At 73.2% G+C, this 47,872-nt stretch carries 42 protein-coding genes and 1 riboswitch (1 of these 43 only partly in view); of the genes, 23 read left to right on the top strand and 19 right to left on the bottom strand.

Annotated elements, in window-relative coordinates; genetic code table 11:
• Window positions 1–260: the 5' end (the start) of an acyl-CoA thioester hydrolase/BAAT C-terminal domain-containing protein gene (locus tag AB0J46_RS45440; protein WP_364341733.1), read on the bottom strand. It extends 586 nt beyond the left edge of the window; only the first 260 of its 846 coding nucleotides appear in the window; it begins with the start codon at window positions 258–260; its stop codon lies beyond the left edge, outside the window.
• A 106-nt stretch (window positions 261–366) separates the two neighbouring features.
• Here AB0J46_RS45440 and AB0J46_RS45445 point away from each other — a divergent pair, with 106 nt between their 5' ends.
• Window positions 367–663, top strand: coding sequence for a DUF4287 domain-containing protein (locus AB0J46_RS45445; protein ID WP_364341735.1), 297 nt, complete (start codon window positions 367–369; stop codon window positions 661–663).
• Between the two features lie 55 nt (window positions 664–718).
• On the opposite strand, the gene AB0J46_RS45450 is transcribed toward AB0J46_RS45445, so the two are convergent.
• Both AB0J46_RS45450 and AB0J46_RS45455 read right to left on the bottom strand, forming a co-directional pair.
• Window positions 719–1,714 (bottom strand): ribonucleotide-diphosphate reductase subunit beta, encoded by a 996-nt coding sequence (locus tag AB0J46_RS45450; RefSeq protein ID WP_364341736.1) that lies wholly within the window; start codon window positions 1,712–1,714, stop codon window positions 719–721.
• A gap of 17 nt (window positions 1,715–1,731) precedes the next feature.
• Complete coding sequence (locus tag AB0J46_RS45455) at window positions 1,732–4,167, bottom strand: ribonucleoside-diphosphate reductase subunit alpha (protein WP_364341738.1); 2,436 nt, start codon at window positions 4,165–4,167, stop codon at window positions 1,732–1,734.
• A gap of 128 nt (window positions 4,168–4,295) precedes the next feature.
• Window positions 4,296–4,501, bottom strand: a riboswitch (cobalamin riboswitch).
• A gap of 200 nt (window positions 4,502–4,701) precedes the next feature.
• Between AB0J46_RS45455 and AB0J46_RS45460 the strand changes: the two genes are divergently transcribed.
• On the top strand, window positions 4,702–5,649 hold the full coding sequence (locus tag AB0J46_RS45460; protein ID WP_364341740.1) for an alpha/beta hydrolase: 948 nt from the start codon (window positions 4,702–4,704) through the stop codon (window positions 5,647–5,649).
• A 108-nt stretch (window positions 5,650–5,757) separates the two neighbouring features.
• Window positions 5,758–6,732, top strand: coding sequence for a hypothetical protein (locus AB0J46_RS45465; RefSeq protein ID WP_364341742.1), 975 nt, complete (start codon window positions 5,758–5,760; stop codon window positions 6,730–6,732).
• Window positions 6,733–6,748: 16 nt separating this feature from the next.
• Here AB0J46_RS45465 and AB0J46_RS45470 read toward each other — a convergent pair whose 3' ends face one another.
• A complete protein-coding gene (locus tag AB0J46_RS45470) occupies window positions 6,749–7,369 on the bottom strand; it encodes a helix-turn-helix domain-containing protein (protein ID WP_364341744.1) in 621 nt (206 codons plus the stop codon).
• A gap of 113 nt (window positions 7,370–7,482) precedes the next feature.
• On the opposite strand from AB0J46_RS45470, the gene AB0J46_RS45475 reads away from it, so the two are divergent.
• Together AB0J46_RS45475 and AB0J46_RS45480 are read left to right on the top strand one after the other, a co-directional pair.
• Window positions 7,483–8,130, top strand: coding sequence for an NAD(P)H-dependent oxidoreductase (locus tag AB0J46_RS45475; protein WP_364341746.1), 648 nt, complete (start codon window positions 7,483–7,485; stop codon window positions 8,128–8,130).
• A 2-nt stretch (window positions 8,131–8,132) separates the two neighbouring features.
• A complete protein-coding gene (locus tag AB0J46_RS45480) occupies window positions 8,133–8,453 on the top strand; it encodes a multidrug efflux SMR transporter (RefSeq protein ID WP_352360314.1) in 321 nt (106 codons plus the stop codon).
• Between the two features lie 29 nt (window positions 8,454–8,482).
• Here the strand turns inward: AB0J46_RS45480 and AB0J46_RS45485 are convergent, their stop codons facing one another.
• Window positions 8,483–10,015 carry an FAD-dependent monooxygenase gene (locus tag AB0J46_RS45485; RefSeq protein ID WP_364341748.1) on the bottom strand — a complete coding sequence of 511 codons (1,533 nt, stop codon included), beginning with the start codon at window positions 10,013–10,015 and terminating at the stop codon, window positions 8,483–8,485.
• Between the two features lie 69 nt (window positions 10,016–10,084).
• On the opposite strand from AB0J46_RS45485, the gene AB0J46_RS45490 reads away from it, so the two are divergent.
• Window positions 10,085–10,699 carry a TetR/AcrR family transcriptional regulator gene (locus AB0J46_RS45490; RefSeq protein ID WP_364341750.1) on the top strand — a complete coding sequence of 205 codons (615 nt, stop codon included), beginning with the start codon at window positions 10,085–10,087 and terminating at the stop codon, window positions 10,697–10,699.
• On the opposite strand, the gene AB0J46_RS45495 is transcribed toward AB0J46_RS45490, so the two are convergent.
• The gene (locus AB0J46_RS45495) at window positions 10,687–11,229 is read right to left on the bottom strand and encodes an RICIN domain-containing protein (RefSeq protein ID WP_358300420.1); all 543 of its coding nucleotides are present in this window, start codon (window positions 11,227–11,229) and stop codon (window positions 10,687–10,689) included. The genes AB0J46_RS45490 and AB0J46_RS45495 overlap by 13 nt on opposite strands.
• A gap of 105 nt (window positions 11,230–11,334) precedes the next feature.
• Between AB0J46_RS45495 and AB0J46_RS45500 the strand changes: the two genes are divergently transcribed.
• Entirely contained in the window at window positions 11,335–12,111 is a 777-nt protein-coding gene (locus tag AB0J46_RS45500) for a methyltransferase domain-containing protein (protein WP_364341752.1), read from the top strand.
• A 31-nt stretch (window positions 12,112–12,142) separates the two neighbouring features.
• Here the strand turns inward: AB0J46_RS45500 and AB0J46_RS45505 are convergent, their stop codons facing one another.
• The gene (locus AB0J46_RS45505; protein WP_364341754.1) at window positions 12,143–12,772 is read right to left on the bottom strand and encodes a response regulator transcription factor; all 630 of its coding nucleotides are present in this window, start codon (window positions 12,770–12,772) and stop codon (window positions 12,143–12,145) included.
• Window positions 12,769–13,848, bottom strand: a complete 1,080-nt coding sequence (locus tag AB0J46_RS45510; RefSeq protein WP_364341755.1) for a hypothetical protein — start codon at window positions 13,846–13,848, stop codon at window positions 12,769–12,771. The genes AB0J46_RS45505 and AB0J46_RS45510 overlap by 4 nt, the downstream gene beginning before the upstream one ends.
• 120 nt (window positions 13,849–13,968) lie before the next feature.
• Between AB0J46_RS45510 and AB0J46_RS45515 the strand changes: the two genes are divergently transcribed.
• Window positions 13,969–15,072 (top strand): hypothetical protein, encoded by a 1,104-nt coding sequence (locus AB0J46_RS45515; RefSeq protein WP_364341757.1) that lies wholly within the window; start codon window positions 13,969–13,971, stop codon window positions 15,070–15,072.
• Here the strand turns inward: AB0J46_RS45515 and AB0J46_RS45520 are convergent.
• On the bottom strand, window positions 15,041–15,421 hold the full coding sequence (locus AB0J46_RS45520) for a TIGR03618 family F420-dependent PPOX class oxidoreductase (protein WP_358300405.1): 381 nt from the start codon (window positions 15,419–15,421) through the stop codon (window positions 15,041–15,043). The two genes, AB0J46_RS45515 and AB0J46_RS45520, sit on opposite strands and share 32 nt — an antisense overlap.
• A 94-nt stretch (window positions 15,422–15,515) precedes the next feature.
• Here AB0J46_RS45520 and AB0J46_RS45525 point away from each other — a divergent pair, with 94 nt between their 5' ends.
• The 7 genes from AB0J46_RS45525 (at window position 15,516) to AB0J46_RS45555 (ending at window position 22,387) form a co-directional block, all read left to right on the top strand.
• Window positions 15,516–16,010 carry a helix-turn-helix domain-containing protein gene (locus AB0J46_RS45525; RefSeq protein ID WP_364341759.1) on the top strand — a complete coding sequence of 165 codons (495 nt, stop codon included), beginning with the start codon at window positions 15,516–15,518 and terminating at the stop codon, window positions 16,008–16,010.
• Between the two features lie 40 nt (window positions 16,011–16,050).
• Window positions 16,051–16,587: a 2'-5' RNA ligase family protein gene (locus AB0J46_RS45530; RefSeq protein ID WP_364341761.1), complete on the top strand. Its 537-nt coding sequence runs from the start codon at window positions 16,051–16,053 to the stop codon at window positions 16,585–16,587.
• A gap of 95 nt (window positions 16,588–16,682) precedes the next feature.
• Window positions 16,683–18,920, top strand: coding sequence for an Orn/Lys/Arg decarboxylase N-terminal domain-containing protein (locus AB0J46_RS45535; RefSeq protein WP_364341762.1), 2,238 nt, complete (start codon window positions 16,683–16,685; stop codon window positions 18,918–18,920).
• Between the two features lie 325 nt (window positions 18,921–19,245).
• Complete coding sequence (locus AB0J46_RS45540) at window positions 19,246–19,758, top strand: SigE family RNA polymerase sigma factor (protein WP_358010973.1); 513 nt, start codon at window positions 19,246–19,248, stop codon at window positions 19,756–19,758.
• A complete protein-coding gene (locus tag AB0J46_RS45545) occupies window positions 19,745–20,473 on the top strand; it encodes a hypothetical protein (RefSeq protein ID WP_364341764.1) in 729 nt (242 codons plus the stop codon). Before AB0J46_RS45540 ends, AB0J46_RS45545 begins: the two co-directional genes overlap by 14 nt.
• Window positions 20,474–20,554: 81 nt before the next feature.
• A complete protein-coding gene (locus AB0J46_RS45550; protein ID WP_352328991.1) occupies window positions 20,555–20,824 on the top strand; it encodes a metal-sensitive transcriptional regulator in 270 nt (89 codons plus the stop codon).
• 171 nt (window positions 20,825–20,995) lie between these two features.
• The gene (locus AB0J46_RS45555) at window positions 20,996–22,387 is read left to right on the top strand and encodes an MBL fold metallo-hydrolase (RefSeq protein ID WP_364341766.1); all 1,392 of its coding nucleotides are present in this window, start codon (window positions 20,996–20,998) and stop codon (window positions 22,385–22,387) included.
• 100 nt (window positions 22,388–22,487) lie between these two features.
• On the opposite strand, the gene AB0J46_RS45560 is transcribed toward AB0J46_RS45555, so the two are convergent.
• Together AB0J46_RS45560 and AB0J46_RS45565 are read right to left on the bottom strand one after the other, a co-directional pair.
• Window positions 22,488–23,123 (bottom strand): transcriptional regulator, encoded by a 636-nt coding sequence (locus tag AB0J46_RS45560; protein WP_364341768.1) that lies wholly within the window; start codon window positions 23,121–23,123, stop codon window positions 22,488–22,490.
• The gene (locus tag AB0J46_RS45565) at window positions 23,120–23,509 is read right to left on the bottom strand and encodes a DNA-binding protein (protein ID WP_364341769.1); all 390 of its coding nucleotides are present in this window, start codon (window positions 23,507–23,509) and stop codon (window positions 23,120–23,122) included. Before AB0J46_RS45565 ends, AB0J46_RS45560 begins: the two co-directional genes overlap by 4 nt.
• Before the next feature lie 58 nt (window positions 23,510–23,567).
• Between AB0J46_RS45565 and AB0J46_RS45570 the strand changes: the two genes are divergently transcribed.
• Together AB0J46_RS45570 and AB0J46_RS45575 are read left to right on the top strand one after the other, a co-directional pair.
• Complete coding sequence (locus AB0J46_RS45570) at window positions 23,568–24,788, top strand: PEP/pyruvate-binding domain-containing protein (RefSeq protein ID WP_364341771.1); 1,221 nt, start codon at window positions 23,568–23,570, stop codon at window positions 24,786–24,788.
• Window positions 24,789–24,840: 52 nt separating this feature from the next.
• Window positions 24,841–25,443 (top strand): histidine phosphatase family protein, encoded by a 603-nt coding sequence (locus AB0J46_RS45575; RefSeq protein ID WP_364341773.1) that lies wholly within the window; start codon window positions 24,841–24,843, stop codon window positions 25,441–25,443.
• Window positions 25,444–25,489: 46 nt separating this feature from the next.
• On the opposite strand, the gene AB0J46_RS45580 is transcribed toward AB0J46_RS45575, so the two are convergent.
• From AB0J46_RS45580 to AB0J46_RS45600, 5 genes are read right to left on the bottom strand one after another with little or no spacing between them, the layout of a single operon-like run.
• On the bottom strand, window positions 25,490–28,585 hold the full coding sequence (locus tag AB0J46_RS45580; RefSeq protein ID WP_364341775.1) for a DUF5722 domain-containing protein: 3,096 nt from the start codon (window positions 28,583–28,585) through the stop codon (window positions 25,490–25,492).
• A gap of 11 nt (window positions 28,586–28,596) precedes the next feature.
• Window positions 28,597–30,039, bottom strand: a complete 1,443-nt coding sequence (locus tag AB0J46_RS45585; RefSeq protein WP_364341777.1) for an extracellular solute-binding protein — start codon at window positions 30,037–30,039, stop codon at window positions 28,597–28,599.
• Between the two features lie 49 nt (window positions 30,040–30,088).
• Window positions 30,089–30,913 (bottom strand): carbohydrate ABC transporter permease, encoded by an 825-nt coding sequence (locus tag AB0J46_RS45590; RefSeq protein ID WP_352360359.1) that lies wholly within the window; start codon window positions 30,911–30,913, stop codon window positions 30,089–30,091.
• Entirely contained in the window at window positions 30,910–31,800 is an 891-nt protein-coding gene (locus AB0J46_RS45595) for a sugar ABC transporter permease (RefSeq protein ID WP_364341779.1), read from the bottom strand. The genes AB0J46_RS45590 and AB0J46_RS45595 overlap by 4 nt, the downstream gene beginning before the upstream one ends.
• 5 nt (window positions 31,801–31,805) lie before the next feature.
• On the bottom strand, window positions 31,806–34,994 hold the full coding sequence (locus AB0J46_RS45600; protein WP_364341781.1) for a family 78 glycoside hydrolase catalytic domain: 3,189 nt from the start codon (window positions 34,992–34,994) through the stop codon (window positions 31,806–31,808).
• A 168-nt stretch (window positions 34,995–35,162) separates the two neighbouring features.
• Between AB0J46_RS45600 and AB0J46_RS45605 the strand changes: the two genes are divergently transcribed.
• Together AB0J46_RS45605 and AB0J46_RS45610 are read left to right on the top strand one after the other, a co-directional pair.
• The gene (locus tag AB0J46_RS45605; RefSeq protein ID WP_364341783.1) at window positions 35,163–36,200 is read left to right on the top strand and encodes a LacI family DNA-binding transcriptional regulator; all 1,038 of its coding nucleotides are present in this window, start codon (window positions 35,163–35,165) and stop codon (window positions 36,198–36,200) included.
• Window positions 36,201–36,289: 89 nt separating this feature from the next.
• A complete protein-coding gene (locus AB0J46_RS45610) occupies window positions 36,290–37,840 on the top strand; it encodes a DUF5722 domain-containing protein (protein ID WP_364341785.1) in 1,551 nt (516 codons plus the stop codon).
• An 88-nt stretch (window positions 37,841–37,928) separates the two neighbouring features.
• Here AB0J46_RS45610 and AB0J46_RS45615 read toward each other — a convergent pair whose 3' ends face one another.
• The 3 genes from AB0J46_RS45615 to AB0J46_RS45625 form a co-directional block, all read right to left on the bottom strand.
• On the bottom strand, window positions 37,929–42,383 hold the full coding sequence (locus tag AB0J46_RS45615) for a ThuA domain-containing protein (RefSeq protein WP_364341787.1): 4,455 nt from the start codon (window positions 42,381–42,383) through the stop codon (window positions 37,929–37,931).
• Between the two features lie 211 nt (window positions 42,384–42,594).
• A complete protein-coding gene (locus AB0J46_RS45620) occupies window positions 42,595–43,782 on the bottom strand; it encodes an ROK family protein (protein ID WP_364341789.1) in 1,188 nt (395 codons plus the stop codon).
• A gap of 113 nt (window positions 43,783–43,895) precedes the next feature.
• Complete coding sequence (locus AB0J46_RS45625) at window positions 43,896–45,041, bottom strand: ATP-binding protein (protein WP_364341791.1); 1,146 nt, start codon at window positions 45,039–45,041, stop codon at window positions 43,896–43,898.
• A gap of 103 nt (window positions 45,042–45,144) precedes the next feature.
• Here AB0J46_RS45625 and AB0J46_RS45630 point away from each other — a divergent pair, with 103 nt between their 5' ends.
• From AB0J46_RS45630 to AB0J46_RS45645, 4 genes are read left to right on the top strand one after another with little or no spacing between them, the layout of a single operon-like run.
• The gene (locus AB0J46_RS45630; RefSeq protein ID WP_364341793.1) at window positions 45,145–45,687 is read left to right on the top strand and encodes a helix-turn-helix domain-containing protein; all 543 of its coding nucleotides are present in this window, start codon (window positions 45,145–45,147) and stop codon (window positions 45,685–45,687) included.
• Between the two features lie 3 nt (window positions 45,688–45,690).
• Window positions 45,691–46,065 carry a hypothetical protein gene (locus tag AB0J46_RS45635; RefSeq protein ID WP_364341795.1) on the top strand — a complete coding sequence of 125 codons (375 nt, stop codon included), beginning with the start codon at window positions 45,691–45,693 and terminating at the stop codon, window positions 46,063–46,065.
• Entirely contained in the window at window positions 46,062–46,991 is a 930-nt protein-coding gene (locus AB0J46_RS45640; protein WP_364341797.1) for an ATP-binding cassette domain-containing protein, read from the top strand. The genes AB0J46_RS45635 and AB0J46_RS45640 overlap by 4 nt, the downstream gene beginning before the upstream one ends.
• Window positions 46,988–47,785, top strand: a complete 798-nt coding sequence (locus AB0J46_RS45645; protein ID WP_364341799.1) for an ABC transporter permease — start codon at window positions 46,988–46,990, stop codon at window positions 47,783–47,785. Before AB0J46_RS45640 ends, AB0J46_RS45645 begins: the two co-directional genes overlap by 4 nt.
• The last annotated feature ends 87 nt before the right edge of the window (window positions 47,786–47,872 follow it).

Here is a 47,872-nt window from a genome sequence, read left to right on the forward strand (position 1 = left end):
CGCCGGACGCCGGTGGACTCCAGCAGATCGACGGCCGACACGAACGTCTCCAGCGGGATCTCGCAGATGCCCGGCGGCTGCCCGGGACCGCCGAACCAGCGGATCGACAGCGCGGTCACCCCCTCCGCGGCCAGCAGGCGGGCCCTGTCCCGTTCGATCCGCCCGCTCGACCCCGCCAGCACGAGCACGCCCGTGCGGACGGCCGGACCCGGTGTGACCAGGACGCCTTCCCACGGGCAGCTCAGTTCGCGCTCGTCCATCACCGTCACCCCTCGGCACTCGGCGGAACGGCATTCTACTGAGACGGCGCGCCCACCGAAATGGTGCATCATGGCCACAACACCCCATGACGGAGCGGAGAACATCATGTCCTTCCAGGCTTACCTGGACAACATCGAAGGCAAGACCGGGCTGACCCCCCGCGAGTTCATCGCCCTGGCCCAGGAACGCGGCTTCGACGCCCCGTCCACCAAGGCCGGGACGATCATCGACTGGCTCAAACAGGACTACGACCTCGGACGCGGCCACGCCATGGCCCTCGTCCACGTGATCAAGAAGGGTCCGCAGATCGACGCCAAGCACGTCGGCACCACCGGTTCCCACCGCGACGAGTCCGACGTCCTCTGGCTGGACGGCAAGGACAACCGCCCGGAGCCCGCCTGACCCGCCCGGCGGGGCTCACCCCGCCGGGCCGCTTTACGTTGTAGATCTGTAAGGGTCAGAAGTCGGCGTCGAAGCTGACCGAGCCGGTCACCCCCACCTGGTACGCCGACACCCGCCGCTCGAAGAAGTTCGACAGCTCCTGCACGTCCTGCAGCTCCATGAACGCGAACGGGTTCTTCGATCCGTACAGCGGCTCGATGCCGAGCTGGGCCAGCCGCCGGTCGGCCACGTGCTCCAGGTACGAGCGCATGTCCGCGGTCGACATGCCCGGCACGCCCTGCCCGAGCAGGTCCTCGGCGAACTGCGCCTCGCAGTCGACCGCCTCGGCCAGCATCTCCCTGACCTGACCGGCCATCTCCTCGTCGAAGAGGTCCGGCTCCTCCTGCCGGACGACGTCCACCACGTCGAAGGCGAAGGCCATGTGCATGGACTCGTCGCGGAAGACCCAGTTGGTGCCCGAGGCCAGCCCGTTCAGCAGGCCGCGCGAGCGCAGGAAGTAGACGTAGGCGAACGCGCCGTAGAAGAACAGGCCCTCGATGCAGGCGGCGAAGCAGATCAGGTTCAGCAGGAACGCCCGCCGGTCCTCGCGGGTCTCCAGCCGCTGGAGGCTGCCGATGGAGTCGATCCAGCGGAAGCAGAACTCGGCCTTGCGCCGGATGGAGGGGATGTTCTCCACCGCCGCGAACGCCGCGAACCGCTCCTCCTCGTCCGGCACGTACGTGTCCAGCAGGTTCAGGTAGAACTGGACGTGCACCGCCTCCTCGAACAGCTGCCTGCTCAGGTACAGGCGCGCCTCGGGGGCGTTGACGTGCTGGTAGAGGTTGAGCACCAGGTTGTTGGCCACGATCGTGTCGCCCGTGGCGAAGAAGGCGACCAGCCGGCTGACCAGGTGGCGCTCGGCCGCCGACAGCTTGGGCAGGTCGTTCAGGTCGGAGTGCAGGTCCACCTCCTCGACCGTCCAGGTGTTCTTGATCGCGTCGCGGTAGCGGTCGAAGAACAGGGGGTAGCGCATGGGCCGCAGGGTCAGGCTCATGCCCGGGTCGAGCAACATCGGATTCTCCTCGGGGGTCACTGGCAGGCCTCGCACGACTCGGGGTTCTCCAGGGAGCACACCAGGGCCTCCTCGGACTTGTTCGCGAGGGGCGCGAGGGGCGCGACGGGCACGGTGGCCTGCTGGATGCGGGTGGCCGGGCGCGAGCGCAGGTAGTAGGTGGTCTTCAGGCCGGACTTCCAGGCGTACAGGTACATCGAGGAGAGCTTGTCGATCGTCGGCGCGCTCATGAACAGGTTGAGCGACTGGCTCTGGTCGATGAACGGCGAGCGCGCGGCGGCCATGTCGATCAGCGCCCGCTGCGGCAGCTCCCAGGCGGTGCGGAACAGCCGGCGCACGTCCTCCGGCAGCTCGGCGATGCCCTGCACCGAGCCCTCGGCCTGCTTGATGGCCGCCCGGACGCGGTCGTCCCACAGGCCGCGCGACTTCAGCTCGGCCACCAGCGCGTTGTTGATCTGCAGGAACTCCCCGCTCAGCGTCTCGCGCTTGAACAGGTTGGACACCTGCGGCTCGATGCACTCGTAGCAGCCGACGATCGAGGCGATGGTGGCGGTCGGCGCGATCGCGATCAGCAGCGAGTTGCGCAGGCCGTGGGCGGCGATGCGCTCGCGCACCGCGTCCCAGCGCCCGGCCTGGGTGCCGCTCTGACCCCACAGGTCGTGCTGGAGCCGGCCGCGGGCCGCCCAGGTCTGGTCGTAGGCGGGGTGGGCGCCGAAGCGCTCGGCCAGGCCGGCGGAGGTCTCCAGCGCCGACAGGTAGATCTCCTCGGCGATCCGGGTGGACAGCTCCTTGGCCTCGGCCGAGTCGAACGGCAGGCGCAGGGCGAAGAAGACGTCCTGCAGGCCCATCACGCCGAGGCCGACCGGGCGCCAGCGCGGGTTGCTGGCCGCGGCCTGCTCGCTCGGGTAGTAGTTGATGTCGATCACCCGGTCGAGGAAGGTGACCGCGGTGCGGACGGTGGCGCGCAGCCGCTCCCAGTCGATGCCGCAGTCGATGTCGCCGCCGGGGCCCGTGCCCGCCAGGTGGGCGGCGAGGTTGACCGAGCCCAGGTTGCAGACGGCGGTCTCGGCGTCGCTGGACACCTCGACGATCTCGGTGCACAGGTTGGACAGGTGCACGACGTTGCCGGGCTCGGCCGCCTGGTTGCACAGGCGGTTGGCGGCGTCCTTGAAGGTCATCCAGCCGTTGCCGGTCTGGGCCAGGGTGCGCATCATCTTGGCGTACAGGTCGCGGGCCTTGACCTGCCGGACGTACCGGCCGTCGCGCTCGGCGGCGCGGTAGGCCTCCTCGAACGCCTCGCCCCACAGGTCGGGCAGCTCGGGGACCTCGTCGGGGTCGAACAGCGACCAGGTGCCGTCGGCCTCGACCCGGCGCATGAACTCGTCGGGGATCCAGTTGGCCAGGTTGAGGTTGTGGGTGCGGCGGGCGTCCTCGCCGGTGTTGTCGCGCAGTTCCAGGAACTCCTCGACGTCCGGGTGCCAGGGCTCCAGGTAGACGCAGGCCGCGCCCTTGCGCCGGCCGCCCTGGTTGACGGCGGCCACGGACGCGTCGAGCGTGCGCAGCCACGGGACGATGCCGTTGGAGTGCCCGTTCGTGCCGCGGATCAGCGCGCCCCGGGAGCGCACCCGCGACCAGGAGATGCCGATCCCGCCGGCGAACTTCGACAGCTGCGCCACCTGGGCGTAGCGGTCGTAGATGGAGCCGATCTCGTCACGGGGCGAGTCGACCAGGTAGCAGGAGGACATCTGGGTGTGCCGGGTGCCGGAGTTGAACAGCGTCGGCGAGCTGGGCAGATAGGCCAGCGACGACATGAGCCGGTAGAAGCCGACCGCCTCGGCGGGCGTCTCGGCCAGCCCGCAGGCCACGCGCAGCAGCCAGTACTGCGGCGTCTCCACCACCAGCCGGGTGGACGGGTGGCGCAGCAGGTAACGGTCATAGACCGTGCGCAGCCCGAAGTACTCGAACCGCAGGTCGGCGGTGACGTCGATGGCGTCGTCGAGCTTGCGGGCGTTGGCGTTGACGAACTCGGCGGTCTCGTCGCCGATGAGCCCCTCGGCGTGGCCCAGCCGGATCGCCTGGCTGAAGGAGGCCACGCCCTGCCCGCGGACCTCCTTGTCGATGTAGCCCGACAGCAGCCGCGCGGCCAGCCGCGAGTACTGCGGCTCCTCGCCGATCATCTCGGCGGCCGTCTGGATGGACAGCCGGTCCAGCTCGGCGGTGGTGGCCCCGTCGTAGAGGCCGCTGATCGTCTTGGTGGCCACCCGCATCGGGTCGATGTCCGTCAGATCGGTCGCCCAGTGCTCCACCGCACGTACGATCTTGTTGACGTCGACCGGCTCCGCGGTGCCGTTGCGCTTGCGCACCTGCATCTGGACGCGCCGCGGCGCGGACCTGTCGGCGTCCGCCCGCGCCGTCCCGGCCAGGTCCGTCATCGGGTCCCCTGTGACCGTCACTGCGCTCTCCCCTCGTGAACTCGGTCAATGGCCGAGAACGCGCGCAGGAGGCGGACGGCGAGGCGCCACAGCCCTCTCGCCGGTGCCGTCCACCGTCCCGCGCGGTCTCGGACCAGCCGCGCGCGCATGATCGCGCGCGGCGCGCCGGCAGGTCTTCGGACTCGTGGGCATGCTGTCGCTGCCTACTGGCCGTCGCTTCCCGGGCCCTTGGCCCAGTGCGTCTGACGGCGTTCGTTCCCACTTACCGCTGCGGGGCAGTCCCGGATTCCCACCGGGTTCCCTCTTGCCTCGGCCGCCCTGGCGGGGCGACCGAACCGGCTGCGGGAGACACCATATATAGGGCGGATCAAAAAGTCACACCCAACATCTCGTGTTGCGAAGAACCCCCGCTCCGATCCGGCCACCCGCCGCGGGGCCGCTCCTCGCGCGCCTCACGGGCGGGCCGACATGTGATCGAGGTCATAGACCGGCCATGCCAGTTTTCGCTACCTTAGGTATCGATACTTCAAGTAGCGAAAACCTGAGGAGACGACCATGAGCGAGACCTCCACCGGCCGCCGTCCGGTCACGCCGGACTGGGACACCGTCACCCCCGCCGAACTGGCCGCCTACGTCGAGGCGGAGAACCGGCTGCGCGCCTCCGTCGAGGCACAGGCGATCACCGGCCGGCCGGATCCCGGCGCCGCCATCGACTGGCGGACGGTGGCGCTGCCCGGCCGCGACATCCGCGTCCGGGTCCACCGGCCCCGAGCGGCCGGGCCGGGGGACGTCCTGCCGCTCGTGCTGCACGTGCACGGAGGCGGCTTCGTCGGCACGGCGCCGCAGAGCGACTGGGTCAACAGCCACCTCGCCGCCCACCTGCCCGCCGTCGTCGTCTCGGTGGACCACCGCCTCCTCGACCGGCACACGCCGCTGGCCGCCGCCGCCGACGACGGCTGGGACGTGCTCCGGCACGTGCTGGAGCACGCCGCGCAGTGGGGCGTCGACCCGGCGCGGGCCGTCCTGTTCGGCGAGAGCTGCGGCGGCCTGATCTGCGCCCTGGCGGCGATCAGGGCCCGCGACGCAGGTCTGCCCCTGAAGGCCCAGGTGCTGGTCAACCCCGCCGTGGAGGTGGCCGGGACGATGTTCGACCACCCCTCGATGGCCCAGTACGCCGACACCCCGACGCTCAGCGTGCCGGTGCTGCGGCTGTTCCACCGGCTCGCCGTGCCCGAGGGGACGGACGCCCGCGCGCTCTCCCCGCTGCACGCCGGCGACCTGGGCGGGCTGGCCCCGGCGCTCGTGGCGGTGCCGACCCACGACCCGATCGCCGACCACGGCCGCCGCTACGCCGAGGCGCTGCGGGCCGCCGGCACCCCCGCCCGCCTGGCCGAGTACCCCGAGGCCGGGCACGCCTTCCTCAGCATGCCGGTGCTGGCCCCCCAGGCCGCGGACGCGCGGGCGGACATCCTGACCTTCCTCCGCGACGCCCTCCCCGCGTAACCCGCGACCGGAGCGGGCAGGCGAGGACCGGCCGGCCCCTCGCGCGGCGCCGGGTTCTGCTTCATGATTCGGGGTGTCACCCCGTGACCCCTCGCGATGGGACGGTCAGTGAAGCGCATCCTCGCCTGGATCGGCGTCAACGTCGACATCCTCGTCGCCCTGGCGGTGGCGGTCGTCGTGAGCGTCCTCGACGTCGCGGGCATCGCCACCGCGGAGGCCGTCAGCAACGCCACCGTGGCCACGCTGGCGGTGCTCGCGTTCGTCATGCTGCGCAGCCGGACGCGGGCGCAGTCGGCGGAGAACGCCGTGGAGCGGGCCGTGCTCGCCGCCGATCGCAAGCTCGACCTGCTGCCGTCCCTGCTCCAGGAGCAGTCGGCGGTCCGGCTGGTGCGGGGCGAGGAGTTCAACCGGGTGCTGGCGCAGGCGCGCGGGGACACCGACCGGTGGATCTTCAAGGGCTCGACCGGCGCCTACGTGCGGGCGGTGACGCTGCCGGAATGCCTGGCCAAGGCCCGGCAGGGACGGCGGGCGCTGCTGGTCCGGCTGGAGATCCTGGACCCGGACGACCTCGCGCTGTGCGAGCGGTTCGTCCGCCTGCACCGCAGCCTGGCGCTGGACGACGACAGCCCGGAGCTGACCTGGACCGCCGACGGCACCCGCAGGGAGCTCTACGCGACCGTGCTGTCCGCCTGCTGGCATCACCAGCGTTACGAGCTCCTGGACATCGAGATCGGGTTCTCCTCGATCGCCTCGACGTTCCGCTACGAGCTGTCCTCCCGCCACATGTTCATCACGCAGCGGGGCCCCGGCTTCCCCGCCACCGTCATCACCGGGAACGCGCTCGCCCTCGACTGCTGGGCCACCGAGCTGCACGCCAGTCTCCGCCAGGCGCGCCCGCTGAACCTCAGGGGCGCCGACGACGTGACGTTGTCGTTCTCGCCCACGGTCGAGGAGGTGCGGGCGCTGTTCGAACGCCTCGGCCTCGTCCTGCCCGGGACCTACGGCGACGACGACGTCGAGGAGATCGTCGGGATGGCCTTCAGGAACGTCGACCCGTACGACAAGGCGGCGGCCTGGGGGTGAGCCGCCGCCGGCGCGGTCAGCGCCCGGCGTCCCGGGCGACGATGCCGTGCGCCAGCCGGGCCAGGGCGGCGGTGATCTGCTCGGGGGTGAGCCCGCGCCTGCGCTGCTCGGCGTAGACGTCGGGGCCCAGCGGGGCGAGGAGGATGTCGGCCAGCGCCTCGGTCTCCGGGACGCCCGCCTCGGCCAGCAGCACCCGCACGTGCGCCCGCCAGAACCCGTAGGCGCCGGTGGCGTAGCGCAGCGCGCCCTGCTCGGCGCCCAGGACGAGCGAGATGTGCTCCTCCAGCAGGCCGACCATCGCGGCGTAGAAGGCGGCGAGCCGGTCGGCGGGGGGCGCGCCGGGGCCGAGCGGCGGGTCGCCGCGCAGCAGGCGTTCCTGCAGCCCGCGCTCGTGCTCGTCCAGCAGGGCCTGCGCGATCGAGACGGTGTCGGGATAGCGGCGGTAGAGCGTGCCCCGCCCGACGCCGGCGGCCTTGGCGATGTCGTCCATGGTCACGCCGCGCGGGTCGCGGGTGGCGAACAGCTCGGCCGCCGCGGCGAGCACCTTGGCGCGGTTGCGGGCGGCGTCGGCGCGCTCGCGCGGGCGGCCCGCCTCCCCCACGGGACGTCCGGTCAGCAACTCGGTACGGGACTCCATGGCGGCGACTCTAACCCACCTCGACATAAGTGGACAACGTGCCCACTTAGTTGCTACGGTCACCTCGACCGCAAACCGGACGTCATGTCCACTTATTTCGAGGAGCCCCTCTCATGGCCGTTCTGCTGCACCTGGACGCCAGCGCCCGACGCCGTTCGATCAGCCGCGAGCTCGGCGACGCCTTCGCCGAGGCGTGGCGGTCCGCCCACCCCGAGGGCACCTACGTCCACCGCGACCTGGCCGCCGAGCCGGTGCCGCACATCGGGGAGGCGTGGACCGAGCTGTGCGACTACGTCATGGCCAACCAGATCACCGACATCTCCCGCTACCACGAGGCCGCACGCACCCCGGAGCAGGCGGCCGCCTGGGCGATCGTCGAGCCGCTGCTGTCCCAGCTGGTGGCCGCGGACGTGGTGCTGATCGCCACCCCGATGTACAACTACTCGATCCCGTCGGCGCTCAAGGCGTGGCTGGACCAGGTGACCTTCCCCAAGATGTCCCTGACCGGGCGGCGTTTCGTGGTCACCACCGCGCGCGGCGGGGCCTACTCGCCCGGCGCCCCCAAGGCCAGGTTCGACTACCAGGAGCGCTACCTGCGTGACTTCTTCGCCGGCCACTTCGCCGTCGAGGACACCACCGTCGTCGCCGCCGAGCTGGCCAACTCCCGCGTCGACCCCGGCCTCTTCCACCTGCGCGCCCAGCACGACGAGCTGTACGCGTCCGCGCTGCGCGGCGCCCGCGACCTGGGGAAGGAGTTCTGACGATGAACTGGCTCATCCTCGGGCTGGCCGGGCTGGTCGAGATCGCCTGGGCGCAGAGCATCAAGCCCACCCAGGGCTTCACCAGGCCGCTGCCCACGCTGATCTGCTTCGTCCTCATGGTGGCCGCGGTCTGGCTGCTGTCGTACTCGATGAAGACCCTCCCGGTCGGCACCGCGTACGCGGTCTTCACCGGCATCGGGGCGGTCGGCGCGATCGCCCTGGGCGTCGTCGTGCACAAGGACCCGATGTCGATCGGCCGGATGGCGGCGCTGGCGCTGATCGTCGGCGGCATCGTGCTGGCCCGCCTCACCAGCCCGGAGTGACCCCTCCCTGCCCGGACGGGCGGCCGGGCTCAGCTCGGGCCGAACCAGCGGGCGAGGGCGCCCCTGAGGCCGTCGGGGCCCGCGCCCGCCCAGGCGACGTAGCCGTCGGGCCGGACGAGCAGCGCCGGGGCGGGAGCGTCGGCGGCGGTGGCGGCCACATGGCGCACCCGGCCGAGCCAGGGCGCGGCGGCGGCGGCCAGGGCGTCGCCGCCGGTCAGGTCCAGGAGCAGGGGGCGGGCGTCGCGCATCAGCTCGGCCAGGCGCCGCGGCCGCCCGTCGCCGGTGGTCAGCGCCAGGGACGGCGCGAACCAGCCGGTGGGCCCGGCGGGCCGCTCCTCCCCCATGTCGTGGCGGACGTCGCCGCCCGCCATCAGCTCGGCGATCATGCGCAGGTTCTCCGTACGGCCCAGGAGCTCGGCGAACAGCCGTCGTAGCGCGGTGACCTCGGCGCCGGGCGCCAGCAGGGCGGTCGCGGCCAGGGTCTGGGTGACCACGCGTCCCGCGCACGCGCGGCGCTCGGTCTCGTAGCTGTCCAGGAGCCCTTCCGAGGCCTGCCCCCGGAGCGCGGCGGCGAGTTTCCAGGCCAGGTTGGCGGCGTCCTGGAGCGCCAGGTTCAGGGTGGGCCCGTGGCTCACCTGGGCGGCGTCGCCGGCGATGAAGACGCGTCCGGCGCGGTAGCGGTCGGCGAGCCGGGTGTTGCGCCCGCACAGCCGGCGCAGCATGACCGGCGCTCCCTCGGGCGGCGGGCTCAGCGGCAGGCGCACCCCGAGGACGCGTTCGACGCTCTTCTCCATCTCGGCCAGCGTCATCGGCGCGCCCGGCCCCGGGAAGCCGCCCGCCGGATGCTCCTCCCACTCGGCGGTGTTGATCAGCGGCCGCCGCGGGTCGTGGGCCAGGAGGGTGAAGACGCCGCGATCGGTGCGGTGGAAGTGGGCGGGGATCTCGCCGAGCCCCTCGATCAGGACGCGCCCGCCGGGCAGGATCCGGACGTGCTCGCTCGGGCCGATGAGGGCCGAGCGGTCCACGACGTGGTCGTCGCTGACGCCGGGGAAGCCGATGCCCGCCGCCTTCCTGACCATGCTGTGGCCGCCGTCGCAGCCGACCAGGTAGCGGGCGGTGAGGGTGGTTTCGGCGCCGCCGGGGCCGCGGGTCACGACCTCGACCCGGTCGTCGTCCTGGCCGAAGAAGATCACCTCCTGGCCGCGCCGCACCTCCGCCCCCAGTTCGGCCGCGCGCGCGGCGAGCACCCGTTCGAGGTCTCGCTGGTCGCAGGGCAGGAGGTACATCGGGTTGTCCTCGCCGAGCGTGTGCAGCGGCAACGGCATCCCGCCGAAGAAGTGGCCCGGCGCCGGCGCCGGCACGCCCCGGCCGCCGCAGCGTTCGAACAGGCCGCGGTGGTCCAGCAGCCGGACGACCTGCCCGGCCAGGCCGTGGGCCTTGTCCGACAGGTCGGGCTCAGGCCGTCGTTCCAGCACCAGCGGCCGCACGCCGGCCAGGCGCAGCTCGCAGGCGAGGAAGAGGCCGGCGGGCCCGGCGCCGACGACGATGACGTCGAACATCATGGACGATCCTTTGGGTACAGGGCTGTATCTAATTCCGGCCACCGTAGGGCGCCGGGATAAGATACGCAAGTGAATCTCAAGCACCCTGCCTCCGGCGGCGCGTCCCGCCGTCGCGGCCCCGCGCTGGAGGAGGCGATCCTCGACGCCGCCTGGCAGGTGCTGGTCGAGCACGGCTACCACGGCTTCACCTTCGAGGCCGTCGCCGCCCGCGCCGGCACCAGCCGCCCGGTGCTCTACCGGCGCTGGCCCCGGCGCGACGACCTGCTGCTGGCCACCCTCGCCAAGTTCTGGCGGCTGATCGACGTGCCCGACACCGGCAGCCTGCGCGAGGACGCCGTCGGGTTCCTGCGCAACGCCGGCGACGACCGCGCGGGCATGCTGACGCTGATGAGCGTGCAGCTCGCCGACTACTTCCGGGAGGCCGGCACCAGCCTCACCGAGCTGCGCGACACCCTGCTGCCGCCCGGCCGGGCGACCGCGTTCGAGACGATCGTGGGCCGGGCGGTCGAGCGCGGCGAGCTGCCCGACGTGCCGCGTTCGTCCAGGGTGGTGAACCTGCCGCTGGACCTGCTCCGGCACGACATGCTCGTCACGATGCGCCGGGTGCCGGAGGAGTCGATCGCCGAGATCGTGGACGAGGTGTGGCTGCCCCTGCTGGGCGCGTCCTCCGGTCAGCTCCCGTAGTAGTCGCGGATCTCCCAGAACCGGGACGGGTGCCCGTCACAGGTGTACTGGACGGCCTCCAGGTTGTTGGCGGTGCTGACCCCGCCGGCGATGGTCAGGCACTTGGCGGTCTGCACGTTGCGGAACTCGACGTACTGGCCGACGCGGTTGCCGAGCGCCCAGTAGCGCGAGGGGTGGGTGTCGCAGGTGTACTGCAGGGCGACGACGTTGTTCTCGGTGCTGACGCCGCCGGCGATGGTCAGGCACTTGCCGGTCTGGCGGTTCCTGACCTGCAGGGCCGCGCTGGAGTAGCCCCAGACGTCCCAGCGGCGCGAGGGGTGGCTGTCGCAGTCGTACTGGACGGCGTGCACGTTGTTCTCCGTGCTGACGCCCCCGGCGATGGTCAGGCACTTGCCGGTCTGCCGGTTGACGAGCTGGACGTTGGAGGCGGCCCAGACGGACGAGGCCGACGCGGGCGCCGGGGCGGCGGTGAGGGCGAGGACGAGCAGCGGGGCGGCGACGGCCGCCGGGCGAAGGAGGTGTCTCTTCATGCGCCCAAGCCTGCGGCCGCGGGGCTCGTACGGCCTGAGTAGCGCGTACTCAATGTGCGCCGGCGGGGTTGTGCGCCTGGACGATCATGAATGAGGATCGTGCACATGACAACACAACGAATTCAAGGAAGGGTCTTCGGCGAGGTCGCCGACGAGTACGACAGGGTCCGGCCCGGCTACCCGGCGGAGCTGGCCGCGGACGTGCTGGCCTACGCCGGGGGGCCCGCGCTGGAGGTGGGCGCGGGCACGGGGAAGGCGACGGAGCTGTTCGCGGCGACCGGCGTCGAGGTCGTGGCCACCGAGCCGGATCCGGCCATGGCCGCCGTGCTGGCCCGGCGGACCGCCGGCCGGCCGAACGTGACGGTCACCGTCTCGGCGTTCGAGGAGTACGTCCCGGAGCGGGCGTTCGGCCTGCTGTACTGCGCACAGGCGTGGCACTGGGTCGACAAGGAGGTGCGCTGGCAGCGGGCCGCCGCGGCGCTGGCCCCGGGCGGCGGGCTCGCCCTGTTCTGGAACGTCGACTGGCCCGCCGACGAGGGGGTGACCGCGCGGCTGCTGGCCGCGCACGAGCGGTTCGCCCCGCACATCAGGCCCAACACCGGCCCGATCGGCAGGCCCATCGGCGAGGAGGCCGGGGCCCGCGAGTGGGCCGGGGAGATGGGGCTGCCGTCCGAGTTCGGCGACCTCGGCACCCGCCTCTACCGGTCGGGACGCACGGTCTCGGCCGCCGACTACGTCGCCCTGCTGTCCACCCAGTCGTCCTACCGCATCCTGGCCGAGGACGTGCGCGAGAACCTGTTCGGCACGCTTCTCGACACGCTCGGCGAGCAGGTCGACCTGAACGTCGAGACGGCCCTCTACCTGGCCCGCCACCTCCCCTGACCGGCGGCACGGCACGGACGGGCGCCCCCCGTCACGGCTGGGCCCTGCCGGTCGCCCACGCCCATCCCGCGATCATCACGCGGTTCCTCGCGCCGATCTTGCGCTGGACCGCGGCGACATGGTTCTTCACCGTCCCCGGGGACAGGAAGAGCTCGGCGGCGATCTCCGCGTTGGTCCGCCCCTGAGCCACCAGGGCCACGATCTCGTCCTCCCGCTCGGTCAGCACCACGTCCGAGACCTCCCGTTCCGGGCCGCCGCCGCGCAGCAGCCGGACGGTGAGCTGGGGGCTGATGAGCATGTCGCCGTTCACGGCCGCCCGGACGGCCTCCACGAGCAGCGCGGGGCCCGAACGTTTCAGCACGAACCCGGCCGCGCCGTGCCTGAGCGCCGCCTGGACGTACTCCTCCAGCCCGAACGTGGTGACGACCACCACGTGGATGCCGGTGCCCGCCAGGGCGCGGGTCACCTCGATGCCGTCGGCGCGGGGCATGCGGATGTCGGCGAGCACCACGTCCGGCCGGACGGCGAGGGCGGTGTCGATCGCGGTGCGGCCGTCGGCCGCCTCGGCCACCACGCTCAGGTCGGGCTGGGCGTCCAGGATCAGGCGGAAGGCGTCGCGGATGCCCTCCTGGTCGTCGGCGACGAGGATGCGGATGCTCACCCGGGAGATTGTCGCAGCGGCAGCCGCGCCGCCAGCGACCACCCGTCCGGCACGGGCCCCGCGACCAGCTCGCCCCCTTGGTCGGCGACGAGCGCGGTCAGGCCGGGCAGGCCCGAGCCGCCGCGGCGGCGGCCCGCCCCGCCGGACGTCCCGTCGTTGGTCAGGGTGATCTCCAGGACGTCGCCCGGCGTCGTGACGGACAGCTCGACGCGGCCGGCCCGCGGCGCGTGCCGCCGGATGTTGGTCAGCCCTTCGATCACGATCCGGTAGGCCAGCGCCGCCGTCTCCGCCGGGACGGCCGCCGTGCGGTCGATCCGCACGTCGACGTGCGCCGGCCCGGCGGCGGAGAAGCGCGCGGCGGCCTCGGCGATGCCGTCCAGGTCGCCGGACGGGCCGAGGGGCCGGCCGTGGTGGAGCATGTCGAGCGTGCGGTCGAGCGTGGACAGGGCCCGTTGACCGGCCGCCTCGACGCGCTGCAGCGCCCGCAGCGGATCGCCCGCGACGCTCCCCGCCTGGGCGTGCGCGACCATCTCGCTGATGTCGTGGGCGAGGAAGTCGTGCAGGTCGCCGGCCAGCCGCAGCCGCAGGACGGTGCGGGTGTCGGCCACCGCCCGCCGCTGCCGTACGTCGAGCAGGCGCAGGTAGGCGCCCACGGCGGCGCCCGCCAGCACGCCCGCCCCCCAGAACGCGCACGCCCCCACCGCCTCCAGCGCGGAGGCCGGCGTGAAGACCCGCGGCAGCCAGGTGGCCGCGGCGAGCCCCGCCAGCAGCGCCGCGGGCACGGCCCGGCGGACCGGCGCGTACCGGACGACCAGCCCGGCCGCGACCGTCAGCGCCGCGCTCTCGGCCATGCCCAGCGCGCCGACGCCCGGCGTGGACGGCCCCCCGGCGGCCCGCCACAGGGCCGTGACCGCCAGGGACGCGCCCGCGGCCGGCAGCACCAGCCAGGCGAGCCACCCGGCCCTGCTCCCGGCCCTGCTCCCGGCCCTGCTCCCGGTCAGGAACAACCCGATCGCCGCCACGGCGACGGCGACCGCCGCCGGCAGCGCGGCGGCGGCCATCCACAGCACGTTCACCCGGGACACGATATGCGCCCGCGCCGCGCGCCCCCACGTGCCGAACGGCACTGCCGCGACCCGCGGGAGGTGCCGAACGGCATCTGCCCGCGGCGCGCCCGCGCTGGAAGGCTCGTCGGCATGACGATCTTCACTTCCGGCCGGTACGGGTACGCGGCGGCGCTGTGGGCGGTCGCCTACGGCCTGCTCGGCGCGGCGTGGGCGCTCGGGGCGCCCGGCTATCCCTGGGGGGCCGACGATCCCGACCCCGACGGCGCGCTGTCGATCCTGGCCGGCACGGCGCCGCCGTTCGGCTGGTGGATCGCGGCGTTCTCGGCCCTCGTGGCCGCGACGGCACTGGCCCTCACCCGCCGCAACGACGCCCACCCGGCGAACACCCCCGGACCGAACGACCCTCCCCCACGCCGACCCGGGGCGAGCCCCCGGGGTGGTGAGCGCCCGGCGAAGGGGGTGTGGGGGCGGGTGCCGGTCCTTGTGGCCTGGCCGATCGCCGCGCTGCTGGTGCTGGTGGTTCCGGACTCGCGGCTGATGATGGGCGTCGCCTACACGCCGTTGCTCCTGGCCGCGCCCCTCTTCGGCTGGGGGCTCGGCGGCGCGACGTTCGCCGACGCCTGGCCGTGGCCGGTGCTCAACCAGCTCGTGTGCGTGCTGGGCGGCCTGCTGCTGGCCGCCGCCGCGCGGCACCACGGGCGCGGGCGCGGGAACTGGTTCACCCCGGCGCGCGGGCGGATCGCGGTGTACGTGGCGGTCGCGGTGCCGCTGGTCTACTGCGCCACCCGGTGGGCCTGGGCGCTGGGCATCCCGCTCGGCGTGAGCGCGGAGTTCCTGGCCGCGGGCGAGGACGGGCTGTGGCTGGCGGGGGCGTACCTGGCGACGTTCGGGGCGCTGGGCGGCGTGCTGACCCTCGGGCTGGTCCAGCGGTGGGGCGAGGTGTTCCCGCGGTGGATCCCGGGGTTGCGCGGCCGGCGGGTGCCGCCGCTGCTGGCGGTCGTCCCGGCCGGGTTCGTCTCGATCATCGTCACGGTGGCCGGGCTCACCTACATCCGCTGGACCGTGGCCGGCCGGTTCGCCCTGGAGGAGTGGGGAGCCTGGCTGCCGGAGTGCTTCTGGCCGGTGTGGGGCGCCGCGCTGGCCACCGCCGCCGTCTGCTACCACCGGCGCCGCCGGGCGAGCCCGCAGCCTGTGGCGGAGGTCAGCCCGCGCTCTGCCGGTCGGGCTCGATGAGCAGGACGACCCGTTCCTCCGCGCGCGAGTAGGGACCGCCGATGTACTTAGCGGCGATCCGGTCGACGATCTCCCATCCCGCCTCGCCCTCGACCCACTCCACGACCCTGCCCCGGACGAGCACCGGCCGGAACGGGTCGCCGGGCGGCGTCAGGGAGAGCGCGACCCGCGGGTCGCGCCGCAGGTTGAGCGCCTTGCGCGAGCGCGGGCCGGTGAGCACGGCGACATGGTCGCCGTGCGTGCCGATCCAGACCGGGACGGAATGGGGAGCGCCGTCGGGCAGGACGGTGGCGAGGTGGGCGATCGGGGTGCCGTCGAGCACGCCGCGCACGTCGGGGTCGAGTTTCATGGGTTCTCTCCGGGCTTCTGGAGTTCCTTGAGGAGACTCTGTAACCGTAGCATCGAGAGTTCCTTCAGGGAACCCCGAAAGGTAGGGTGGGGCCATGCAGCGCACGAACTTCGCGGAGATGGCCTGCTCCATCGCCCGCACCCTCGACGTGATCGGCGAGCCGTGGTCGCCGCTGATCCTGCGGGACGTGTGGGCCGGGGTGCGTCGGTTCGACCAGCTCCAGGCCGATCTCGGCATCTCCCGCAAGGTGCTGACCGAACGGCTCACCCACCTCATCGACCACGGCGTCCTCGAACGCCGCCCCTACGACCGGCGGCCGCGCCACGAGTACCACCTGACGACCAAGGGCGCCGAGCTGGTCGACCTGCTCATGGTCATGGCCGGATGGGGTGACCGGTGGCTCGCGGGCCAGGCCGGGCCGCCCGTGCTCTTCCGCCACCACGCCTGCGGCGAGATCAGCGCCGTGGAACTGCGCTGCGCCCACTGCGGCGCGCCGATGCACGCCGGCGACGTCGACCTGCTGCCCGGCCCCGGCGCGGCCGGCCCGGACAAGACGGCGGCCGGCGCCGCGGCCGACCGGCCCGGATAAATCGGTGGCCGGCGCCACGGACGGCCTGGGAGCCTGAGTCATGCCTCCCACGGAACCGGGCCCTTACCGAGCCGGCGGAACGGCGCTCGTGGTCGCGATCCCCGAAGCGGAGCCGCTGGTCGGCCCCTGGCGCGCCCGGCTGGACGCCGTCGCCGCCGACGGCGTCCCCGCGCACGTGACGATCCTGTACCCGTTCCTCGATCGCGACCGTCTCGACGAGGAGGCGCTCGACCGGCTGATCGGCGCGCATCCCGCCTTCGACGTGCGGTTCACCGGATGCGGCAGGTTCCCCGGGGTGCTCTACCTCTCCCCCGACCCCGAGCGGCCGTTCCGGGAGCTGACGGACGCGGTCGCCGCCCGGTGGCCCGAGGCCCCGCCCTACGGGGGCCGGTTCGCCTCGATCGTCCCCCATCTCACGGTCGCCGACCAGCAGGAACCGGAGCTCCTCGACCACGTGGAGGCCGAGCTGGCCGCGGGGCTGCCGCTGGCCGCCCGGGTCCGCGAGGTGCGCCTGCTGGTCAGCGACGGCCGCCGCTGGCACGCGGACCGGTCCTTCGCGCTCGGACGGCACTCCTGAGCGCCTGACAGGCTTTCGTCACTTACCGTGTCTTTGCCATTCCTTGGCGTTACGATCAGAGAGATTCCCGTCCCTGATCGATCACGGAGTGCCGTATGGAGCGAACGGTTCTGGCCGCCGTCACCGAACACCCCGACGCCGACTCGGCGCTCGCCGAGCAGATCCGCCGGGTGTGCGCCGAGATGGGCGAGCTCGGCCTGCAGGTGCGCTGGACCCGCCGCACGGCCGACGCCCTGGCGGTGGTCGGGTCCGACGCCTCCCTCACCGCGATCCTCGCGGCCTGGGACGCGCCCGGCGCCGAAGACCTGCTGGCCGCGGTGGCCAAGCGCTTCCGCGGCCTGCCGGTCTTCCTGATCACCCAGGACCAGGAGCTGCCGCTGTGGGTGTACGAGGTCATCCAGGGCTACGTCTTCCCGCTGGAGGACACCCCGCAGTTCATCGCCGGGCGCATCGCGCACGCCGCCGACCAGTACGCCGACCAGATCCTCCCGCCGTTCTTCCGCGCGCTGCTGCACCTGGAGGACCACCACCCCTACTCCTGGCACACCCCGGCGCACGCGGGCGGCGTGGCGTTCCTGAAGTCGCCCGTGGGCCGGGCGTTCTTCGACTTCTACGGCGAGCGGCTGCTGCGCACCGACCTGTCGATCTCCGTCGGGGAGCTGGGCTCGCCGCTCGACCACACCGGCCCGATCGGCGAGGCCGAGCACAACGCGGCCCGCGTCTTCGGCGCCGAGCGCACGTTCTTCGTGGTCAACGGCAACTCCACCGCCAACCGCATCGTCGGGCACCACGCGATCGCCCGCGACGACACGGTCCTGGTCGACCGCAACTGCCACAAGTCGATCCAGCACGCGCTGGCCATCAGCGGCGCGCGGCCGGTCTACCTGGTTCCTGAGCGCAACGGGCTGGGGCTGGCCGGGCCGATCCCGGCCGCCGCGCTGGAGGCGTCCGCCGTCCGGGCGCGGGTGGCCGGCCATCCGCTCGCGGCGGGCGACCCCGCGTACGCGGTCGTCACGAACTCCACCTACGACGGCGTCTGCTACGACGCTGTCCGGGTCGCCGAGCTGCTGGGCGACACCGTGCCGCGGCTGCACTTCGACGAGGCGTGGTTCGCCTACGGCCGGTTCAACCCGCTCTACTCCCGCCGGTACGCCATGTCGGTCGACGAGCGCACGCTGCCCGGCCCGGGGCGTCCCACCGTGTTCGCCACGCAGTCCACGCACAAGTTGCTGGCCGCGTTGTCGCAGGCGGCGATGTTGCACGTCCGGCCCGCGCCGCGGGCGCCGGTCGACTTCGACGCGTTCAACGAGACGTACCTGATGCACGCCTCGACCTCGCCGCTGTACCCGATGATCGCCTCCCTCGACGTGGCCGCGGCGATGATGGACGGCCCCTCCGGATCGTTCCTGACCGGCGAGGCGATCGTCGAGGCGGTCCGGTTCCGGCAGGCGATGACCCGGCTGGCCGCCCGCATCCGCGACGACGGCCACCGGCCCGGCTGGTTCTTCGGCCTCTGGCAGCCGCCCTCGGTGCTCGACCCGCAGACCGGCCGGGCCGTGCCCTTCGCCGACGCCGACCCGGCGCTGCTGTGCTCGGAGCCGCGCTGCTGGGTGCTGGAGCCCGGCGCCGCCTGGCACGGCTTCGACGGAATGCGCGACGACTACGCCCTGCTCGACCCGGTCAAGGTGACGATCACCTGCCCCGGCGCGGACGCGGCCGAGGGCACGCTGGAGTGGGGCATCCCGGCCAAGGTCGTGGCCGCCTACCTGCAGCGGCGCGGCATCGTGGTGGAGAAGACCGGCGACCACACCCTGCTGGTGCTGTTCTCGATGGGCATCACCAAGGGCAAGTGGGGCACGCTGATCGACGCGCTCACCGACTTCAAGAACGCCTACGACGGCGACCGGGCGCTGGCGGACGTGCTGCCCGGGTTCGGGCCGTCCGGCGTGTCCTTGCGGGCGTTCTGCGGCGAGGTGCACGCGAAGCTGCGCGACTCGGGCGTGGGCGCGCTGCTCGACCAGGTCTTCACCGCGCTGCCCGAGCCGGTCTCCACGCCCGCCGACGTCTACCAGGCCATGATCCGGTCCCGTACCGAGCGGGTCCCGCTGGCCCGGCTGGCCGGGCGGGTGGTGGCGGCGACCGTGGTGGTCACCCCGCCCGGGATCCCCATGCTGATGCCCGGCGAGGCGACCGGCGCGGCCGACGGCCCGCTGATGCACTACCTGCGCGCCCTGGAGGACTTCGACCGGACCTTCCCCGACCTGGCCACCGACATCCACGGCGCCCACCGCGACGGCGAGGGCCGCTACTGGGTGGAGGTCCTCCGCGACTGACGGCCGCCCCCGAAGGGCCGACCTCGGTCAGGGGGGTGACGGACGACTTCGCGGGCCCTTCCCGCTGCCACCGGCGGTGTGCTCCTGCGACAGCAGCGCCATCCTGCCGGGTGCCGACGATCAGCCGGCGGCTGCCCGGCCGGCTCGAACTCGACGGCCTCCCGCACGGTCCCCACGTGGCCCTTGGCCGGCTCGGTGGACAGCCGCACGATCTTCCCGTCGATCGACTCGCTCCGAAGGGGCGCCCGCCGCCTTCCCCCGCTCTCGCGGGCAACCGCCGCCGGGGCCCAGGCGTATAAGGAAGCGTGAAATCGGACAGACAGCCGTGAGCGCCACGGAACACGACTTCGGCGCATTCGTGGCCGCACGCGCCACGAGCCTGCTACGGGTCGCCTACCTCGCCTGCGGCGACGAGGCGGAGGCCGAGGACCTGCTACAGACCGCGCTGGAGCGCACCTATCGGAACTGGGACCGGGTCCGCCACGACAGCCCCGAGCCGTACGTGCGCCGCGTCATCGTCAACGCCGCCATCAGCCGGGCCCGCCGCCGGGCGATCCTCAGGATCATCCCGATGCACAGCCCGCCGGACACCCCGGACCGGGCGACGGACACCGACCTGCGCCAGGTGCTCATGGACGCGCTGCGCGCCCTGCCGCCCCGGCAGCGGGCGGTGATCGTCCTGCGGTACTGGGAGGACCTCAGCGAGGCGCAGACCGCCGAGGTGCTCGGTTGCTCGGTCGGCACGGTCAAGAGCCAGGCGTCGAAGGCGACGGCCAAACTCCGTTCGGCCCTCGGACGGGAGACAGTGGAAGGAGTGATCAGGAATGCCCACGCTTGAGGAGGAGCTCCTCCGGCTCATGACGGAGGAGACCGCCCGGCTGCACGCCGCGCCCGACCTGGTGGAACGGGTGGTGAGCAGGTCCCGGCGCAGGCGGGTGCGGGGCCGGATCGCGGCGTTGTCGGCGTCCGTGGCGGTCGTGGCCGCGCCCGTGGCGTACCTGGGCGCGAGCACGACGACCGCGACGGGCAGCCAGGTCACGATCTCCGTGACGCCGGAGCCGCCCGCCATCGACGACACCCCGCCCCAGCCGTCGGAACCGCCGAGCCTCGGCGACCTGGGCGACGGGATGAAGTTCGGGCACGTCAAAGTGGGATACCTGCCCGAGCGGCTGAAGTGGTCCGGCTGGTCGGTGGACTTCGGCGACAAGTACACCACCGCCTACTTCTACGAGGGCGACGACCCGGGCTCCTACCGGGTGCAGATCTACATGTACGAGGAGGAGTCCGTCCAGGAGGTCGGCGACCGGATCGCGGCCTACCGCGACGAGGGGGACGGCGAGGAGGTGACCGTCGGCGACCGCGGCGGCTACCTGGTCGTCCAGAACGTCGGCGAGGACGGCATGAAGGGCACCCCCACCCTCTTCCTCCGCATGGGCGACAAGCAGTGGGCCGAGATCATGTTCAGCCCGACGTACGCCAAGGAGTTCCGCGAAACCGGGGCCGTGTCCGCCGAGCTGAAGAAGATCGCCGAAGGGCTCACCCCCAACCCGTGACCGCCTCCGCCTCCACCGCGCCCCTGCGGACGTGTGCGGCACCATACCTCGGGGGGTATATTGGCGGTGGAGGTGGAGCGAATGGACATGAACGCGGCCGTCCTGGCCGAGGCGCTCACCCGGCTCAAGCGGGCCCACGGCCAGCTCGGCGGGGTGATCGCCATGATCGAGAACGGTGACGACTGCGAGCGGGTGCTGACCCAGCTCGCGGCGGTGTCCAAGGCCCTGGACCGGGCCGGATTCAAGATCATCTCCACCGGCCTGCAGCAGTGCCAGGCGGCGCGCGAGCGCGGCGAGGAGCCGGCCATCACGCCGGAGCGGCTGGAGAAGCTGTTCCTGGCCCTGTCCTGATGCGGCACTGATCTCCCCACGGGCATCCGAAGGCGACGAATGAACTCGTACGCCCGAGCATGCCCGTCTTTTTACCTACGGGATACCCCCCAGGGTATCAATGGGTAGGACGGTCCCTGAACCGGAAACCGGCCGGACCGCGACTGCGACGACACGAAGGCGGCGAAGAAGATGAGCACGATCCACATCGAGGTGGTGGAGACCTCCTCCCTGGGCGACCGCAGCTACCTCGCCCACGACGGCCAGGTCGCCCTGGTCGTCGACCCGCAGCGGGACATCGACCGGATCCTCGCCCTGGCCGGACGGCTCGGCGTGCGCATCACCCACGTGGCCGAGACCCACCTGCACAACGACTACGTCTCGGGCGGCCTGGCCCTGGCCCGGGTGACCGGCGCCGCCTACCTGGTCGCCGCCGACGAGACCGTGCGGTTCGACCGCCGGCCGGTCTCCGACGGCGACGAGGTCACGCTGTCCGGCGCCATGAGCGTCCAGGCGGTCGCCACGCCCGGCCACACCTTCCACCACCTGTCGTACATCCTGACCGGCCCGGACGGCCCCGAAGGCGTCTTCACCGGCGGCTCCCTGCTCTTCGGCACCACCGGCCGCACCGACCTGCTCGGCGCCGAGCACGCCCACGACCTGGCCCACCGCCAGCACATCTCGGCGCACCGCCTGGCCGACCTGCTGCCCGACGGCGCCCACGTGTGGCCCACCCACGGCTTCGGCAGCTTCTGCTCGGCGACGCAGGCCGACGCCCCGGCCTCCACGATCGGCCGCGAGCGGCAGGCCAACCCGGCGCTGCGCCTGGAGGCCGACGACTTCGTCGCCCAGACCCTCGCCGGTCTCGACGCCTACCCCGCGTACTACGCCCACATGGGCCCGCGCAACTCCGAGGGCGGCGGCCCGATCGACCTCACCCCCGTACGGACCGCCGACGCCGAGGAGCTCGGGAAGCGGATCGCGGCCGGGGAGTGGGTGGTGGACCTGCGCTCCCGCAAGGCGTTCGCCAGCCGCCACCTGACCGGCACCCTCAGCTTCGGCCTCGACGGCCCGATGTCCACCTGGCTCGCCTGGATGGCTCCCTGGGGCGCGCCGATCACCCTGCTGGGCGAGGACGCCGCGCAGGTCGCCGCCGCCCAGCGCGAACTGGCCCGCATCGGCGTCGACCGCCCGGCCGCCGCCGCGACCGGCGACCCCGGCCGGTGGGCCGGCGGCCACGACGACCGGCTGGGCGAGCTGGCGGTGGCCACGTTCGCCGACCTGGCCGCCGTCCGCGCCGGGCGCGCGCCCGCGCACCTGCCCGCGCCGGACGTCGTGCTGGACGTGCGCATGACCAACGAATGGCGGGCCGGCCACGTCGCGGGCGCCACCCACATCCCGCTGCCCGACCTGCCGCACCGCCTGGCCGACGTCCCGGCCGGCACGGTGTGGACGCACTGCGGCTCCGGCTACCGGGCTGCCGCAGCCACCAGCCTGCTCGCCCGCGCCGGACGCCGCGTGGTGCACATCGACGACGCCTACGCGGCGGCCGCCGAGGCGGGCCTGACCATCACCGACGACTGACCCGGCGAGTTCGCCGCCGCGCACATCCCGGGCTCCCGCGACGTGCCGCTCGGCCTGCCGCGCGCGCACCACACCACCCGGCGCCCGGAGGCCACCGCCGTCAGGAATGGGCGTGGCGGTCGAGGCCGAGGGTGGAGATCAGGTCCTCGTGCAGCTCGAACCAGACGCGGTGACAGGAGTCGACGTCGGTGCGGTCGACCCACGCGCCCTCCCCGTTGCGGGCGCGGGCCAGGGCCGCGGTGAAACGCGTGTCGTACCCGCCGAACCGGGCCAGGACGCCGGTCAGCCGGTCGGCGAGCGGCTGGAGGGCGCGGCCGACGACGGTGAGCTCGTGCAGGATCCGGGCGTCCCAGGCGGGGTCGGAGTGGTCGTTGGCGGCGAGCCGGTCGCGGCCGTCCGGGCGCAGCTGCCAGTCGGTGCACGCCTTGAGCAGCAGGGCGTTCAGCGGGAGGAACTCGCGGTGGACGTCGCGGACCTCCTCGGCGCCGCCGGACCGGTCGAGCTCGGCGGCCAGGCGCCGCTCGTCCTCGGCCCGGCCCGTCTCGGTGAGCGACCAGCCGCCGGTGCCGGCGAACTGGGAGCGGCTCACCCAGCCGCGCGCCTCGGCGTCGAGCAGTTCCTCCTCCGTCTCGGCCACGCCGAGCGCGTACCGGCGGGCGAGCACCGGGGTGTCGGCGAAGCCGGTGACGCGTACGGCGTGCAGCGCCAGCAGGCCGGGCGCGGACTGCCAGGTCATGAGCCGGCCTCCTGACGGGTGGTCAGGCGGGTGTAGTGCTGCTGGCACGCCTGCGGCGAGTTGAACCTCATCGCCTCCGCCATCTGCGCCCAGGTCAGCCCCGCGCTGCGAGCGGTGAACAGCAGGGCCGACTCGATCGCCTCGACCTCGGCGCGCGCGGCGGGCAGCAGGGCCAGCGCGCCCAGGATGTCCTCCGGCTCCAGGCCGGCGTTGCGCCAGACGGCGAACCGCGTCAGGTCGACCGCCGACGGCGGGACGGGCGGGGGCTGCCACGGGCGCGGGTCGAGCAGGTCGGCGCCCAGGGCCATGAGCCGCCGGCGGGCCTCCGTCTCGCGCTGGGCGTGGAGCTGGTCCGCGTTCAGGGCGGGGTCGTGGTTGCGTTGCATGCGGGCCATGATTCACAATCGGCGGGACATCGTCAACATTTTGTTGAAGGGCGGGCGGATGATCGTACCCCTTGAGGAGGCCGCGGCCGACACCTGCGGGGGCAAGGGCGGCGCGCTCGGCGCGCTGCTGCGGGCCGGGCTGCCGGTCCCGGACGGCTTCGTGGTGCCGTTCGCCGCCTACCTCGCCGCGGTCCGCGGTCTGGACCTCGGGCGGCACACCGCCGGACCGGACGACCTGGCCGCGGCCCGGCGGGCGATCGAGGCACTCACGCTCGACGCCGGGCTGGCCGCGGCGCTGGCACGGGGGCTCGGCGCGCTCGGCGACCCGCCCGTGGCCGTGCGGTCGTCGGCGGCCGACGAGGACACCGGCCTGAGCTCGGCCGCCGGCCGGTACGAGAGCTTCCTCGCCGTGCGCGGCGCGGGCGGGGTGGCCGAGGCCGTGCGCGCCTGCTGGGCCTCGCTGTTCTCGCCGCGCGCCGCCGCCGGCCGCCGGTCCGGCGACGGCCCGGCGATGGCCGTGGTCGTCCAGCGCCACCTGGACGCCGAGGCGTCCGGGGTCATGTTCACCCCCGGCGGGCCGGACGAGCCCACCGGGATCGAGGCGTCGTGGGGCCTCGGGCCCAGCGTCGTGGGCGGCACGGTCACCCCCGACTCCTACCGGGTCGCCGCGGACGGGTCGGTCGTGCGCGCCGTGGCCGACAAACGCACCCGGCTCGACCGGGAGGGCGCGCGGCTCGTCGTGCGGAACGTGCCCGACGACGTCCGGGGGCGGGCGGCGATCGACGACGCGACCGCCGTGCGGCTGGCCGGGCTGGGCGCGCGGATCGCGGCCCTGCGCGGCGGACCGCAGGACGTCGAGTGGGCCGTCGCGGGCGGCCGCGTCTGGATCCTGCAGGCCCGCCCCATCACCGCCGCTCCCCCGCCCGCCGGCTGGCCCGCCCCGGCGGCGGACGTGCCGGCCGGGGCGCTCGTCGGGACGCCGGGCAGCCGCGGAGCCGTGACCGGCACCGCGCGGATCGTGCGCGGACCGCGCGACTTCGCCCGCGTGCTCCCGGGCGACGTGCTCGTCTGCCCCTTCACCGACCCGGCGTGGACGCCGCTGCTGCGCATCGCCGCCGGCGTCGTCACCGAGACCGGCGGCGTGCTCTCGCACGCCGCGATCGTGGCCCGCGAGCACGCCATCCCCGCCGTCCTCGGCGTCCCGGACGTGACCAGCAGGCTCCGGGACGGCACGCTCGTCACCGTCGACGGCACCGCCGGCACCGTCACCGCCACCTGACCCTGGGAAAGGAGAGGGGAGCGGCCCGCGACACGCCGCTCCCCGACCACCTATGTCGCTACGACGCCTCTACCTGGCCCGCCACGGCGCGGCCGACGCGTTCGGGCAGCTCACCGACGCCGGGCGGCAGCAGGCGGCCCTGCTCGGCGAACGGCTGGCCGGGATGCCGATCGGCGCGGTGTGGCACTCGCCGCTGCCGCGTGCCGCCGAGAGCGCGCGCGAGCTCGCCCGGCGCCTGCCCGGCGTGCCCGTGGCCGCGGCCGACGAGCTCGTCGACCACGTGCCGTACGTGCCCGCTCCCGCCGAGACGCCCGCGTCCTGGGCCGGCTACTTCGACGGCTTCGACCAGGCGGAGGCGGCGGCGGGCCGCGCGCTCGCCGACGCCCTGGTCGCCCGGTTCGCGAGGGTCCCCGGCGAGCCCGCGTCCGACGTGCACGAGGTGCTGGTGACGCACGCCGGTCAGATCGCCTGGCTGGTGCGGCACGCGCTGGACGCGCCGCCGCCCCGGTGGCTCGGCCTGAACAGCGCCAACACCGGCCTGACGATCATCGAGTACCGCACCGGCCTGCCGCCCACGATGGTGATGTTCAACGACCTGAGCCACCTCCCGTCCGGCCTGCGCTGGACCGGGTTCCCGCAGGACATGTGGCCGTGAGCGGCGGGCCTGGGGGCGTCGGGAGGTGGCGTCAGGGGATGCCGCGTCAGGAGATGCTGCGGCCCTCCACCGCGTCGAGCACCAGCGGGCTGGGGCCGGGGTCGCCGCGCACGCCGAAGCCGTAGCGGTAACCGGCCCTCACCTCCGGGTCCGACAACGCCGGCAGGTGCTCCAGCGTGGCCGAGGTCACCAGCTCCCAGCCGGAGCCGGTGTCGGCGTACATGGCGGCCCGCTCGCCCACCAGCGACAGCGCGAAGCGGCCGCCGTCGGGGACGGTGACGCCCTGCTTGACGCCGAAGACCGCGATCCCGCCCGGCACCTGCGGGCCGCGCACCTCGAACCCGGCGAACCTGTGGCTGTTGACGTAGAACGCCGCCACGTCCGTGCTGCCGTCCTTGACCAGGCCCGTGTAGACGGTGTCCATGTCGGTGGAGTCGCCCTGGAACCTCCTGATCGTGATCGCCGTGGCGAACGCCGGGTTGCGCGGCGAGACGCCTGACGACATCAGCCCGAACCAGGACGCCGACGGGTGCCCGGCCGACAGCCCGCCGCCCGCGTAGGTCACCTGCGGCAGCTCCTTGTCCTCCGGCTGGACCCGGTGGGCCTGGTAGTCACCGGCCCGGTCGAAGCCGTCGGCCAGCTCCTGGTTGGCGAAGGCGTCGGGGGCGGGCGGCACGTACGCGGCCTGCGGCGGCAGCCGGAACGTCACCCGGTCCGTGTGCCCGAGGTAGGACGCGCACACGACCGGGTACTCCTGGTCCGCGGGCGCGTACGCGGTCAGCGTGGTCTCCGTCGTGCGGCTCGCGCCCGTGCGCAGGCCGGTCACCGGCAGCGCGGGCGGATCGACGGCCACGCCGTCGCAGGCGGACAGCGTGACCCGGCCGGCCATCGGCAGCGCGTCCCGGTTGGTGACGGTGAAGGTGACCTTGGAGCCGAGCCGGCCGCGCTCGGCGGTGGACGCGCTCACCTCCACGTTGCGCCGGGCGAGGCCGGGCAGCGCCGCCGCGGCCAGGCTCAGCCGGTCGATGTCGTACGAGCCCGCCCAGTCGGAGCCGGCCGAGCCGCGTACCCACACCTTGACCCGGGAGATCGCGGCGCGCGGGGCCCAGCGGGACAGGTCCAGCGTGAGCCGGTTCCAGCCGAGCTCGGGGTCGACCGTGCCGACGCCCTCCGCGACCGCGCCGCCGCGCCCGTAGACGCGGACCTTGGCGGTGAAGACGTTGCCCGGTTTGAAGCCGTCGTCGGCCTCGGGCGGCACCCGGACCGACACCGACAGCGACGGCGTGCGCGAGGCGTCGAGCGGCTTGCCGAACAGCACGTCGGCGCCCTTGTACGACTTGGCGTACCGCGACCAGCCGGGCAGGTCGCGGTCGAAGCGCACGCGCAGCGCGTGCCCGCCGTCCACGGCCACCCGCTCCACGGCGGCGGCGTTGTCGGAGGGCCGCCAGCCGTCGGCGCCCGTCTCGAAGCCGGAGATCACCCGCTCGGCCACCGGCCTGGCGTCGAGCTGCGTGCCCACCACGGCGGGCGGCTTCCGGACGGCCAGCTCGGCCGGGTCGAAGCCGGGGATGACGTCCTTCCAGTCGGAGATGCCGATGATCTTCTTGGCGAACTCGGTCGCCGCCAGCGACCGGTCGGTGTCGATGGCGGCGAACACCTCGTGCAGGGGCTTGCGCTCCCCGGCGTTGGAGGGCGCGCTGTGCTCCTCGTCCCACGTCCACAGGCCGAGCCGCAGGCCGCCCTCCTGCTTGTGGTCGACGTGCCGGTGCAGGATGAAGGAGTCGATGCCGTCGGCGAAGGCGATCTTGTAGTAGGCGTACGCGTAGGCCGCGGCCTGCAGCCGCAGCTCCTTGGCGGAGTAGTCCTGGGAGTTCAGGCCCTGTTCGGAGAGGATCACCCGCCGCCGTTGCCCGTTGTAGGTCAGGTCGTCCTGGGCGAGGTAGCGCGGCAGCAGCTCGATGTTCTTGAACGTGATCCGCAGGGTGTCGAAGCCGTCCGTGGCGGTCTTGTCGTTCCAGAACGCCGGGTTGAACAGGTTCTCCGGGTAGGGGTGGTAGGCGATGTTCCAGTCGAAGTCGCCCTGGCGCTTGGTGAGGGCGTTGAGCCCGTCCACCACGTCGCGGCCCTTGTAGGTGTACTTCGGGTCGTCGTTGGCCGCGCCCGTCCAGAAGTGCGTCAGCGAGGTGTAGACGCGGGCGGCGGCGGCGGCCTTGCGCACGGCCTGCCAGGTCAGCCGCATGGCGCGGGCGTACTGGTCGAGGAAGACGTCACGGTCCTGGCGGCCCATGTTGTACCAGAACTGCTGGGCGTCGATCTCGTTGCCGACGATCCAGCCCCACGCCCGGCCGTAGCGGCCGTCGGGCTGGCTGTAGCGCTGGGCGAAGAACTCCATCGCGGCGGTGAAGTGCGCCTCGCCCTCGGCCGTCTTGGTGTTGAACGCGTACACCGTGCCCTTGCCCAGCTCGGCGTCGGGGTGGATGAGCGTGCGCGCGGCGGAGTTGGGCGCGCCGCTGTTGTAGACCAGCACGATCATGTTGACCAGGACGCCGTTGTCCGACAGCGGCTTGACCTGGGCGTCGAGCCCGGCGACGGCGCCGCGGTCGAAGTAGTACGTCTTGCCCTGGGAGACGAACTCGATGGTGTTGCCCGGGGCGCCCGGCCCGGCCGTCATGACCGAGTCGAGGGCCAGGTTGATGCCGGCGTGCTGGACGCCGATCTCCTCGGCGTCGTCCGTCATCTGCACCTGTAACCCCTTTTTGCCCGACATTTCGGGATAAGGGGCTTGGTTGGCCGACGGGAAGCTCAGCCTGTCGGCGTAGTGCACCTCTCCCAGCGGGCCGTCCGCGCCCACCGCGAGGAACTTGTCGTAGAGCCGGTCCTGGTCACCGTCCATCCGGGGCACCTCGACGCGGAACGGGCCCGCCTCGACGGACGCGACCGGCTGCTCGCCCGCGGGCGAGTCCTGCCAGGTGTCCAGCGCGTACAGCTCGGCCGGGCCGGGGGCGACGCCGGTGACGGTGATCGTGTCCCCGCCGACCTCGACGCCGCTCACCCCGCCGGCCGCCGCCGCGCGCGCGGGCAGGGCCTGCGCCGGGAGGGCCAGCATCGGGACGGCCAGCGCCAGGGCGATCAACAACCGCATGTCATCTCCTCCTACTTCGCCCAGTCCTCGTCGCCCCAGGCGTTCTTCTTGATGCCCGCCTCGATGCCGCGCTTCCACCACTTGTCCAGGTCGGCCAGCTCCTCCTCCAGGGAGCGCCGGCCGAGCAGATAGCCGTCGAAGACGTCGCGGAAGGAGGTGCCCTCCGGGCCGCCCGGCAGGGCCACCACCCGGAACGGCTTGCCCCACTCGCCCTCCAGCAGCCCGGCGGTCTCGGCCGACGGCTCGACGCCCTCGACGGCGGGCAGGCCGCCGGTCGCGTCCAGCCAGGGCTTGATCGCCGGCGAGCTCATGTACTGCAGGAACTTGACCGCCGCCGCGTACTTCTCGCCCTTGACGGTGGAGGGGATCATGTAGCTGGTGCCGCCGATCGAGGCGCCGTAGCGGGCCGGGGCCTCCGACGACAGCGGCGTGCTGGCCTTGGTGATGGTCGGGAACGGCATCGTGCCGAGCGCGAACTTCGCGTCCGCCTTCAGCGCCTCGACGGCGAAGTCGGTGCCCCACGACATGGCGGCCTTGCCCGAGACGAAGTCGCGGTAGCCCACGGTCGCGCCGCCGTCGGCGACGCCCGTCCAGTTGGGCGTGCCGCAGTCGAAGAACTCCTTGTAGATCTTCAGGGACTCGGCGACCTCGGGCGTCCTGGTGGTGAGCGTGCCCTGCTTGATGACCCTGCTCATCGACTTCTCGGTCACGGTCGGCGCCTTGCCCGGCTTGCCGGTGGCGTCGAAGAGGTTCCAGTCGTCGTGGTACTTGTCGATGAGCTGGGTGCTGACCGCCTCCCACGTCCAGCCGGCGGCCAGGCCGCCCTTGTCGAGGGCGACGGGGTCGAAGCCGGCCGCCTTGAGCTGCCCGCAGGCGCTCCTGAAGTCCTCCCAGGTGGCCGGGGGCTGGTCGATGCCCGCCTTGGCGAAGGCGTCCTTGTTGTAGAACAGGCCGATGGCGACCAGGTTGAAGGGGACGTACTCCAGCTTGCCGCTCTCCTTGCTCAGCGCTTTGGAGACGGCGGGGCCGTAGTACTCCTTCCTGAACACGTCGATCCAGCGCTGGTTGCCCGGCACGTACGGGTTGGGCTTCTGCAGCTCGGCGTCGAGCGCGTGCACCTCGTGCGCCTTGTGCGGCGGCTGGTTGAAGACCAGTTCGGGCGCGGTGCCGGCGGCGAGCTGGGTGGTGATCGTCTGCATGAAGCCGTCGAGGGGCAGCACCTGCGTCCTGACCTCGATGCTGGGCTCGCGCTTCTCGAAGGCGTCGACCAGCGCCTCCCAGGCCGGTCCGAAGCTGCTGCCGCTGGCGTTCCACTGGTTGGGGCCGGCCAGCGTGATCGTCACCTTGCCGCCGCCGTCCTGGGCGGAGGTGCCGCCGGTGCCGAGCAGGCCGCAGCCTGTCAGCGCGAGCAGCGCGGCCAGCGCCGCGAGCCCGCTCTTGGGGGGTGTTCTCATCGGGGTACGGGTCCTTTCTTATTGATACGTTTCAATCGCGGGCGCCGGCTCACTTGCCGGACACGATGCCGCCCTGGATGCCCGCCAGGAACCACTTGGACAGGAACGTGAACAGCACCACCAGCGGCAGGCTGGCCAGCACGTAGCCGGCGAACAGCGGGCCCCACTGCTGCGCGTTCTGGTTGGCGAAGAAGGCCAGCCCCGCGGGGATCGTCCGGTAGGCGTCGGTCTGCACGGTGAGCAGCGGCCAGAAGTAGTCGTTCCACACGCCCAGCACCGTCATCAGCGCGACCGTGCCGATGACCGGCCGGGCCAGCGGCAGCATGAAGGCCAGGAACAGCCGGACGCCGCCCGCCCCGTCCACCCGCGCCGCCTCGAAGATCTCCTCGGGGATCTGCGCCATGTACGTGCGCATGACGACGATCCCGAAGACCGTGTTCGCGGTGACGTGCGGGATGATCAGCACCAGCCGGCTGTCCAGGATGCCGAGGTCGCGCATCAGCACGAACAGCGGGATCAGGCTGGTGATCGAGGGCACCATGAGCAGCGCCGCGACCAGCCCGAACAGCGCGTTGCGCCCCGGGAAGCGGTAGCGGGCGAACACGAACGCCGCGGCCGGGGCCAGCAGCATCGTGCCGGCGATGGCCAGCGCCGCCACCACGAACGAGGTGAACAGGTACGGGCTGACCTGCTCCCAGGCCGCCGCGTAGTTGTCCAGGTGCACCGGCCAGGCCGGCGACCAGTAGCTGCCGAAGAACTGCTCGTTGTCCTTGACCGACGCGGCCAGCATGAACAGGTAAGGGAACAGCCCGGCGAAGGCCAGCACCGCCAGCACGCCGCCGGCCACCAGGTCGGTCCTGCGGGTCCGGCTCACGATCCCGACCTCCTGCCGAGCGCCAGCGCGGCCAGGCTCACGCCGAGGGTCAGGGCGAACAGCACGGTGCCGAGCGCGGCCGCGTACCCCCAGCTCGTGTCCACGAAGGCGGCGTCGAGCATGCGCAGCACCGGCACCTGCGTGGCGTTGTCGGGGCCGCCCTTGGTCATGATGTGGGCCTGCATGCCGTACTGGAGCACCGAGATCACCGCCAGCACCAGCAGCAGCTTGACGTCGCGGAACATCATCGGCAGGTCGATGCTCCAGAAGCGGCGCAGCCGGCCGGCGCCGTCCACCTCGGCGGCCTGGTAGATCTCGGCCGGCACGTTCTGCAGCGCCGACAGGAAGACCAGGAACGGCAGGCTGGCCACCCACGGGAAGCCGATCGTCATCAGCGCGGCCAGCGCCGTGGCGGGGTCGCCGATCCAGTTGCCCGCCAGCCCGTCCAGGCCGAGCGCGCGCAGCAGGCTGTTGACGACGCCGTCGCGCGGGTCGTACATGAACTGCCACAGCAGCACGTTGACCACGGCCGGGAAGGCCAGCGGCAGGATGAGCAGGGTGCGGAAGACGAACCGCAGCCGCTCGCTGGACAGCGACATCACCAGCTCGGCGGCCAGCAGCGGGAAGACCCACATGAGCGTGACGGCCCAGACGAAGATGATCCCGGCGTTGCGGAAGGAGGCCCACCACAGGTCGTCGCCGAGCATCGTGAGGTAGTTGTCCAGGCCGACGAACGGCGAGCCGAAGCCCGGCCGCCACTCATGCAGCGAGTGCAGCATGCCGTTGAGCGCCGGGTAGTAGGCGAACGCCGCGAGCAGGGCGAAGGTGGGCAGGAGGACGAGGTAGACGCCCCACGGGATCCGGCGGCGCGCTTTGGTGCTGGTCACGATCGTCAATGCCTCTCAGCGGTGGTGCGGAACGCGTACGAACCCGAGCCGACCCGGTAGACCGCGGCCCCGTCGTCGAGGCGGTCGAAGGTCACGCCCTCCGCCTCGGCCGCCGGCCGGCCGCCTTCGGTCACCCGGTCCGGCGGCGCGGGCACGTGCACCTCGGCGCGGGTGTTGGGCGGCACGACGACGTCCAGGGCGAGGCCGCCGTCCGTCAGCCGCCAGGAGATCTCCACCTGGCCGTGCCGGGTGCGGTGGGCGGTCCGCGCCCAGCCGATCCCGCCACCGGGACGGGGGCGCACGACGATGTCGGCGTAGCCGGGCGAGCCGGGGGCCAGGCCGCCGACCGTCCGGTACATCCAGTCGCCGACGGCGCCGTAGGCGTAGTGGTTGAAGGAGTTCATGCCGGGGTCCTGCAGCCCGCGGTGGTGGCTCCAGGAGTCCCAGCGCTCCCACATGGTCGTCGCGTCGCCGTGCACGACCGGGTAGAGCCAGGACGGGAAGGTGTCCTGCGTCAGCAGCCGGTAGGCCACGTCCAGCCGCCCGGTCGAGGTGAGCGCGTCCAGCAGGTACGGCGTGCCGAGGAACCCGGTCGACAGGTGGCCGCCGCGCGCCTCGACGTCACCGGCCAGCCGGGCCGCGGCCCTGGGCAGCTCGTGCTCCTCCAGCAACCCGGCGGTGACGGCCAGCACGTACGCGGTCTGCGTGCCGCTCGCCACCACGCCGGGGCCCTCGACGAAGGCCGCGCGGAAGGCCCGGCGCACCCGTTCGTACAGCTCCAGGCAGGAGCGCTCGTCGGCGTCGCGGCCGAGCGCGGCGGCGAGCCCGGCCAGCTGCCGGGCCGACAGCGCGAAGATCGCCGTGCCGACGAGCCGCTTGGGGGTGTCGGCGCCGATCGACAGCCAGTCGCCGAACCCCTCGTCGGGGAAGATGCCGTTCTCGGAGCGCCGGTCCAGGTAGGCCAGCCAGCGCAGCATCGGCTCGAAGCAGGCGGCGACCACGCGGGCGTCGCCGCGCAGCCGGTGCAGCGCCCATGGCAGCATGACCAGCGCGTCGCCCCAGCCGGGCGAGCCGGCCTCCTTGGGGTTGGGCGACAGGCCGCGGCCCGACAGCACGTCGGGCACCACGTGCGTGACCGCGCCGTCGTCGCCCTGGGCGTCGACCACGTCGGTCAGCCAGCTCCGCAGGAAGGCGGCGGCGTCGTAGTTGAACAGGGCGGTCGGGGCGAAGGCCCAGATGTCGCCGGTCCAGCCGAGCCGCTCGTCCCGCTGCGGGCAGTCGGTGGGGACGGCCAGGAAGTTGCCGCGCTGCCCCCACACGATGTTGCGCTGCAACCGGTCGAGCCGCTCGTCGGAGCAGGTGAACTCGCCGGCCGGCTCCATCGCGGCGTGGGCCACCCTGGCCGTGATCGACTCGGGGGCCACGCGCAGGCCCGAGACCTCGGCGTACCGGAAGCCGTGGAAGGTGAACCTCGGCTCGAACGTCTCGGCCTGCTCGCCGCGGGGCAGGAACTCGTCCGTGGCGCGGGCCGAGCGCAGGTTGGCCAGGTGCAGCCCGCCCTCGTGGTCGAGGACCTCGGCGTGCCGCAGCACCACCGGGCGGTCGCGGCCGGCGCGGCCGGTGAGCCGGACCCAGCCGACCAGGTTCTGGCCGAAGTCGGCGATCCACACGCCGGGCCGGTGCTCCCACACCCGCACCGGCTCCACCTCCTCGTGCACCCGGATCGGCGGCGCGACGGAGGCGGTCACCCGGCCGGCCGGCGGGCTCACCGGCACCGCGGGCGCCCAGCCGGAGTCGTCGAACCCGGCGGCCGTCCAGCCGAGCGGTTCTGCCGCCAGGTCCTGCCGCTCGCCGTTCTGCAGGTCGGCGTAGCGGATCGCGCCGGAGCCGGCGCGCCAGTCGGCGTCGGTGCGCAGCCGGGTGCGGGTGCCGTCCTCGTGCTGGATCTCCAGCTCGGCGCGGAAGGCCAGGCGGCGGCCGTACTGGAAGGAGCCGAACCAGCTGATGTTGCCGGCGTACCAGCCGTCGGCGAGGACCGCGCCGATCGTGTTGCGTCCCTCCGACACCAGCGCCGTCACGTCGTAGGTCTGGTACGTGACGCGGTGGCGGTAGTCGGTCCAGCCGGGGGCCAGGTGGTCGGCGCCGACCCGGGCGCCGTTGAGGTGGATCTCGTAGACGCCGAGCGCGGTGGCGTACAGCCTGGCCCGGCGCACCGGCGACGGCACGCCGAACTCGCGCCGCAGGTACGGGCTCGGCCGGTCGCCGACCGGTTCGCGGCCCAGCGGCGGGTCGCCGTGCAGCCCGACCTCCTCGGCCAGCCGCCAGCCGGAGTCGTCGAAGCCGGGCTGCTCGAAGCCCTCGCCCGGCCGCTCCTCGGCCCGCCACCGGCCGCCGGAGGTGACGGTCACCGTGCTCTCGCCCGCCACCGGGACGAGCTGCGGCAGCGCGGGCCGCCCCTCGACCACGACCTCCAGCCGCACGCACAACCCCGGCCCGGCGGCCCTGATCGCGAGCACGTTCTCGCCCGAGGCCACCAGGTCGCCGGCGTCGGCCACGAACGCGCCCGCCCGCCGCTCCCCCGCGACCCGCACCCCGTTGACGTACGCCTCGACAGACTCGACCGGCCCGGCCGCGTCGGCCCCGCCGCCGTCGCCGATCACCAGCCACGCCGACAGCGGCCTGGCCCCGCCCGGCACCGCGAACCGCGTCCGGAACGCCCCGGTCGGCGACCCGGACGGGCCGAGCGGCCCGGCGACCCAGATGCGCGGCACGTTCTCCAGCGACGGCAGCCGCTCGGAGCCGGGCACCATGGGGGTGCCGATCCAGCCCGCCATCCAGCCGCCGGCCTCGCCGAGCCCGGTCTCGAACCAGTGCGCGGGGCTCCAGCCGGACCATTCGCCGTGCTCGTCGGCCACCTTGACCCGCCACTGGTAGCGCGTCCTCGGCCGCAGCGCGGCGCCGCCGTACGGGACGTCGAAGGTCGCGGCCGAGCACACCACACCGCTGTCCCAGACTGATTCGGCCCCCTCGCCGGCCGGATCGCCCTCCCGGGCCACGACCAGCCGGTACGCGCTCTGCGCCCGTCCACGCCCGGCCCCGGTGATCCGCCAGGAGAACTCCGGCGTGTCCACGTCGAGGCCGAGTGGTTCGGCCAGTCCTTCGACGCGCAGGTCGGTCACGGCGAGATGCGACAAGGGTACTCCCGGCTAGTTGAAACATTTCAAGCAATGCGCACCGTAGGCACCATGAGGTACTTCCGTCAATGCCCTGATTCCAGATGTGCAGCACGGGTTCGTTTGGCTGAAACATTTCAACCAGTAGACTGGCCCTCTCTGCCAGGTGACCAGAAGGGCTGTCCACCGGTGACCGACATCCACAAGCCGGCCGAGCGCCGCCGGCTCAGCATGGTCGACGTCGCGGCCCATGCCGGCGTGTCCGTGGGAACGGTCTCCAACGTGCTCAACCGGCCCGAGCTGGTGGCCGAGCGCACGTTGCGCCGGGTGCGCGCCTCCATCAAGACGCTCGGCTTCGTGCCCAGCGCGCCGGCCCGGCAGCTGCGCGGCGGCTCGGGCCGCTCGGTCGGCGTGATGGTGCGCGACATCGGCAACCCGTTCTTCAGCGAGGTGCTGCCGGGCATCGAGACCCGGCTGTCGCAGGAGCAGCTGCTCCTGGTGCTGTGCAGCTCCGGCGACTCGGTCGAGAAGGAGGCCCACTACCTGCAGATCCTGGAGCAGCACCGGGTGCCCGGCATCCTCATCACGCCCGCCGGGCCCGACATCTCCCATCTGGTGGAGCTGCGCCGGCGCGGCGTCGGCATGGTGCTGCTCGACCGGCCGGGCGCCGACGCCCAGCTCTGCGCGGTGGCGGTGGACAACGTCCGGGGCGGCGAGCTGGCCGGCGCCCACCTGCTCGCGCTCGGCCACCGGCGCATCGCCTTCCTCAACGGGCCGCCGATCGTGCGCCAGTGCGCCGATCGGCGCGAGGGGCTGGCCAGGGCGGTGCGGGCCGCCGGGCTCGACCCCGACGAGGTGATCACCGAGGTCACGCTGCCCGCGCTGACGCCGCGCGAGGGCGAGGCGGCGCTGGAGCGGCTGCCCGCGCGCAAGGGGCCGACGGCGCTGTTCTGCGTCAACGACACGGTGGCGCTGGGCGCGCTGCGCGGGCTGGAGCGGCGCGGCGTGCGCGTCCCGCACGACATGGCGGTGCTGGGCTACGACGACGTCGAGTTCGCCGAGCTGCTGTCGCCGTCGCTGACCTCGGTCCGCCAGCCCAAGCACCAGCTCGGCCAGGCGGCCGCGGAGCTGCTGCTCACCGACGCCCGGGGCGACGCCAACCACTGGCACCAGGAGATCGTCTTCCAGCCGGAGCTCATGGTCAGGGCGTCGACCGTTCCTCAGTGACGTTTCAAGCCGGGCCGCCGCAGCAAATCGGGTCTTGCCTGGCCGCCTTCTGGGCCTCATTGTTGAGACGTTTAAATCCAGGAGGTCCCATGGGTTGGGTTGCCCGTATCGCCGCCGTCCTCTTACTTCTCCTTCCGGCCGCTCCGGCCGCCGCCACCGCCGCTCTGCCGTACCCGGTCAGGTCCGACTACCGCATCAAGGGCCTGCAACCGGACTTCTGGCCCGACAAGAACGAGATCGCCGGCAACAACGCCGGCGGCGTCGCCATGAACCTCATCTGGGCCGACTGGGAGCTCAGCGTGAAGTCGCCGCCGTGCGCGGCGGGCGCGCAGGAGTTCGGCGGGCGCTGCTTCACCGTCGGCTCGGCCGTCGACGCCGCCATCAGGGACTGGACCGCCCGCGGTCTCGTCGTCACCGCCGTCGTCTACGGCACCCCGGCCTGGGCCCGCGGGGCCCGTCCCTGCACGCCTGCCGCCCCCGGGTTCGAGAAGTTCTGCGTCCCCGACGACCCCGCCGACTACGGCCGCTTCGCCGGCATGCTGGCCCAGCGCTACGACGGGCAGCACGGCAACGGCCGCATCGCCGACTTCGTCGTCATGAACGAGGTCAACAGCAACACCTGGTTCGACATCGGCTGCGGCCAGGGCACGGCCTGCGGCACGACCGCGTGGCTGGACGCGATCGCCGCGAACTACAACGCCGCCTACGACGCCGTCATGGCCCAGCAGCCCACCGCGAAGGTGCTCACCTCGCTCGACCACCACTTCGGCACCGCCTACGACCAGCCGGCCGCCTCCGAGGCGATGTTGTCGGGCATGACCGTGCTCAAGGGCCTGGCGGCGCGGGCCGGCAACCGGGCCTGGCGGGTCGCCTACCACCCCTACCCGCCGAACCTGCTGGCGCCGCAGTTCTCCGCCGACGACTTCCCGAAGGTCACCTACGGCAACATCGGCGTGCTGGTCGGCTGGCTGCGCCAGCAGTTCCCGAACACGCCGTCGGCCTGGCAGGTGCAGCTCACCGAGAGCGGCGTGAACTCGTTGTCGCCCTCGTCGGAGGCCGCGCAGGCGTCGCAGTTGTGCAACTCCTTCCGCAACGTCCTCGGCACGCCGGGCATCGAGAGCTACGTCTGGCACCGGATGAGCGACCATCCGGACGAGACGGCGGCCGGTCTCGGCGTGGGGCTGCGCCGTACCGACGGCTCGGCCAAGCCGGCCTGGGCCACGTGGGCGCTGGCCAACCGCAACGACCTGTCGCCCCCGCAGTTGTCGTGCGGCTTCGAGCTGCTGCCCCACACCCAGCTCCGCCGCGGCTACCAGGCGAGCAAGGGGCACGTGGCCAGCTCCCGGCTGCTGCCGCCCGGCTTCACCCAGGAACGCGTGTGGAAGCTGCTGCGCAACCAGGCGGCCGGCACCGTTCCCCTGTACGAGTGCAAGGTCGGCGCGCACACCATGCTCACCCGCGACCCCGGCTGCGAGGGGCAGTTCCCGATGGGCCCGGTCGGGCACGTCTACACCAGCCAGGTGCCCGGATCGGTCGCGCTGCACCGGTGCCGGGCCGCGAGCGGCGACCACCTGGTCACGGACCAGGCGGGCTGTGAGGGCCTGATCCACGAGCAGGTCCTCGGCTACGCGCTGCCCTGACCCCGTCCCGGGCCGGTGGCCGTCCGCGTGACGACCACCGGCCCGGCGGCTACGGAGGCCGCCCGCGTGACGGCCACCGGCCCGGCGGCTATCGGGCCCGCTTCGCCGGCGTCCTGGGCGCGGCGCGGACCAGGGTGAAGTCGTCGACGTCGAAGTTCGCACCGGTGAACACCAGGTACAGCCGGGCCGCGCCGGCGGGCACGCCGGTCAGCGCCGTGGAGACGTCGGCGTAGGACTCCCAGCCGCCGGTGTCCGGCACGGTGACGGCGCCGAGCACCGGCCCCGTCGGCGAGCCGGTGCGGATCTCGAAACCGCCCGACGGCCCCGGCGAGGCCACCCGCGCCCGGAACGCGGTGACCCCGGTGAGATCCACGTCGTAGGCCGCCCAGTCGCCCGGGTTGACGTAGCCGAGCACGGTGCCGCCGTGCGCGGGCGCGTGCGGGTAGGTGGCCACCCCGGACGCCTGCGCCCAGGTCTCGGCCTGGACGACGGAGTCCCCGGCGGGCGGGCCGAGCTCCTTGATCCGGATGTTGCGGAAGGACGCCTGGTCGGCGTCGCTGTGGTTCTGGATGCCGATGTGCCCGTTCTTCAGTGAGCGGGCCGGGTCGGTGTTGGTGAAGTCGTTGATCCTGGCGCCGTTGAGGAAGACCTGGAGGCGTTCGCCCTCGACCCGGATCTCGTAGGTGTTCCACTCCCCCGGCGGGTTCAGCGCGGCGTCCCGGGCGGCGATGTCGGCGGCCTTGAAGCCGTAGACCGAGCCGGTGGTCCGGTCCGGCGCGTCGGTGGCGTCGATCTGGATCTCGTAGCCGTTGTTCACCGCCGAGGACGGGTCGGTCGAGGGCGGGAAGCCGACGAAGACGCCGGAGTTGTCGTCACCGGCCAGCTTCCAGTCCAGCTTGAGCGAGTAGGAGGTGGTGTACTCCTTGGCCTTGTACCAGAGCAGGCCCATGCCGCCCTGCGAGGTCAGCGTGCCGCCGGCGTTGGCGAAGCCGCCCGGCCCGGCCTGCTCCCAGCCGGTGGTCGAGCCGTTGTAGAGGGTGGTGTAGCCGGTCTCGGGGCGGCAGTCGGCCTTGGCCTGGCCGGTGGCGTAGGCCAGGCCGCCGCGCAGGTGCTGCCGGAAGGCGGGCTCGGCGAAGGACTCTGCGGTGTGCCCGCCGCCGGTGTAGAAGGAACGCCCCCCGTCGTACGGCTTGCACCAGGCGATCGGGTGGTCGGCGCCCATCGTGCCGCCCGAGTACGTCGACTCGTCCAGGGTGGCCAGCACGTGGGCGCCGGTCCTGGCGTTGGTCCGGTAGTCGTACCACTCGTCCGTCCGCGGCCAGGTGGCGTCCAGGTGGGCGGTCGCCGGGTGGGCGCGGTCCTCGACCTTGACCGTCGCCTTCTGCACCGCCGGGTGGGCGGCGAACCAGGCGCCGACGAGGCCGCCGTACCAGGGCCAGTCGTACTCGGTGTCGGCGGCCGCGTGGACGCCGGCGTAGCCGCCGCCCGCCTTGACGTACGCCTCGAACGCGGCCTGCTGTGTGGCGTCGAGCACGTCACCGGTGGTGTTGAGGAAGACCACCGCCTTGTAGGCGGCCAGGTTGGCCGTGGTGAACGCGGCCGGGTCCTCGGTGGCGGTCACGCCGAACCCGAGATCCCTGATCGCCTGGACGCCCGCCGCGATCGAGTCGTGCCGGAACCCCGCCGTGCGGGAGAAGACCAGGACGGCGGGGCCGCCGGCGGCGGGGGTCGCGGTGGTGAACCTCTGGGGCGTGCCGCCGTTGCACGTCCTGATGACGAGCTGGGCCGGGTCGGTGGCGTCGAGGCACTTGCCGAGCGCCTTGAGCGCGCCGCCCTCGGCGGTCCACTTCTGCGCGCCCGTGCCGTTGCAGGTCCAGATCTGCACCTTGGTGCCGTCGGCGCTGTCGGCCCCGGCCACGTCGAGGCACTTGCCGAGCGCCTTGACGGTCTGGCCGTCGATGGCCCAGTTCTGGGCGTTCGTACCGTTGCAGGAGTAGAGCTGCACCTTGGTGCCGTCGGCGGTGCCGGCGCCCGCGACGTCCACGCACCTGCCGTCGGCGGCGCGGATCGGGCCGACCGCCGTCGCCTCCTTGGCCAGGGTGAAGTCGTCGAGGTCGAACAGCGCCCCGGCGCCCCCGGTGAAGACCAGGTAGAGCGTGGTGGACGCGGTGGTCGCGCCGGTCAGCGGGGCCTGCACGTCGGTGAAGGTCTCCCAGCCGCCCGTCACCGGGACGGCGGCCTTGCCGAGCAGCGGCCCGGTGGGCGAGCCCGTGCGCACCTCGATGGAGCCGCCGGCGCCGCCCGAGGAGACCCGCGCCCGGAACGTCCTGGCGTCGTCGAGCCGGTAGGGGGTGAAGGCGATCCAGTCGCCGTTGTGCACGTCGCCGACCGTCCTGCCGCCGTGCGCGGCCGCCTTGGAGATCTGCGAGACGCCGGACATCGTCGCGTAGTGCTCGGCCTGGCGGTGGCGTGGCTGCAGGACGTGCTGGGTGTGGGTGGTCAGGCCGCCCTTGTCGGTGTACTCGGCGTCGAAGACGGCGAAGATGTTGGCCGCGTCGTCGTGCTCGCCGTCGGCCGGGATCGTCAGCTCGCCCGCGCAGCCGTTCTTCGAGGTGATCTGGTGGCCGTGGCTGTCGTGGCCGAGCACGTACGTCATCTTCACCTTGGCGCAGTCGATCTGCGTGTCCTCGGGGTCGGTCACCCCGATCGTGAAGGGCACGGTGTCGCCCCAGGTGAACAGCGTCCCGGGGGCGGGCGTGCCGATGGTCACGGCGGGGGCGGTGTTGCCTGCCGTGATGACCACGCCGGCGGTGCCGGCGTTGCCCTGGGGGTCGCGCACGGTGAGCGTGGCGGTGAACGAGCCCTCGGTGGTGTAGGTCTTCGTGGGGTTCGGGGCGGTGGAGGTGGTGCCGTCGCCGAAGTTCCAGGCGTAGGTGAGCGCGCCGCCCTCGGGGTCGGCGGAGCCGGCGCTGTTGAAGGCGACGGTGAGCGGGAGCTTGCCGGACGTCCTGTCGGCCTTGGCGACCGCGACCGGCGAGCGGTTGCGGTCCTTGATGTACTCGACGCGGTAGAGGGCGGAGTTGGCGTCGCCGCCGAAGTAGCCGGAGCCGTAGTCGAGGACGTAGAGCGCGCCGTCGGGGCCGAAGGCCAGGTCCATCACCTGCGTGCCGGTCCAGGGAAAGGCGGCGATCTCGCCGCGCGTGCCGTCGGCGGCCACGTCGATCGCCTTGATCCACTTGCGGCCGAACTCCCCGGCGAAGAAGTGCCCGTCGAGGTCCTGGGGGAACTTGACGGCGGAGTTCAGGGCGGCGTCGTAGCGGTAGATCGGGCCGCCCATCGGCGACTCCGAGCCGCTGCCGAACTCGGGCGGCGAGCCGGCGTCGCCGCCGTACCTGATCCAGGCGGGCTTGGCGGGCGGGAGCTTGGCCAGGCCGGTGTTGCGCGGCGAGTCGTTGGCCGGGCCGCCCGCGGCGCAGTCGTACTTCTGGCCGGAGGGGCCCGAGGGGAAGGTGTAGTCGTTGTAGGTCTCGGCCAGGGTGTTGGTGCCGGTGCAGTACGGCCAGCCGTAGTTGCCGGGGCCGGTGACGCGGTCGAACTCGACCTGCCCGGCGGGCCCGCGGTTCGGGTCGGTGCTGCCGGCGTCGGGGCCGTAGTCGCCGACGTAGACCACGCCGGTGGCCTTGTCCACGGTCATCCTGAACGGGTTGCGGAAGCCCATGGCGTAGATCTCGGGCCTGGTCCGCGCGGTGCCCGGCGGGAAGAGGTTGCCCGCGGGGATCGTGTACGTGCCGTCCGCGGGGTTCACCTTGATGCGCAGGATCTTGCCGCGCAGGTCGTTGGTGTTGCCGGCGCTGCGCTGGGCGTCGTAGACGGGGTTGCGGTCGGGGCGCTCGTCGATGGGGGCGTAGCCGGCCGAGTCGAAGGGGTTGGAGTCGTCGCCGGTGGACAGGTAGAGGTTGCCCTGGGCGTCGAAGTCCATGTCGCCGCCGACGTGGCAGCACATGCCGCGGTCGGCGGCCACGTCGAGCACGGTCCGCTGGGAGGCCAGGTCGAGCGTCCAGTCGGGCTTGAGGGTGAACCGGGCCAGGCGGTTGACGCCCTGCCAGGCCGACCAGTCGGCGCCGGTCGCGGGCGCGTCGCCGGCCGGCGTGCTGAGGCGGGGGGCGTAGTAGAGGTAGATGGTCCGGTTGGCGGCGAAGCCGGGGTCCACGGCGACGCCCTGGAGGCCCTCCTCGTCGTGGGTGTAGACGGGCAGCGCCCCGACCACGGTGGTCAGTCCCTGGGCGTCGGTGCGGCGCAGCGTCCCGTCGCGCGCGGTGTGCAGCACCGACAGGTCGGGCAGCACGGCCATGGTCATCGGCTCGCCCATCTCGGCGACGCCCTTGGCCAGCTCGACGCGCTGGTAGTCGGCGGGGTCGATGGCGGCGTGGGCGCGGGCGGGCGGGGCGGCCACGGTGAGCACGACCGCGCTCGACATGGCCAGGAGGACGGCGCTGACCCGCGCCGTCCATCGGGAGGCACGGGTGGGCCTGCTGGGGGGCATCGCGGAGGTTCCCTTTCCGTGGGGGGTGGACCGGGAAGGAGGGTTCCATTGGCGGACGATCGAAGAACCTTCGTAGATCGCGACAGTAGATCTGACTTTTGATGATTGTCAACGAAAGTCTGTTAAGTCCCAGACAAAACGGTTTCGGCCCGTGGCCGGAACGACGAAGCGCCCCGCCTGCGCGGGCAGGCGGGGCGCTTCGCGGACGAGGTCAGCCGGCCAGGGCGCTGTCGACCGCCTCCGGAGCCAGGACGTGCTCCAGCACCATGACGGCCGCCCCGATGACGCCCGCCCGGTCGCCCAGCTCGCTGACCTGGATGCGCAGGTGCTGGGTGGCCAGCGGCAGCGAGCGCTTGTAGATGGCCTCGCGCACGCCCGCGAGCAGGTGTTCGCCGGCGTCGGCCAGGTCGCCGCCGATCACGATCGCGGCCGGGTTGAAGAAGTTGACGATCGTGGCCAGCACGTCGCCGATCTCGCGCCCGGCCTGGCGGACGAGCTGGGCGGCGTCGCGGTTGCCGGCGCGCAGCAGCGCGACGACGTCCCGGCCGCCCGCGGCGGGCACGCCGGTCGCCGAGATGCGGGCGGCCAGCGCGGCCCCGCCGGCCAGTGCCTCCAGGCAGCCCACGTTGCCGCAGTGGCACAGCACGCCGTCGTCGGCGGTGGCGACCCGGATGTGGCCGATGTCGCCGGCCGCGCCCTGCGCGCCCCGGTGGAGGCGTCCGTCGGAGATCACGCCGCAGCCGATGCCGGTGCCGATCTTGACGAAGACGAGCTGGCCGGTCGCCAGCCGCCCGGCGCGCTGCTCGCCGAGCGCCATGATGTTGACGTCGTTGTCCACGAAGACCGGCACGCCCAGCCGCTCCCCCAGCCACTCCGGCACCGGGAAACGGTCCCAGCCCGGCATGAGGGGCGGGTTGACCGGGCGTCCCGTCGGGTACTCGACCGGGCCCGGCAGGCCGATGCCCGCGCCGCACACGTCGGCCAGGTCGCGCCCGCTCTCGTCGAGCAGGTCGGTGAACGTGCGCGCGAGTCGCCCGAGCGTCGCCTCGGGGCCCTCGTCGATCGGCGCGTCGGCGGTGCGCTCGGCCAGCACCGTGCCGCCGAGGTCGGTGATCGCCACCCGCTCGTGCGTGACGCCCAGGTCGGCGGCCAGGACGAGCCGGGCCGTGCGGTTGAAGGCGAACATGGCCGCGGGCCGCCCGCCCGAGGAGATGGCCTCGTCGGCGGGCAGCACCCAGCGGTGGCGGAGCAGCGCGTCGAGGCGCAGGGACACGGTGGACCGGGCCAGGCCGGTGAGCTGGACCAGCTCGGTCCGGGTGCGCGGCGGCCCGTCCCGCAGCAGGGAGAGCAGCGCGCCGGCCCCCGCCGTCGCGCCGTTGAGCGTGTCCAGAGTCAACACCAGCCTCTCCGCCGATGACGGCAGCCACTTCAGAGGAGCCCAAGTCTATCTTCGCCGAATGGCGCACGACTTATGGCTGAGCATCGACATAAGCCTGTCGATCTCGCGGACGATCACGTCGCCAGCGGGAGCCTCAGGACGAAGCGGGCGCCTCCCGGGTGGTCGGCCACGAACAGATCGCCTCCGTAGGCGTGGGCGATCTCGCGGGCGATCGGCAGGCCGAAGCCGGAGCCGCCCGCGTCCAGCGAACGCGCCTGTTCCTGCCGGTACAGCCGGTGGAAGATTCGCTCGCGCTCCTCGAGCGGGATGCCGGGCCCGTCGTCGATGACCTCCAGGACGGCGTACGGCGGCGCGGCGGCGACCACGAACTCGATCCTGCTGGTGGTGTGGCGCTCGGCGTTGGCCACCAGGTTGGACAGCAGCCGGGCCAGCCGCACCCGCGAGGCCCGGACCACCACGTCCTCCTCCAGCCGGGTCAGGACGGACGCGCTCGGCGGATGCGCGTCCAGCTCCTCCACCACCAGGCGGCCCAGGTCGACGAGGTCGGCGCCGGGCGGCGGGGCGGTGTAGAGGCGGGCCAGGGCGAGCAGGTCGCCGACGATGTCGTTGAGCCGCTCGGCGTCCCGGTGCAGGCTGCGCAGGGTCCGGCGGAGGTCGGCGCCGGGGTCGGACAGGGCCTCCTCCAGCTCGGTCAGCAGGCCGGTGATCGGGTTGCGCAGGTCGTGGGCGGCGTCGAAGACGAACCGCTGCTGGTGCTCGATCGTCTCGTGCAGCATGGAGACCTTCTGCTGCTCCTGGCGGTAGGCCTGGTGCAGCAGCGCGTCGGGCTTCAGGGGGCCGGAGACGCGGCCGTCGGTGCGGGCGGCGGGCCGGGGTTCGAGCGACCCGGTGACGTCCCCGAAGACGACGACGATCTCCGTCACCTCGCCCGACGGGTCGAGCACCGGGGCGTTCGCCAGCCGCCAGTGGCGCCGGCCGGGCGGATCCCAGTCGTCGCGCAGCAGCGGCACGACGTCGTCGGCGGCGGTGGCGGCCACCCGCTCCAGCGAGGCGCCCACCTTCGCCGCCCCCGCCCCGCTCAGGCCGCCCAGCACCGGGGCCGCGCCGAGCAGGGCGCGGCCGACGACCTCCGCCCGGTCCTGGCCGGTCATCCGCAGGTAGGCGTCGTTGACGGCGAGCACGACCTGGCCCCGGGTGAGCAGCATGCAGGGACACGGCAGCGCCTCGAACGCCGCCTGGTATCCGACCGTCGCTCCCATCACCGGGTCCCCCTCAGGGCCCACATACCCCCATAAGGCCGCTGACATGCGGAAATGCCGCGCTGGTGTCATTCTCATTCTCGATAGTGATAACGTGTGAAGCGTGACGACCTCGACAGAGCGCTGGGCCGAGCTGGCGCTGCATCCCGTGCGCATCCGCATCCTGCGCGCCGTCGCCGGGGGCCGCCGTACGCCCTCCGACCTGGCGGGCCTGCTGCCCGACGTGCCGCAGGCGACGCTCTACCGGCAGATCGCGACGCTGGCCAAGGCCGGGATGCTGGAGGTGGTCGAGGAGCACAAGGTCGGCGGGGCGACCGAACGGGTCTACGCGGTGCCCGAGGGCGGCCTGACGCCGTCCCCCGAGGCGCTGGCCGCCGCGTCGGCGGAGGACCACGCGCGGTACTTCACCGCGTTCGCCGGCAGCCTGCTGTCGGAGTTCGCGCGCTACCTCGACCGGGACCGCGTCGATCTGGCCGCCGACGGCGCCGGATACCAGCAGGTGGTCCTGCACCTGGACGACGAGGAGTTCGTCGCCTTCGCCACGGGGTTCGCCGAGCTGGTGCGCCCCCTGCTGGCGAACGAGCCGGGAGAGGGGCGTACGCCGCGCTTGCTGGCGACCGTCCTGCTCCCCCTGAAGGAAGGCTGAACTGTGGCAACGGTATGGGTCGACGAGGGTCAGGTCACGATCGAATTCGGGCGCTGGGAGCGGTTCCTCACCGGTCACGGCCGGTACGCGTGCCCGGTCGCGTCCGTGCGGGAGGTGCGGGTTGCGGGTGAACCGTTGCGCGTCCCGCGCGGCGCGCGCAAGGGGCTGAGCGTGGCAGGCCACGTCAAGATCGGCGTGTGGGGCCTGTTCGGCGGGCGGCGGCAGCTCGTGTCGGTGACCGGTGACACGCCGGCGGTGCACCTGCTGCTCGACCGTGCCGCGTCCGGCGGCGAGTTCGACGAGGTGGTCGTCTCGGTCCCCGACGCCGGCCGGGCCGCCGCCACGATCCGGGCAGCGGTACGGGCGGTGGTCGCGTGACCGGCATCGAGGTCACCGGCCTGACCAAGCGGTACGGCGCGCTGACCGCCGTCGACGACCTCAGCTTCACGGTCCGGCCCGGGGCGGTCACCGCGTTCCTCGGCCTCAACGGCGCCGGGAAGACCACGACGATGCGCATGATGGTCGGCCACGTCACCCCCACCCGCGGCCGCGTGACGATCGGCGGCCGACGCTACCGTGACCTGCCGCGACCGACCACCGTGGTGGGCGCGACCTTCGACGCCGCCTCCTTCCATCCCCGTCATTCGGTCCGCGACCATCTGCGCGTCTACGCCGCGATGGGCGGCCATCCCGATCGCCGGGTCGGCGACCTGCTGGGCCTGGTGGGCCTGGCCGGAGCCGCCGGGCGGGCGACCGGCGCCCTGTCCACCGGGATGCGGCAGCGGCTCAACCTGGCCACCGCCCTGCTCGGCGACCCCCGGGTGCTGCTGCTGGACGAGCCGGGCAACGGCCTGGACCCCGAGGGGGCGGCCTGGCTGCGCTCGTTCCTGCGCGAGATGGCCGCGCAGGGGCGGGCGGTGCTGGTCTCCAGCCACGTGCTGGCCGAGGTGGAGCAGGTCGCCGACGACGTGGTGGTCATCGGGCGGGGGCGGCTGCTGGCCGCCGGCCCCCTGCGCGAGCTGTGCGGCACTGAGCCGGACGTGCTGGTGCGCACCCCCGACGCCGACGCCCTGCGCGCGGCGCTGGCCGCCGAGGCCGCGCAGGTGGACGTGGCCGGCCCGCACGACCTGCGGGTCCGCGGCCTCGATCCGGCGCGGGTCGCCGCCCTGGCCGCGGCCCACGGGCTGCCGGTGCACGGCCTGACCACCGAACGCCCGACCCTGGAACGGCTCTTCCTCGGCCTCACCGGCGAGACGGCGGGCGCGCGGGAGCCGGCGGGCGCGGGCGAGGGGGTGGCGGCATGACCGGGTTCGTGCGGGCGGAGTTCCGGCGTCTGCTGGCCACCAGGATGTGGTGGGGCATGCCGCTGGCGGCCGTCCTGCTGGGGGGCGGTCTGGTCGGGCTGCTGGCCCTGGTCGGGCCGGAGAACTTCGAGCCGCCGATGCCGGGGCTGGACACCGAGGCGGGGGTGCGGGCCGTCCTGGGGTTCCTCGGGTTCACCGCCTTCGTGCCGGCCGCCGTGGGGACGCTCGCCGTCACGTCGGAGTACCGGCACCGCACGGTGAACTTCACCTTCCTGTTCGCGCCGGACCGGTGGCGGGTGCTGGTGGCCAAACTCGTCGCCTACGCCGTGGCGGGCCTGGCGTACGGGCTGGTGCTGGCCGGGACGGCCGGGGCCGCGCTGTTCGGCGTGGCCGCGGCCCGCGGCGTCGAGCTGGGCCTGCCCGCCGGGACGATCGTGGCGCTGCTGGCCCGGCTGGGGGTGGCGATGGCGGTCTACGTGGTGCTGGGCGTGGGCATGGGCGCGCTGATCCGCAACCAGGTCGCGGCGCTGTGCGTGGTGATCGGCTACCTGTACGGCGGCGAGCTGGCGCTGATCATGATCCCCGGTGTGCGGGAGGTGTACCCGTGGCTGCCCGGCGGCGCGACCTCGGCGCTGACCGACTTCACCGCCGTGGCCGACGCGCTGGCCGCCCAGCTGTCGAGCGAACCGGTCCGGCTGCTGTCACCGGCCGCCGGGGCGCTGGTCCTGCTGGCGTACGCGGCGCTGGCGAGCGCGGCCGCCGTCCTGCGGCCGCTCCGCCGCGACGTGGCCTGACAGTGATGATGTAGATGAGTGCTTCCCGCCAGGGTTTGACCCATGGCCTGACTGACCTCTGGGTCCTCAACGGGATCTGTCGGCCCT

The sequence above is a fragment of the Nonomuraea sp. NPDC049758 genome, assembly GCF_040674635.1.
In the GTDB taxonomy this organism is placed as follows: Bacteria; Actinomycetota; Actinomycetes; order Streptosporangiales; family Streptosporangiaceae; genus Nonomuraea.

What these genes read in the sequence shown, in the direction of transcription:
- AB0J46_RS45495 (WP_358300420.1), bottom strand. Translation starts at nt 11,229, where the DNA reads ATGAAGAGACACCTCCTTCGCCCGGCGGCCGTCGCCGCCCCGCTGCTC.
- AB0J46_RS45570 (WP_364341771.1), top strand. Translation starts at nt 23,568, where the DNA reads ATGATCGTACCCCTTGAGGAGGCCGCGGCCGACACCTGCGGGGGCAAG.
- AB0J46_RS45525 (WP_364341759.1), top strand. Translation starts at nt 15,516, where the DNA reads ATGCAGCGCACGAACTTCGCGGAGATGGCCTGCTCCATCGCCCGCACC.
- AB0J46_RS45470 (WP_364341744.1), bottom strand. Translation starts at nt 7,369, where the DNA reads ATGGAGTCCCGTACCGAGTTGCTGACCGGACGTCCCGTGGGGGAGGCG.
- AB0J46_RS45560 (WP_364341768.1), bottom strand. Translation starts at nt 23,123, where the DNA reads ATGACCTGGCAGTCCGCGCCCGGCCTGCTGGCGCTGCACGCCGTACGC.
- AB0J46_RS45565 (WP_364341769.1), bottom strand. Translation starts at nt 23,509, where the DNA reads ATGCAACGCAACCACGACCCCGCCCTGAACGCGGACCAGCTCCACGCC.
- AB0J46_RS45610 (WP_364341785.1), top strand. Translation starts at nt 36,290, where the DNA reads ATGGGTTGGGTTGCCCGTATCGCCGCCGTCCTCTTACTTCTCCTTCCG.
- AB0J46_RS45585 (WP_364341777.1), bottom strand. Translation starts at nt 30,039, where the DNA reads ATGAGAACACCCCCCAAGAGCGGGCTCGCGGCGCTGGCCGCGCTGCTC.
- AB0J46_RS45475 (WP_364341746.1), top strand. Translation starts at nt 7,483, where the DNA reads ATGGCCGTTCTGCTGCACCTGGACGCCAGCGCCCGACGCCGTTCGATC.
- AB0J46_RS45515 (WP_364341757.1), top strand. Translation starts at nt 13,969, where the DNA reads ATGACGATCTTCACTTCCGGCCGGTACGGGTACGCGGCGGCGCTGTGG.
- AB0J46_RS45645 (WP_364341799.1), top strand. Translation starts at nt 46,988, where the DNA reads ATGACCGGGTTCGTGCGGGCGGAGTTCCGGCGTCTGCTGGCCACCAGG.
- AB0J46_RS45485 (WP_364341748.1), bottom strand. Translation starts at nt 10,015, where the DNA reads ATGATGTTCGACGTCATCGTCGTCGGCGCCGGGCCCGCCGGCCTCTTC.
- AB0J46_RS45555 (WP_364341766.1), top strand. Translation starts at nt 20,996, where the DNA reads ATGAGCACGATCCACATCGAGGTGGTGGAGACCTCCTCCCTGGGCGAC.
- AB0J46_RS45450 (WP_364341736.1), bottom strand. Translation starts at nt 1,714, where the DNA reads ATGTTGCTCGACCCGGGCATGAGCCTGACCCTGCGGCCCATGCGCTAC.
- AB0J46_RS45625 (WP_364341791.1), bottom strand. Translation starts at nt 45,041, where the DNA reads ATGGGAGCGACGGTCGGATACCAGGCGGCGTTCGAGGCGCTGCCGTGT.
- AB0J46_RS45530 (WP_364341761.1), top strand. Translation starts at nt 16,051, where the DNA reads ATGCCTCCCACGGAACCGGGCCCTTACCGAGCCGGCGGAACGGCGCTC.
- AB0J46_RS45550 (WP_352328991.1), top strand. Translation starts at nt 20,555, where the DNA reads ATGGACATGAACGCGGCCGTCCTGGCCGAGGCGCTCACCCGGCTCAAG.
- AB0J46_RS45460 (WP_364341740.1), top strand. Translation starts at nt 4,702, where the DNA reads ATGAGCGAGACCTCCACCGGCCGCCGTCCGGTCACGCCGGACTGGGAC.
- AB0J46_RS45580 (WP_364341775.1), bottom strand. Translation starts at nt 28,585, where the DNA reads ATGCGGTTGTTGATCGCCCTGGCGCTGGCCGTCCCGATGCTGGCCCTC.
- AB0J46_RS45500 (WP_364341752.1), top strand. Translation starts at nt 11,335, where the DNA reads ATGACAACACAACGAATTCAAGGAAGGGTCTTCGGCGAGGTCGCCGAC.
- AB0J46_RS45575 (WP_364341773.1), top strand. Translation starts at nt 24,841, where the DNA reads ATGTCGCTACGACGCCTCTACCTGGCCCGCCACGGCGCGGCCGACGCG.
- AB0J46_RS45480 (WP_352360314.1), top strand. Translation starts at nt 8,133, where the DNA reads ATGAACTGGCTCATCCTCGGGCTGGCCGGGCTGGTCGAGATCGCCTGG.
- AB0J46_RS45545 (WP_364341764.1), top strand. Translation starts at nt 19,745, where the DNA reads ATGCCCACGCTTGAGGAGGAGCTCCTCCGGCTCATGACGGAGGAGACC.
- AB0J46_RS45445 (WP_364341735.1), top strand. Translation starts at nt 367, where the DNA reads ATGTCCTTCCAGGCTTACCTGGACAACATCGAAGGCAAGACCGGGCTG.
- AB0J46_RS45615 (WP_364341787.1), bottom strand. Translation starts at nt 42,383, where the DNA reads ATGCCCCCCAGCAGGCCCACCCGTGCCTCCCGATGGACGGCGCGGGTC.
- AB0J46_RS45535 (WP_364341762.1), top strand. Translation starts at nt 16,683, where the DNA reads ATGGAGCGAACGGTTCTGGCCGCCGTCACCGAACACCCCGACGCCGAC.
- AB0J46_RS45520 (WP_358300405.1), bottom strand. Translation starts at nt 15,421, where the DNA reads ATGAAACTCGACCCCGACGTGCGCGGCGTGCTCGACGGCACCCCGATC.